Origin of the sequence: Psychrobacter nivimaris, from assembly GCF_904846365.1 — a bacterium.
GTDB lineage: Bacteria > Pseudomonadota > Gammaproteobacteria > Pseudomonadales > Moraxellaceae > Psychrobacter > Psychrobacter nivimaris_B.
Genome location: NZ_CAJHAL010000025.1, coordinates 1 through 57323, shown reverse-complemented (window position 1 = coordinate 57323; position 57323 = coordinate 1). Strand labels below are relative to the sequence as shown.

The window sequence follows — 57323 nt, the reverse complement described above, 5'->3', positions numbered from 1 at the left end:
TTAAGATACAATCGTCATAGGATATTATGACAGGCTACTCATTATATTCCTGATGGAAAATAACAGATAGCTCGTTGGCTGCCTCTTGCATGACAGGCACATAGCTCAGTAGCTCATCCAAAGATTTTCTGACAGTAGGACTATGAGTAAATACCGTAGCAAATGCAGGCTGGTCACCATTCGGAATCGGGACAGCACAGGCGACCATACCAGGAATAAACTCTTCATTATCTGTCCCTATCTGTGTCTTACGCACTTCAGCAATGGACGTCATGAGTTGTTTTTTGTCAGTCTGAGTATGGGTCGTGAGCGCCTGTAACGATAGTTTTTCTACAATACGCTCGCACTTATTATCTGCCAACTGCGTCAACAATAATTTGCCACTGGCACAGGCCCAGATAGGTATATTGGTTCCGGTAGGTAACTGTATTTGGACAGGCCAGTCAGATATCACACGATCGATATACACCACTTCTAAGTCTTGCAGCACCGCAATCCCTACCGACTCACCAATTTTGGCTGAAAGCTGTTGTAATATCGCCAACCTTTCTGCTTTAAAAGGACTGTTTTTCCACAGGTCTAAAGCTAAGTCATGCGTTCTTTTTCCGCAGGTTACTTTTCCATGCAAATCCAATTGGACAAATTGAAGCGGTTGTAGCTGATTTAACAATCGGTACATACTAGGTACAGGGATGTCCAATGTTTCTGCTAAGTCAATAACGCCCATAGGCTTAGCAGATTTGGCCAATACTTCTACGATTTGCAAAACTCGCTCGACGCTTGAGCCCTTTTTTTTGACATTATTCATATTTCAATTTGCATCCTTAACTGTGCGTTTAAGAAGATCACTCATCATATTCATCACATATTTCTGTATTCATATCTTGTCATATCGAAGTTGTTCTGATAAGTTACATAACGATAATCATAGTTCTCGGTATATGAAATAAAGTTATAAATAGCCATACCAATATAAAACAAATAATAAACTTTTATCTGCTAAAAATAATAAAGCGTAAGAGGTTGTAATCATGTTAGATTTAGCAAATATGACGCCGACAGAGGTCAGAGCGTTAATCAGTAACAATGAACTTAACAAGCCGACTTCTGGCATGTGTAAAGGTCATATACAAGCAAACCTAGTCATAGTGCCCAAAAATTTAGCCTATGATTTTTTATTGTTTGCACAAAGAAACCCAAAGTCTTGTCCTATTTTAGATGTAACAGATGTCGGTAGCGCAGAGCCACGTCTCATGGCAAAAGGCGCAGACTTGAGATCTGATGTCCCAAAGTATCGGATATACAAATTTGGCGAATTAGTGGCTGAGGTGTCAGATCTAAAAGATTACTGGAGAGAGGATTTGGTCTGCTTTCTTTTAGGATGCAGTTTTTCCTTTGAGTCTGCCATGCTAAATGCGTCTATTCCTATCAGACATATCGAAGACAATCACAATGTGCCAATGTATATCACAAACGTAGAGACTGAGCCTGCAGGACAATTCCATGGGAAAATGGTGGTTAGCATGCGGCCAATACCTTATCCATTAATCACCAGAGCCGTCCAAGCCACCTCTCGATTTCCGCAAGTTCACGGCGCGCCTATTCATATCGGAGACCCTAGTGTCATCGGTATAACCGACATTCATGCGCCTGATTTTGGTGATGCATCCATCATAAAAGAAGGCGAAGTCCCTGTATTTTGGGCTTGCGGTGTGACGCCGCAAAGTATCGCTATGACTAGTAAGCCAGAGCTGATGATAACGCATTCACCAGGACATATGTTTATCTGCGACCCAAGAGATGAAGACTTGGCAGTTCTATAATTTCTGATGACAAAAGTGCTTTTAAACGCATAAAAATAATTAATTTCAAACTACTATTTTAATAAGCCAATCAATAAATTGTCACATAACATTCAACAATCACACTCTACATACATCACTAGGTACGAATTTTTTATAAAAAATAATTATTTACTTTCACTCTAACGGAATAGCCAATCATATGAATATCAATTTCACGGATCTTGAAAAACTGATCAAACTTGCAGAATGCGCCGATATAAAATCTTTAGAAGTCACTGACGGTGATGCACGTATTTCTATCGTTTGCCAATCTGACGACAACCAAAGTAGCGGCAATCATATCGCTCATACTCCCAACCCAAGGGCCTCTCATTCAGAGCCTCAAACCGAAACCACTCAAAACAGTACGGATAATAATACCAATGTAGGCAGTGATCGTAGTGATGAAACTGTGACTACAGAGATGGAGAAATCCCAAGTAATAGCGCCTATGCTAGGTACGTTTTATCTTCGCTCTGAGCCGACAGCAGAAGTGTTTTTTCAGGTAGGAGATAAGGTGCAAGTAGGGCAGACACTATGCATCATTGAAGCCATGAAAATGATGTACGAGGTCAAAGCAGAAACTGCGTGTACGCTTAAAGAGATTTTGGTCGATGAAGGTGATGTTGTAGAGTACGCCCAGCCCTTATTTGTTATAGAGCCAAACAGTTAAAGCCACTCAATAGCCGCTCAATATTGTATAGACGCTGCACAAACACTGTATTTGACACTATATTTTTAAGGGAATAAACATGTTCACAAAAATCTTAATTGCCAATCGCGGCGAGATTGCTCTACGTATTATCCGAGCTTGCAAACAGCTGGGTATTAAGTCCGTCATTGCCCATTCTGAATCAGACAAAGACTCGTTACCCGTGCGCCTAGCCGATGAAGCAGTATGCATCGGGCCTGCCAATGCCACGCACAGTTATCTTAACCAACGAGCGATTGTGTCTGCTGCAAAGCTTACCAACGCGCAAGCCATCCATCCAGGCTATGGCTTTTTGTCTGAAAACGCAGACTTTGCGGCCTTGATTGAAGATTCAGGTCTCACGTTTATTGGTCCAACGGCTGACAATATCAGAAACATGGGCGACAAAGTTGAAGCCAAAAAACAAATGACAATGGCTGGCGTGCCCTGTGTGCCTGGTTCTGATGGCGCATTGCCTGCTGATTCAGAGCAAGTTATCAAGATTGCCAGTGAGGTCGGTTATCCAGTCATTATCAAGGCGGCAAGTGGTGGTGGTGGTCGTGGGATGCGCGTGGTCGAAAAAGAAGCTGACTTACTCTCTGCGATTTCTATGACGCAAACAGAAGCCAAAGCCAATTTTGGTAGCGCTATTGTTTATCTTGAAAAATACTTACAAGCACCTCGTCATATCGAAGTGCAAGTCATGTCTGATACTCACGGCAATGCTATATATTTAGGCGAGCGTGATTGCTCTATGCAGCGTCGTCATCAAAAAGTCATTGAAGAAGCGCCAGCACCCGGTATCACCGAAGAGCAGCGTCAGAAAATCGGTCAAGCCTGTGTCACAGCTTGTGAGCAAATGCAGTATAGAGGCGCAGGCACGTTTGAGTTTTTATATGAAAACGGCGAGTTCTTCTTTATCGAGATGAATACCCGTGTGCAAGTGGAGCACACCATCACTGAGATGGTGACGGGCGTCGATATTGTACAAGAGCAAATAAGAGTAGCTGCAGGGCTTCCATTGGCATACAAGCAAAGTGATATCGCCATTACCGGACACGCTTTTGAGTGCCGTATCAATGCCGAAAACGCGCAGACATTTTTGCCAAATGCGGGGCGCATAGACTACTGCCACATGCCAGCAGGGTTTGGTATCAGAGTGGATAGTCATGCTGAGTCGAACTACACCGTACCACCATCCTATGACAGTTTGATTGCCAAGATATGTGTACAAGACCGTTCAAGAGAAAAAGCGATAGAAAAAATGCGTGCGGCCTTATCGGAAGCGCAAATTACGGGCATTGATACCAATATTGGGCTGCATCAACGACTGTTTGAAGATGAGGTGTTTTGTGAAGGTCAAATGAGCATTCATTATCTAGAAGAGTGGATACAAGACAATATATAAATCAGTTCTTGCCCGCAAAAGTGAAAACCAAATCTGGCATTAGTGTCAGAATTAAGATAACAGATAATGGAGTGCGTGCTGATGGAACTACAATGGCAAATATGCAGCGAAACCAATCTAGTGTTGTTTTTTCCTAAACCAACCACCTTAGAAAAACAACAAAAATGCTGGGCTTTATCAGACAGCATCCAGAATATGCCAGAAGTCATCGAAGTGGTGATTGGCATGAATACGCTCAGTGTATTCATCGTGCCATTAACTTGGGCTGAGCTGAATACTTTCAAAGATAAGCTTTCAGACCTGCTCAATGATATCCCTTCAAAAACCATCCAAGGTAAGCACGTCGAGATACCAGTGCATTACGGCGGTAAGTATGGCCCCGATCTAGCGGCCATGGCGAATGACCTAAATCTCTCAGTTGAAGCCGTTGTCGATCTACATACCAAAGCCACTTATACCGTTTACTTTATCGGTTTTCAGCCAGGATTTCCTTATCTTGGCGGCTTGTCTGAGTCCTTATACTTCCCAAGACATGCCGTACCTAGAACCCAAGTGCCCGCAGGCTCAGTGGGTATTGGCGGTGAGCAGACAGGGGTTTATCCTTTTGATTCTCCAGGCGGTTGGCAGCTACTCGGCCAGACGGATACTGCTTTATTTGATTTAACCAAGACCTCTCCGACGTTACTTAACGCAGGCGATACTTTGACATTTAAAGCGATTGATATTCATCAATAAGCGATAAATAAAAGATGCATGAATCAAAAAGACAAATAAACAGGTGGTATCAATGAAAGTTTTAACCGCAAGTGCCGTTGCCAGTATTCAAGATTCGGGACGACTGGGTTACCGAAGCATGGGCGTGGGTAGAAATGGCGTGATGGACAGCTGGGCGCTACAAGCCGGCAATGCTTTGATGAAAAACGAAGCCAACGAACCCGCTATTGAAATAGCGCTCGGTGAGCTAACCATACAGTTTGAAGAAAGCGTCAGCTTTTGCTTAACAGGCGCTTTATACGAGGCCTATCTAGACGACAAGCGCGTTCCTTGTTATTGGCGTATCAATGCAACAGCTGGGCAAACGCTCAAACTTTTGCGCCCGCTACAAGGCATGTATACCTATTTATGTGTGCATGGCGGCTTTGATATTGAGCCAGTGTTGCAGTCAGTCAGCACCAATCTCAAAGCAGGATTTGGCGGATTTGAAGGCAGATATTTAAAAGCCGATGACAGCTTGGCAGTAAAGACTGAATCAAGTCTGCCTGTGATTGGGGTAGCCCGTCTTGCCCCAACCGAGGTTATCCGAGTGATAAAAAGCAGTGAGTATGATTGCTTCACTGAGTCGTCTAAACAAGCATTTGAGACCCAGCCATGGAAACTACAAAGCAGTAGCAACCGTATGGGTTACCGTTTGGAGGGAGCTACAGCGCTTGAGTTTAGTAAGCCAGTAGAAATGAGCTCACATGGCGTTGATATTGGGATGATTCAGGTGCCACCACAAGGACAACCGATTGTCCTAATGGCAGACGGGCAAACGACGGGTGGCTATCCTAAAATCGCAACCGTGATTCAAGCAGACATAGGTCTGATGGCACAGATTAGATTTGGCAAAGCCTGTCAGTTCGTCATTGTGTCGTTAGAGCAGGCGCTGCGTGAACAACAGAAAAGACAACATTACATCGATCAAATAAAGGAGTATGCCAATGAAAATTGATTTAAATGCTGATGTGGCGGAAGGCTGCGGGCAAGACGATAAGTTATTGACGATAGTCAGCTCAGCGAATGTCTGCTGCGGTCTTCATGCTGGTTCTTACAGCGAGATGCTAGCCACGTTGCAATTGGCAAAAGAAAACAATGTGAGCGTAGGCGCGCATCCTGGTCTAAACGATAGAGAAAACTTTGGCCGTATTCATCAGCTGTTAAGTGAAGCCGATTATCGTGCTTTATTGGTATATCAATTGGGCGCAACCAAAGCGCTTTGTGACTTGGTTGGTGTGTCATTAGACTACGTAAAACCGCATGGTGCGTTGTACAACCAAGCGGCCATTGATGAAGATTTATCAGACATTTTGGTCAGTGAAATCAAACGATTTGATCCAAATCTAAAAGTCATGGGTCTGTCGGGTGGTTATCTGGTTAAAGCAGCCAAAAAACAGGGTTTAGCCTCGATATCAGAAGTGTTTGCTGATAGGAACTATGAAAAAGACGGCTCATTGGTCTCCCGCACTAAAGACAATGCCTTAATCACCGACACAGACGAGGCCGTTAAACATGTATTACAAATGGTCACTGAAGGGACTATCACCAGTGTCTGCGGTCAAACCGTACCCGTAGAGGCGCAAAGTATCTGCCTACATGGGGATGGCGAACACGCTATTTTATTTGCGCAAGAAATAAAGAAACAACTAGAGCTCAAAGGTATCACTATCTCTGCCCACTAAATATCCGTTTCCTAATCATTTGATTAAATAATCCCCTATAGAACAAGGATGTTTATGAGCACCATAAAAAAACATAATACCGCCATTTTAGGCGCGGCCTTCTTGATGGCCACATCAGCAGTAGGGCCAGGGTTTTTGACCCAAACGGCCACATTTACCGAAAGCCTAATGGCAAGTTTCGGCTTTGTTATCTTAATCTCTATTGTTATGGATATTGGCGTCCAGCTTAACGTTTGGCGTGTAGTCGCAGTCTCCAAAAAACGTGCACAGGAAATCGCCAACTTGGTGTTCCCTGGTGTTGGTTACTTGCTCGCTTTCTTAATTATTGCGGGTGGTCTGGCTTTTAATATTGGTAATATTGGCGGTGCTGGACTTGGCATGCAGTCCATGTTTAATATGTCGCCCATCACAGGCGCCCTGATCAGTGGTGTGATTGCCGTCGCCATATTTTTAGGCCGAGAAACGGGGCCTATGATGGATAAATTCGCTCAGTTAATGGGCTTTATCCTGATTGTATTGGTCATTTATGTGGTCTTTAAGTCTGATCCACCATTAGCAGAAGCCGTCAGCAAAACGATCATGCCTGACAAGATTGATGCAGTGGCTATCGTGACGCTAGTTGGCGGTACGGTTGGCGGTTATATTACTTTCTCAGGTGCGCATCGCTTATTGGAAGCAGGCGTCAGCGGAGAAGAGAATTTAAAATCAGTGACCAGAAGCTCAGTCTCAGGTATTTTGATTGCCTCTGTTATTCGCGTATTTTTATTCCTTGCCGTATTAGGCGTGGTGTCTCAAGGCTTTGCATTGGATCCTGCCAACCCAGCCATGTCGCCGTTTCAGTATATTTTAGGAAATGCGGGTAAAGTTATTTTTGGTATGGTGATTTGGGCGGCGTCTGTGACCTCAGTGATTGGTGCTGCTTATACCTCTGTGTCTTTTATGACCAACTTTCATCCGTTCATTGAGACTTATAAACGCTACTTCATTATTGGTTTTATCGTTATCTCAACGTTGGTGTTTGCCACTATCGGTAAACCGGCTCAAGTATTGGTATTGGTTGGTACGTTAAATGGTTTGGTATTGCCTATCGCTATGGTTATTATCCTGATTGCCGCCTACAGAAAAAATATCGTTGGCAATTATAAGCATCCGATTTGGATTGCGGCATTTGGTTGGTTAATCGCCATCGTGATGAGTATCCTAAGTGTTATGACCATTGCTAAATATCTGGGCATGAGTTAAAAAATTAAGATAAGGAATGTATTATGGATATAGAGCAAATAACACGTGTGGTCAAACTGGTTGAAAGCAGTCAGCTGCACGAAGTCACGATTGCCGACAATGGGCAATCTATTACGGTGGTTAACAATCTAGGTGCGCAGAATAATGTTAGCGCTAATCCTATAGAGGCCAAGCCTACTCATGAGCCTGAACAGACTGGTAGTGATGTCTTGCAAGTAGGTGCCACTTATGTGGGGCAGATCTATTTAAGTGAAGACGATGCAACAGACAACTTGGTCAAAGAAGGCGACCACATTCAAAAAGGTCAAACCGTTTGCTTCATTGATGAGTTGACCCGTTTGCAGCCAGTGATTAGTAATAAAGAGGGTGTGATCATGGCTGTCTTGGTTGAAAGTGGCCAGAACGTTGAGTACGGACAGCCTATTTTTGAGTTAGCCCGTAGTTAAAGACAGTTAACGTAGTTTTGGTTAAGACAAAATATAAACCCTTTAAGCGTCATCTGTCGCTTAAAGGGTTTTTTATGTGCTGAGTATTTGTATTAGACTCATCATGTATTTCGTGCATCTAATATAAGCTATTTACTCTGCCCAAGATCATCCAGAATAGCGCAGTCTGCATTATCATCGCCTGCACAATGATCAAAAGAATTCTGTAGCGAATTGACCATCTCCTGCAATTGGGCGATTTTTTGGTTTAACGTTTCGATATGCTCTTGTGTCAGTTGTTTGACATCTGCACTCTGACGATTAGCATTTTTGCGCAAATACAGTAACTCCTTCATTTGCTTGGATGAGAACCCCAAGTCACGAGAATGTCTTAAAAAGCATAAGTCGTCAAGATCGTCTTTAGAATACAGGCGATAACCTGAGTTCGAGCGATTTACTGTTTCTAGCAAGCCAATCTGCTCATAGTAGCGAATCATTTTGGTAGAGATACCTGATTGCTTTGATGCTTGACCAATATTCATATTTATCCTCCTAACTTAAAAAGGGACTTAAATAACAAAAGGGTTTAAATAACCTGTGTATTTAAACCCTATATGGATAACCTTTACGATTCTACATTCACTCTGTAGCGGTTTAGTAGTTCGCTGACTATACTTTAAAGTACTTGAGGCGTAACGCATTACCCAATACGAAAACGGAAGACAGCGCCATTGCGCCTGCCGCAAAAATGGGTGAGAGCAGGATACCAAATGCTGGATACAAGACACCTGCGGCAATCGGAATCAAAGCGACATTATAAATAAATGCCCAAGCCAGATTTTGTCTGATATTACTGATGGTGGCTTTACTCAAGGCAATTGCAGTAGGCACACCTTGCAGACTACCTGACATTAGCACCACTTCAGCCGCCTCAATCGCTACGTCTGTGCCTGTACCAATGGCCAATCCAACATCGGATTGAGCCAATGCAGGGGCATCATTGATACCGTCACCGACAAATGCCACTCGGCCATATTGTTCTTGCAACTGGCGTATTGCATCTACCTTGCCTTCGGGTAATACTTCTGCTACTACCTGATCAATATTTAATTTTGCGGCAATCGCTTGGGCGGTATGGCGATTATCACCTGTAATCATGGCCACTTTTAAGCCTAACTGATGTAGTGCGGCGATGGCGGCATGAGTCGTCTCTTTAATAGGATCGGCAACGGCGATGATAGCAGCCAACTGCTGGTCAATCGATACATAGAGTGGGGTTTTACCTTCTTGCCCCAAACGTAGCGCATCTTGTTCAAAAGGCGCAACATCAAGCCCTAATTGTTGCATATAACGATCTGCGCCAATGTGGATCACTTGGCCTGCCACGTTTGCTTGAATACCCAAACCTGTCATCGCCTCAAAATCAGTGATAGGCAGCAGTTGAATACTCTGTTGTTCTGCTGCTTGTACAATGGCTAAGGCAATGGGATGCTCAGACTTTGCTTCAACCGATGCCACCACACGTAAGACTTGTTCTTTCTCAAACCCTTGTTGGACTTGGAAATCTGTTAAGGTAGGTTTGCCTTCAGTCAATGTGCCTGTTTTATCAACGGCAACCACGCTCACATCCTGAAGCATTTGTAGCGCTTCGCCTTTACGGAATAGCACACCCAATTCTGCACCACGACCCGTACCGACCATAATAGAGGTGGGAGTGGCCAATCCCATTGCACAAGGGCAGGCTACAATGAGCACGGCAACCGCATTGATTAAACCAAAGGTTAAAGCAGGGTCAGGGCCAAAAATCAACCAAACTATAAAGGTTAATGCTGATAAAAACATCACCGCTGGTACAAACCACATGGTGACTTTATCCACCAATGCTTGAATCGGTAATTTAGAGCCTTGGGCTTGTTCTACCATACGAATGATTTGCGCTAATACAGAATCTTCACCAATGGCCGTTGCTCGAATATTCACGGTACCGTTTTGATTGATAGTACCGCCGACCACTTGATCGCCGGCTTGTTTTTTCACAGGGACAGGTTCACCAGTAATCATAGATTCGTCAATATAACTATGGCCGTCAACGACTTCGCCATCGATAGGTACACGCTCGCCTGGACGAATCTCAACGATCATTTGTGCAGTGACGTCTTCTACAGGGACTTCACTGACTTTGCCATCTTGCTGTACACGGGCCGTCTTTGCCTGCATGCCTACTAAATGCTGAATGGCCCCAGAAGTACGCCCTTTGGCTTTTGCTTCAAAATAACGACCTAATAATATCAAGCTCACAATCATGGCAGCGGCTTCGTAATAGACATGCACCGTGCCTTCAGGTAACGCTTGCGGGATAAAGGTCGCTATGAGGGAAAAGCCATACGCTGCGATAGTACCAATCGCCACTAGCGAGTTCATATCTGGCGCAAAACGCAATAAGGCTGGCACGCCTTTTTGATAAAAGCGTCGGCCTGGAAAGAGTAGTACCAGTGTGGTCAAAACAAACTGTATCAGCCAACTTTGCTGAGTGCCGAGGTTATTCACTACCCACATATGAAAGGCGGGAATCATATGCGAGCCCATTGCTAGAATGAATACGGGCAGTGACAACAGCGCAGAAAGCCCTAAATCTCGTTTAAGCTGATTTTGCTCTGAGGCTTTCTTATCTTGTCGACCACCTTGGTCTTTTTCTACCAGTTTCGCCTCGTAGCCCGCTTTTTTAACGGCCTCAATCAATTCACTCGTTTGTATTTGCGCATCGCCTTTAATCAAAGCACGCTCAGTCGCAAGGTTTACTGTGGCTTGTTGCACGCCAGCGACTTTGGCCAAGGATTTTTCTACTCGTCCAACGCAAGAGGCACAGCTCATGCCTTCTATTGATAGCTCGATAGGCTTGATGTCAGTCACCTTATAGCCTGCACGCTCTACTGCTTTGTTTAATTGGGCGACATCTAAAGGCTGCGATGAGTAAACAGTCGCCTGTTCAGTGGCAAGATTTACCTCGGCGTTTTCAACGTGTTCAATACTTTTTAATTGTTTTTCGATACGCCCAACACACGAGGCGCAACTCATGCCTTCAATGCTCAGCACTTCTTGGTAAGTAGGGGCTTTAGTATTTTCTGTTTTCATAACAACCTCTGTCGTTTTTAACTATATTTTTAATTTTATTTTCAAATCTATAGTGACAGCATATAGGTTGACATCATGGTAAGGTCAAGCGAGTTTCTTTAAATATTTTCAATACCATTTATAGTAGCGTCTCATATTTATCGTTGAATACAAAATAGCTCAATTATGGTTTATTGTTGAAGGTGTGGCGGTATTAATTCTAAAATAGGGCAGGATAAATGGCTGATAATAAGATAAACTGCCCAGCGAGCGCTGATAGGGTTCGATAACTCTAGATAGCTCTAGATCAATTCACTGTATTTGGCTGCTAGCGAATAAAACACCAATAATAATAAACGCTGCTAGTAATGACAGAGTACGTCGTCAATAGCAGGTGATATCAGCACCGTTAACATAAAACATTTATACAAGACCATTGATATTAAGGCACATCACTATGGAAGAAGTACCAAATACGATAGAACAAAGACCCGTATTCATGCCCAAAGTCAACAGTGACAATTTGGTAAAAACGGATATGGTTATGTTTGAGCGACATGTGGGATTTGCGACCAAACAAAAGAAAAAATCCATCAATGACCTACAACAAGTCATTCGCAAAAAGTATGGATTTAAGCAAGTACTCGAGCTCTCTAGCAAGTCTGGCAATAAGCTAAGTTTTCCGTTAAGCCCGTTCAGCTTACAGATTACGGATGAGCATGATGGCAATCCATATAGTGTCGAAAATGCTTTTCAAGCCAGTATGGTTTTTGAAGATGGTGGTCCTTATACAGATTTGCTAACAGTAGCGCCAAGACAAGCGAGAAAGGATGAGCGATTGATGACCTCGGGCGAGCTCATTGGCTACAACTACTTTGGTATGGAATGGGGCGTAGAGCCGTTAACGACATTTTATGACTGGCTGTACGTGAATGCGCTCAAGCAAGACCCTCAGCTGCATGAAGAAGTGATTCAATATCAAGGGTTTACTGATATTACCTTTAATCCTAAAAAATCTATCCATAGTGCAGCGTATGCGTTGGCGCTGTTTGTGGCACTGCATAAACGAGAGTTGCTCGATAATGTTGAAGACCCAATGGCATTCTATGACTTATGCAATAATTTTAAAATCAGCAATACTGAGCACCTGTTAGAAGAAGGTTGGATCTGATAGTTAAGTCAGCGCTCGCTTAAGTTTGCTTAAACCAAAAGCTACGATACATGATGTGTCGTAGCTTTTTTATGTCTCTATGTTTAAAGCTATTAGCCCATTTAGATGACTATCAAGTGAATTGAAGACACGCCCTAGTAACCACACTTAAGCATTATAGCCAATAGTTCTCTTGGACATAGGCGATACAGAGATCATAAAATGCTTGAGCTGGGGGAGAGATAGATTTATCAGCAAGTTTAAAGATACCGATTTGCCGGTTTAAAGAAGGGTCAACTAAATCTATCCAAACGAGTTCCGGCTCATTCGCAGGGAAGGCAAGCTTGGGTAAAGTAGTGATACCTAGATTATTGCGCAATAAAGAAAACAGCGATGTGATGTTTTCTACCGTGTACCTCGCCCTGCGATTGAGCGCTTCGGCTGGCGTGTTCTCGAGCAATCTGCAAGTGCCATTATAAATAAACGGCTGCGCCATGAGTTGCTGCCATGTTAGCCCCTGCGTTTGATTTAACTGGTTGTTTAGCTCATTACTTTTCAGACAGACCACGCCAATTGGGTCTGATATGAGTAAAGTAAAATCTATATTTGTTTGATCAATACTGATGCAATTGCCTAGTGCCAAATCAATTTCTCCGGCTAACAATCGATTGGCCACACCGACAGAATTATCATCTATCAGTACAATCTCAATATCAGGATATTTTTTTGAGTATTCAACCAATACGCTAGGTAACAATTTAGTCACTAGCGACGGTACGCTTGCAATCCTAATTTTACCTTTTTCGCCGGACGCAGAGGCTTTTAAGTCATCTTCTAGCGCTTGATAAACGCTAAGAAACTGCTCAATCTTTGGTAAGCAGGTTTCGCCGAAAGGCGTTAGTAGGGCTTTGTTTCCCACTTCAAATAATCGCTGTCCTAAAGTCTTTTCTAACTCCTTTATTGAGGCTGATAAAGCAGCTTGCGAGCGATTGGCACGATCAGCCGCCGCACGAAACCCTCCTTCTTCCACGACAAATAAGAAATGACGCAATTGCTGTAACTTCATATTCAGACCATCCAAAACTATTCTTTAATAATCTATCTTAAATGATAGATTAAATCTATCAAAATCCAAATTTAATTAGTTAGATTTATCGTTGCTAATTGAGTAGGATAAGTCATGTAGCAATTGGCAGTGATTAAATAAATTTCAAATCACTTACTGCTGAAACCACTTATCAAAGGACATGACAATATGATGACTCACTCAAACAAACAGGCCGTTAAAACCTCGCTTTATGCGTCTAAAGCACCTTTGGAGTGGGCCATCACTAATAATGGGACCTTATACACTGCCCAAATTCCTATCGATGAAAATGGTGATGTGGTTGCAGGCGGTATTGAAGCGCAAACTCGCCAAACGCTAGACAATCTTAAGCACACGCTAGAATGTGCCAATGTTGGCATGGATGCAGTTCTACAAGTAATGATCTACGTAACCGACCGCGACTATCTAAAAACTGTCAATCAAGTTTATGCCGAATATTTTGAAGCACCTTATCCAAATCGGGCAGCACTGGTAATAGCTGGACTGGCTCGTAAAGAGATGCTGGTTGAGCTGGTCGTATATGCCGCTGTGCCCTAAACTCTAAATGTACTCTAGTCAATAAATAAAATATTTAATACTTTATCAAGGAAGCACTTATGTCAGCCCACACCGCCCAACAGATATTGCAACAAGACCCAACCAAATCACTTTACATCAATGGTGAATGGCAGGCAGGCGTAAATACCGTTGCCAATATCAACCCATCTGATATCACTGACACTATCGGTGAATTTGCGCAAGCGAGTAGCGATCAAGTCAAAGATGCCATTGCGGCGGCCCGTCACGCTCAGCCAAAGTGGGAAGCGACTCCTTTAGAAAAAAAGCAGTCTATCCTACAAGCGATTGGCGATGAAATGATTGCTCGCTGTGATGAGCTAGGTACGCTGTTGTCTCTTGAAGAAGGTAAGCCGTTTGCCGAAGGTCGCGGCGAGATTTACCGCGCAGGTCAGTTCTTTCATTACTATGCAGCGGAAGTATTGCGCCAAATCGGTGATATGGCTGATTCAGTGCGCCCTGGTGTCAAGGTCGAAGTCACCCGCGAAGCAGTCGGTGTGGTTGCCATTATCTCACCTTGGAACTTTCCAACTGCCACTGCTGTGTGGAAGATCGCGCCGGCATTAGCGTTTGGCAATAGTGTCATTTGGAAGCCTGCCAATTTAACGCCTGCCAGCGCGGTCGCGTTGGCTGAAATTATTCATCGCCAAGGTCTGCCAGAAGGTACGTTTAACCTGCTATTGGGTGGCGGCTCGTCAGTCGGTGATGCGCTCATCAACTCTACAGATATTGATGCTGTTAGCTTTACCGGCTCTGTACCAACAGGTCGCAAAGTCGCTGCTGCGACTGCACCAAACTTTATCCGTTGTCAGCTTGAGATGGGCAGCAAAAACGCTTTGGTCATCGCTGACGATGCCGACTTGCAAGTTGCTATCGATGCAGCAGTGGCTGGTGCGTTCGGCGGTTCGGGTCAGAAATGTACGGCTTCTTCACGTCTTATCGTGATGGACGGTATTCATGATGCGTTTGTAGATGGTGTGATTGCCAAAATGAAAACCCTAAAAGTTGGCCATGCGCTTGAAGGCGGCATCTTCATGGGCCCTGTCGTCGATGACAAGCAGCTGGCATCAAACATGGATTGGATCGAAAAAGCCAAGCAGTCTGGTGCTCATTTAGCGTTTGGCGGTGAGCGTTTAGAGATGGCGCATGACGGTTATTATATGTCGCCGACGTTATTTACTGAGACGGATAACAGCTGGGATATCAACCAAGAGGAAGTGTTTGCCCCGCTGGCGTGTGTCTTGCGTGTCAAAAATCTAGAAGAAGCGATTGCGATGACCAATGATACGCGATTTGGTCTGACGGGCGGCATCATCACCCAGAGCTTACGCAACAGTGCGATGTTCAAAGAGCAAGTACAAGCAGGCTGCGTCATGGTCAATCTAGCAACTGCGGGTACTGACTATCACGTGCCATTTGGTGGTCGTAAACAGTCAAGCTTTGGCCCACGTGAGCAAGGTCAATATGCCAAAGAGTTCTATACCATCGTCAAGACCGCTTATCAAAAAGCGTACTAGGGATGTCTTCACAAGAATACTCGTCGCTATCTGAATGATGCTGTACCAGAAGGTACTTACTTGCTAAAGATAGTGGCTAACGATAAAAGTATTAAAAGGAATTGATATGTACCAAGACCATATCGTCATTGATGGATTACAGTATAGCCATTGGGATCGTGACTACTTTAAGATGCTACAAGCCAGTGGTATCAATGCAGTACACGCGACCTTGGTCTATCACGAAGACGCTCGCCAAACCATGACCCGCTTTAGCGAATGGTATGCACGCTTTGAGCAAAATTCAGATCTTATATTACCCGTGTACTCAGTGGCTGATATTAAAACAGCAAAAGAGCAAGGTAAAGTTGGCATCTTCTTTGGCGCGCAAAACTGCTCACCAATCGACGATGAAATTGGTTTGATTAGCGTGATGCGTCGTCTAGGTCTATTGATCATGCAACTGACTTATAACAACCAGAGTTTACTAGCGACAGGTTGTTATGAGCAGAATGACAGTGGCATCACTCGATTTGGTCAGCAGGCCATCGCTGAAATGAATCGTGTCGGTATGATTATTGACATGTCACACAGCGCTGAGCGTTCAACGCTTGAGGCGATAGAAGTGTCATCGCGTCCGATATGTATCAGCCATGCCAATCCAACGACGGCTCATGATGCGCTGCGTAATAAATCGGATACGGTCATCAGTGCCTTGACTCAAGCAGGCGGATTGTTAGGGTTTAGTTTATACCCGTTTCATTTGCCAAATGGTAGTGACTGTACGCTCGATGACTTCTGTACCATGATTGCCAATTGCGCTGATAAGTATGGTGTGGAGCATTTAGCGATTGGCAGTGACTTGTGTCTTAATCAACCACAAGCTGTACTTGAGTGGATGCGTAATGGACGTTGGTCAAAAGCGATGGACTATGGCGAAGGCAATGCCAGTAATTCAGGTTGGCCAGATACTTTGTCATGGTTCGCTGGCAAAGACGGTATGGAAAACATCTATAACGGTCTGCTAAAGCACGGCTTTAACGAAAGTGATACTGGAAAAATCATCGGTCAAAACTGGTTCGATTTTTTAGAGCAAGGTTTAAAGCCTTTAGCTTAACTAGCTATTTAAAGAGTCATTTTAGTCAATGGTTGCTCGAAATCGCTATAAGACGACAGTCGTGTTATAGCGTATATCTGTTTGAAGTAGGTAATTTAAATTAGATAGGTATGTACAGTGAGGTCATTTTATCGCACGCTCATTGCTACCACTCTGATCTAAAACGCAACGTTAGCATAGTATATGGAGCCACATCATGGCCGATTTAAAGGGATTTAATCAAGGTGAGCAAGGACGCTCGACTCCTGTTAATCAAGGAATAAGTGAGTCCGAAGCCGCTGCTATTACTACCGACACATTAGGCCTCAAAAATCCCGCGTTTTGGTACAGTGGCGGATTCATTGTAGCCTTTGTTTTGATGGCGATTTTTGCAGAAGCGCGCTTAGCAAAAATAGTCGAAGTGGGCTTCTCGTGGTCCGTCAAAATATTTGGGCCTTTTTGGCAGATATTGCTACTAGCTACCTTTGTCATTGCTTTGGCCGTCGGTGCTGGTCGTACAGGACGTGTGATTTTAGGCAATTTACCTGTACCTGAAATAGACAGTTTTAAATGGATGGCCATTCTTTTCTGTACACTATTAGCCGGAGGCGGGGTTTTTTGGGCTGCCGCTGAGCCCATTGCCCATTTCGTGTCAGCACCTCCTTTATACGGTGAGTCAGCCGATCTACAACAGCGCGCTTTTAACGCATTATCCCAATCATTTATGCATTGGGGGTTTTTGGCGTGGTCCATCGTTGGCAGTTTGACTGCAATTGTGATTATGCACCTGCATTATGACAAGGGCTTGCCCGCGTACGTTACTGTATCCAGTATTTGGTGAGCGTGTGCTGACGGGTCAAACAGGCGCAATCATCGATGCTTGCTGTATCGTTGCCGTTGCTGCCGGTACTATCGGCCCCATTGGTTTTTTAGGCTTGCAGACCAGTTATGCGCTGAACACCCTGTTTGGTATCCCTGATACCTTCACTACCCAGCTTATTATCATTGTCTTTGCTATCGCGCTCTATACGTTGTCTGCGATCAGTGGCCTGACGCGCGGTATGCAGCTACTTAGCCGCTTTAACGTTATGTTGGCGTTTGCACTGATGGTCTTTATCTTACTCTTTGGTCCGACCAATTTTATTGTCAATGGTTATATCCAAGGCGTGGGTACGATGATTGACAACTTCGTCCCAATGGCGACGTTCCGCGGTGATGAAGGTTGGCTGAGCTGGTGGACGGTATTCTTTTGGGGTTGGTTCTTGGGTTATGGCCCGATGATGGCGATATTTATCGCTCGCATTTCACGTGGCCGTACTATTCGCCAGTTGATTACCACCGTCTGTATTATTGCGCCGCTCGTGACTTGCTTCTGGTTCACCGTCGTTGGTGGCTCTGGTCTGGCTTTTGAGATTGCCAATCCAGGTAGTGTGAGTAGTGCCTTTGAGGGTTTTAATTTGCCAGGTGCGCTATTAGCCGTCACGCAGCAACTGCCGTTTCCTTTGATTACCTCGATATTGTTCTTAATTTTAACCACGGTATTTATCGTTACCACGGGCGATTCGATGACTTATACCATCAGCGTGGTCATCAGTGGCGAGCGTGAACCAAACGCTATGATTCGTACCTTTTGGGGCATCATGATGGGTGTGACGGCGATTGTTTTAATCTCGCTTGGCTCAGGTGGTGTGTCAGCGTTGCAATCTTTTATCGTCATTACTGCGGTGCCCGTGTCTTTTGTGTTGCTGCCGTCGTTATGGAACGGACCACAAATCGCACAAAAAATGGCGCGAGAGCAAGACTTGTATCGTCCTAACAAAGTAGAGGTAAGACACAAAATCAGCGAAGAGAAGCTCGCTAAAGTTGCTACAGAAAACAAAATCTCTGCAGAAAAAAGCTTATAAAGAAGCATGACATAAAAAACTGTGTGATGTTCTAGATCACCAAACGGTAAATAAGCAACCAGCCCTCATCTACACGACTGATTTCTTATTTACCGATAAACATTATTATTAAGAGTATTACCGAAGCTGCTGGCTCGATATATTAGGTAAGGTAGTGAAATTATGAATATGGTTTATACAAATAATGTGAATAATAAAAGTATCGATGTCAAACCGCCTTCACTGGGTACAGGTTTGCGTACTCGTGATGTGATTATGGATGCCCAAAGATTGGGTGCGATGCATCAAACCCGTATTAGCTTTGTGCGTACATTACTACGCAAGATTGATAAAGAAAAATGGACGCTCAGTACTCATTTGTGGGATTTAGATGAGCACGGTTATGGCAAAGTTATCTATCGTCTACATACGCCAGAGCATCTATATCATCTGGTGGTGTTCTGCAACGAGCTGGCTGATGAAGAGCGTAACGATAGAGTCATTGCCCAAAAATGGGATGTGACATTTGGTCTGGTGTTTGGCGAGATAAGCGGAGAGTTACTGGATAATTTACAAGCCAATGTGCCGTTGCAAGAAGCAGGTCGCAATTCTAACATGTTGATGGTGCTGGCACGCGCAAATAAGAGCGTACGAGTCTTTGATCATATTGTGAGCTCACTCGCTGCCGGTCAGCAACCAGATTTAGATGTGTTAGCGCAAGTGGGTTATATCTTGCGTACCACTGCGGTCTATGGCAATGGTAAATTTGGTATTTATGATTTTAAACCGTTAGACCATAGTGAAGACTTTGACCAATCGTTTCGCGCGCAGATGTGTGCCGTGTATTTGCTGCGTGAGTTTAGCTTAGACTGGGTCGATTATTTGGCGCAGAAAAAGGGCGGTAGTAAAGCGGTTGCACTGCATCCAAAGATTAAGCGTTATTTGGGGATTGGTAATGCCACTGGTTTGGGTATGGCGCCGTATTTGATTAACCACCCTTGTGTGGTTGATCAATGGCTGACCACCCGTGAGGAAGCACTGCAAGCGACATTAACCTGTCAGATTGAACCCAAAGAAACGGCGCATTTTGCCAGTTTAATCAAACGTGCTATTCAGCACTTTGGCGAGATTGTCACCATCAATGAGCAGCAAATAGAACGCAATGAAACGGTCGTCACAGAATTAATGGTACTACAAAACAATTTGATGACTACTATCAATCACTATGTGACGTGGGCGGAGTTCTTGCAAGCGCACCATGATTTGAGTCTTGAGAGCCAAGAGGTCATCATTTCTTGCTTGATGGAGCTGTATCCTGAGCGTGTTGATGCGTTTCAAGAGAAAATAAATGCCGATGAAAGCTTGTCGTTACCGAAGGGCAAGGTGATTCAAGATTTGATTGATGTACTGGAGCGACACTATCAGTGGGCGATCAATATTGATTTTAGCCAGCCTGATAATAGTCATTGGTTTTGGTATCGTTCGGTGGATAAAGAAGAGCCACGCCTAGGTGTGCGTGGGCAAGAGGTAGGCGCAGATCGTGAGCTTGCACTAGACATCGCAAGGCAAGCAAACAAGCTGTACTTCGCGCTCAAACAAGTCAACGCTCAACAATTGATATCTGAATTTATTTTAAACCAACCAAAGTACCGCTCAATTGCGCGCCGTGTTTGGACAATGGGGCATAAACAGTTGGGTGATATTCAGATGAATGTCTTACATAAAGACGCGTTACCTATGCATCTGTTACGGTGTAAATTGTCTATGTTTGGTGCGACCAAGTTTGATCCGAGATCAGATCGCTGGGTCAGAATCACCTTGTTCCAAGGCGCACCTTTATTTGCAGAAGTGCATAGTGATGAATGGCTGTTTCCTCTATTACCCGATTTGTCGACAGAGCAGGGAGGTTTGACTCATGATCGTATCGCATAATGAAATCGTAGCAATGGTGTATAAAGCCTTTACTGGGATGCATCGAGAAGTTGGGGAGGCTGATGTAATCGCTACGATGGTTGCTGAATTACAGATGGCAGGCTTGGATGGCGTCAGACACTTTAACAATGCCAGTCCGTATATTTTAACCGAGAGCGATACGCCAATTGATATCGTCCATCAAGATGCTAAGGCGATGCGTTTAGATTTGCACGGTAGTAGCTTGGCGTGTCACTTACCGACGATCATCGATTACGCTCTTGAAAAAATGGGCGCTTCTGCACACTTTCATATTTACTTGCAGAACTGTCATAATCGCTGGCTGGCCTATAGTGAGCTGGTAGGGCTGGCGGCCAAAGGCTATGCTTGTTTGGCCAAATGGGATAACGGCTCTGTGCCCAAGCATACGTTATTTACGTTGAATCAAGGGTTTGTCTATCCTGACCTTTACTTTTTTGACAAGGCACAGTCAAATTACAATACCAATGATATGGTCATCGAGATTGCGACTCAAAACTTCGATATCGAACATGATATCCAGCATTTCGACCGTAAAATATCGACAGATGAGCTGTTTGAAACCCATCAGCGCGCATGGAAAGAGGGTATCTATGTCGATGACGAACAGTGGGCGATACTCAAAAAAACAGCAGCAGCTATATTAGTTGAAAATAGCGAAGCATCTAGTCGCGGCGCGGGTGGAGTATAAAACCAAACCTGTTAATTACGTTAATTATGTCAGTTATGCTACGAAACAGATTTTTGTATGATGAGTAATTAGTCGTTTGGCGCGTGCGCTATATTCTCATCCCAATACGGCGGCGTGCCATAGTAGTTGGTCATAAAGTCGATAAAGCATCTGACTTTGTGAGGTAGTAGTTTTCTATGGGCGTAGACGGCATATAAGCCTAAAGGGCTAGGTTCATATTCTGGCAACACTACGACCAACTTGCCAGAGCTCAACGCTTCACTAGCAATAAAAGTCGGCTGTAATATCAATCCTCCGCCTGCAATAGCTGCTTCAACGAGTACGTCACCATTATTACTATGGAAAACGCTACGTTCTTTGAATTGTTTGGTCTTTAGGTATTTGTAGATTTGACCCTTAGTTTCTACATTCATATAGCTATAATGCAAATAGCGATGCGACTCTAGATCCTCAAGTTGCTTAGGGGTGCCATGATTTTTGAGGTACTCGGGCGAGGCGCATAATACCACGCGAATCGGAGCAATCTGCTTGGCGATAAGCGATGAGCTTTGGAGCTGTCCGATACGCAGGGCAATATCAAACCCTTCTTCAACGATATCTACTTTTCGATCACTCAACTGCAGATCAACGGTAACTGACGGATAGCGCTCCTGAAAATCAGTGATGAGTTTTGCCATATGTTTTAAGGCAAAGGAGACGGGCGCACTGATGCGCAGGACGCCTTTGGGATGCTGCTGTAAGCCGCCTAACTGCGATGCCATCTCATCAATACTCAATAAAATCTGCTGCGCGTGCGTAAAGTATTGACTACCAGCTTCTGTCAGGCTGACTTTGCGTGTAGTACGGTTGAGCAGGCGAGTATGTAGTTCCTCCTCTAGCTTTGCTACATACTTGCTTACTAGCTGCGGCGAGAGCTGCATCGTAATAGCCGCTTTGCTAAAGCTGCCTTCTGTCACTACCGCGACAAAAGCACGCATGGCATCGATTCTATCCATATAATTCTCTCGATATCAAATACATTATAAACATTATGTTGATAATTATTCAATATAACTGATCTTACTCTTTTATAGCGTTGATAGTAAAGTGTGCTTATATCATTTTCGACACTATTTATTTTAATCATACCTTATGGAGTAAGCATCAATGAAATCATCACTATTAGATACTATTTTGACATCAAAAGCTGGAGCAGCGGCCTTAGTGCTTCGTGTACCCGTTGGCCTGATTTTAGCAGCCCATGGCGCCCAAAAATTATTTGGTTGGTTTGGTGGCAATGGATTGGCAGGTACGGCTCAATGGTTAAGCAGTATGGGTATGGAACCTGGCTACTTAATGGCGATACTAGCAGGTGGTGCTGAGTTCTTCGGTGGTCTGGCTCTGGTATTAGGTTTGTTAACCAGACCAGCTGCTTTAGCCGCAGCCTTTACCATGTTAGTGGCTATTTTTTCTGTCCATATTAGCAATGGGCTATTTGCTGATAATGGCGGTTATGAATACGCGCTAACATTGATGGTAGCTACGCTTGCCCTAGCTATTCAAGGTGGCGGCTCCCTCAGTATGGATAAAGTATTATCAGAAAAATTAGACTAGGTTTTATAATTGTAAATGGGATTATTCAATTATTAGTGAATAAAGCCATTTGAAAATAGCCATTTAAGACAAGCAACAAGGGGAAAGCCATGACAACACTTTTATCTAATGAGCCAGTCAGCCAGCCTGTACTGTTTATACCGCATGGTGCAGGGCCTTGTTTTTTTATGGATTGGCAACCAGCGGATACGTGGTATGAGATGGCAACGTTTTTAAAGGGCATTTCTACTCGTTTACCTGAGCGACCAAAGGCTATCTTAATCATTAGTGCGCATTGGCAGACGGCTGAATTTAGTATCACCGCTGGCAAGCAACCTGATCTCATTTATGATTATTATGGCTTTCCTGAACATACTTATAGTTTGACTTATCCAGCCTCAGGCGCGCCAGCATTGGCAGAGCAAGTCAGTAGTCTACTGACAAAGGCAAGGTTAGGTAATAAACAAGATGCGGAGCGCGGTTTTGATCATGGCGTATTTATACCGCTTAAGCTAATGTTCCCTGAGGCAGATATTCCAGTGGTGCAGCTATCTTTGCGTCATGATTTAGACCCGAAGGCGCATTTAGCTGCTGGTCAAGCACTGGCATCACTGCGTACAGAGGGTGTGCTAATCGTCGGTAGCGGCATGAGCTTTCATAATATGCGTGGTTATGGTGATACTAGTTTTACTGAACCATCAGAGCGTTTTGATGAATGGCTAACGAATACTGTGGAATTAGCAGATTCGGATAAACGACTTGCGGCATTGGCCAATTGGAAAAATGCGCCTCACGCGCTTGACTCACATCCGTTAGGGGCAGAGGAGCATTTGTTGCCGCTTATGATAGCGGTAGGTGCAGCAGGACGTGATAAAGGCCAAAAGACTTACTCCCAGCAAGTGCTAAAAACGCAATTGTCAGCTTTTCAGTTTGGGTAAGTATTTTGAAAATCATAGATCACGGTGTTTCAGCGTAATTGTCAAAAATAAAACATCCTTTGAATCTCAGAATCAAAGGATGTTTTAGGTTAATACAGCAATTATTAATGGCATATCAAATTAGAGATAACGTCGCTTATTATTCGTAGTTTGCCACCACATTATTTCCATCAAGTTTGAATTTAAAAACTTTCGATGTCGTTTCAAAGTTGGCTATAGCTAAGTCAATTATTATAGATTTCGTAATTGCTCGATTAACCAACGATGTATGCCACTGTCAGCAGTACGTGGATGCCATGCTGCGATGACCTTAAAAGTAGGCGGCAATGCTTCAACTTTAAGCTCTTTGACCTTACTGCTCGGCAATAATCGCGAAGGATAAAACGCAATCATGTCAGTCGTGTGCAAAATATCTGGTACGGCTGAAAAGCTAGGAACCGACATCACAATGTTTCGTTTTAGACCTTTTTCTGCGAACCATTGATCATGTGAGCCACGCAAGTTGGCACGCGAAGGCGATACCACCAGTTGCGGCTGTGCGGCGATTTGTGTCAGTGTTAGTGCCTCTGTTGCAAAGGTGTTTTTACAACCAGTAATGCATAAATGTTGCTCTTCAAGCAGCGTCACATACGATAAATTATCAGGAATAAATTCGGGAAAGGTAATGAGTAGATCAAGTTCACCTGCCGCAATCAGCTGATTGATGTTATCTGAAGCAAAGTCGCGCACTATCAACCTCAAATCAGGCGCTTCACGGCGCGTTATATTAAACAGTTGTGGTAATAATGCCTGCGTTGCATAGTCAGTTGCGCTAATCGTAAACACACCCTTATAGGTTTGCGGCGTAAACACCTCGGGCTCTAACAACATTTCTAACTGTTTTAATATATCGTCAATCGGTTGCCGCATCGACAGTGCTTTTGGCGTTGCCACCATACTATTACCTTGACGGATAAACAAACGATCATCAAACACCTCACGTAACTTGCGTAACTGCTCACTGATGGCTTGTTGGGTCAGCCCCATTTTGCGTGCGACTTGCGACAAGTTTTTTAGATCAAGTAGCGCCTGCAATACTCTAAGTTGCTTGATATCGAGCCGATTCATACCATTCATAATTTCATACCATTAATAATTGTATCTTAAACAAGAAACGGTTGTTTCTAATTGTACCTGCAAAACGCTATGCTGACCAACATTGCTTAAGTAGCCACTAAATGAGCTATTAAGCATTAAAACAGGCTCAATACATTCAATAATAAGCCATCAGCTGCTTTAAAAGAGACACTTATGACACAAACTATTCCAGATACAAAGACATTATTTTCCTCTGTAGCACTTGGGCCTTATACGCTCAAAAACCGCATCGTCATGCCGCCATTGACACGCTCTCGTAGCACGCAACCTGACAATATCCCTAATGACTTAATGGCCAGCTATTATGCACAGCGTGCGACAGCAGGCTTTATGGTGACGGAAGGTACGCAGATTGAGCCAAGAGGTCAAGGTTATGCTTGGACGCCAGGTATTCATTCACCAGCCCAAGTTGAAGGTTGGAAAAAAGTCACGCAAGCAGTACATGACAAAGGCGGTATTATTTTTGCTCAGCTTTGGCATGTAGGCCGTGTGTCGCACACCAGCTTGCAGCCTAATGGTGCTCAGCCGGTAGGGCCGTCTGATATTACCGCTGATAACGTCAAAGTATTTATTGAAACAGGTCCAGGTGCAGGTGCATTGGCTGATCCAAGTGAGCCACGCGCTCTCAGTACCGATGAAGTTGGTGAACTGGTAAGTATGTATGCGGCAGCTGCGCGCAATGCATTGGAAGCGGGTTTTGATGGGGTAGAGCTGCATTGTGCCAATGGGTATCTGGTCAATCAGTTTATCTCTGAGCACACCAATAACCGTGATGACCAATACGGCGGATCGTTGACCAATCGTCTGCGTTTCTTAAAAGAAATCGTGGCTGCTGTCAGTGAAGTGGTGGGTGCTGATCGTTTAGGCGTACGCTTTGCGCCATTATTTGCGAGTACGGATGAGACACGCGTGTATTTAGGCTTGGTAGAGTCAGATCCTCATCATACGTATATTGAAGCAGTCAAATTGCTTGAGCAAGCGGGTATTGCTTATTTGTCCATTGCAGAAGCTGATTGGGATAATGCGCCTGATTTACCAGACACTTTTTATCAAGCAGTCAGAGAAGAGTTTTCAGGCCGTATTATTTATGCTGGCAAGTACACGGTACAAAAAGCTGTGAACATTTTAGAAAAAGGCTACGGTGATTTATTCGCGTTTGGTCGTCCTTTTATCGCCAATCCTGATCTGCCAGAGCGTATTGCCAATAACTGGCCATTGAATGAAGTAGATCCTACCACGATGTATGGTGGTACTGATGTGGGCTACAGTGATTATCCTTACTATCAAGAATAGCAAAGTACATAAACAGTGACTGAGATAAGGCCATTAATACTAATGGCCTTATTTTCATTTATAAATTTGTGACTTGTTGGATATTCACAGACAGTCAATCTTTAAGCGACAATTATTGTTTTTGTCGCTTAAAGGTTTTTCTTTTATCGTTTTATCAATAGGTAGTAGGCAATGAATCAGAATTCCAAAGACAGACTTATACGCATATTGATAGGATATGTCGGACTTTATCCAACGCTCCTAATCGTATTAACGTTATTGAAGCCTATAACTCAGGGTTTAAGCCTGCCAGTGGTGGTATTAATTGAAACGATAATACTTGTTCCACTGACACAGCTGGTGTCCTTCCCACTAGCAGGCTGGGTCATTGAGCGTCTGAGCAGAAAAAAGTAATCGCTTTTCGCAGCGTTCACTGGTACACCATTCTCTTATTCAAGCTCATCAATCAACTGCTTCATTTCATCAATTTCACGTTTTTGTGCTTTTATAATATCATCAGCAAGCTTTTGTACACGCGGATCTTCAATATCAGCGCGACTACTAGTGAGAATGGCAATCGAGTGATGCGGTATCATCGCCTGCATCCAATCGACTTGATCGACAGTCGCTTGAGATCTAACGCCCCAGATACCAACTGCAAACATCAATACACTTAGACCATAGATCATCAAATTGACCTTGGTCTTCTTATACATATTGGTCATAAATGCCAACATGACGACTGCCATACCGGCACCCATGTATAGCGCCATATAAGCTCGGGTTTCACTAAAGTAAATGTGATCCCACTGGTAGGTATTGAAGTACATCATGATATACATGATGACAGTCGATGTCAGAATCATTAAGGTAAATTTTACATAAGGGTTCATATTTTTTTGCTGAGCAGCTTCCATGATATGACCTCCATTGTTTTGTTAAATTAAAATGGGTAGACAGTTAAAACCAGAATTTAACCCCCGCAGTCAAACTACTGCTATCAACTGATTCATTTTCTTGACGTCGTTGGCCACGAGCCTTGCCAAGCGCTGTCTCATAACTAACACCTACATAAGGAGCTAGCTGGCGACTGAATGTCTCGTAAGTCAGCCTGACCTCAGTTTCCATCTCATTAAAGCCTTTGGTAATACCATTATCATGGTCATCTTTACTAAAGGCAGTCAGTCCAACCTCCGGTATGACTACCCAATGCTGATCCAAACGCCATTCGTACTCTGCGCCCAGATCAAGACGAAGTTGACCATCGGTATATAAGTAGGCTCTCGCATCCGTTTCTATAAAATAAGGCGCGGTACCGACAATACCTGCCATTACGGCAGCGTTGTCGTTTTCAGTATCGTAAGCGACACCAGCTTCACCATTCCAAAAAATACTTAGTGGTTTCCAATAGGCAAGGGAGCTTAAGCTATCGATTTCTCTATCATCTTTAGTATGAGCACTACCTTCCGTGCGTAGTCTTATACGGTTACTGTCAGTACCGTACCAACCCGTCGCCTCGAAGTTGATTTGATCTTTGTCAAACTGATAGCCCAAGTCGTCTACTGAGACTCCCCATAATGGCATGCTGCCCATCATCATGGGCTTATCATACTGCCCGTAGGGAACCCCATTTGAATAGTCTGGACTGCGAGCATCAGCCGGTGGCTGCCCACCTTGCATGCCCGACATATCCATGCCGCTATGGTCCATATCAGACATATCACCTGACATACCCATGCCGCTGTGATCCATATCGGACATACCACCTGACATATCCATACTGCTGTGATCCATACCTGACATATCACCCGACATATCCATGCCGCTGTGTTCCATATCAGACATATCACCCGACATATCCATGCCACTATGATCCATATTCGACATCTCAGCAGCTGTTGCAAAAGAGGATGTGAGCAAGACTAGCGATGACAAACCAATGAATGACAGATTTTTCTTAGATATTTTCATAATAAGCCTCATATTCGAAGGTTTGTTAAACGACGGCAACTTCTCTGAACATGCCGGCTTCCATGTGATAAAGCAGATGGCAATGCCACGCCCATCGTCCAACTTCTCCCGTCACATCAAAGCTAATCTTTTGCGCTGGCTGCACCACAATCGTATGTTTACGTACTTGAAAGTCTCCAGATGGCGTGCGCAAGTCACTCCACATACCATGCAGGTGCATCGGATGGTTCATCATGGTGTCATTGACTAAGGTAATACGTACGCGTTCGTTCGGCTTAATATTGACAGGCGTTGCATCCTTAAACATGACACCATCTAAGGCCCAAATATAGCGCTCCATGTTACCCGTTAAATGTAGCTCGATCTCTCGGGTAGGATTACGCTGCTCCGCAAATATAGCCTCATCCACGGAACGTAATTGGTCATAAGTCAAAACCTTTCTATCAATATCACGCAGGTTAATACCGGGATCATCGAGGTTCATACGTGGACTGTCGACACGCATATCAGATTTAAAGTCATACTCGGTCTTAGCATGCTTTGCTTTGTAGCCTTTATCACCCATCGCACCCATCATATCGGCCATGGTCAACCATTCAATCTTGTCCATAGCAGGTATGGCAGCTCGCGCGCCTTTTTTAGTTGCAAGCGTGGTCGCGACATAGCCTGAACGATCGATATTTTGGGCAAATATCGTATGTGCATCTTGAGTAGGCGTGACGATGACATCATAGGTCTCAGCCACGCCAATGCGGAAATCATCAATCGCAACGGGTGCGACATCAATACCATCTGTTGCTACCACAGTCATCTTGAGACCCGGTATACGCACATCAAAAATGGTTTGCGCTGAAGCATTGATAAAGCGTAATTTAACGGGCTGTCCTGCTTTTACTAGTTGTGTCCAATTGGCCGCTGTGGTCTTACCATTCATCAGATAGGTAAAGGTCTTTTCGCCAGACAAATCAGTAAAATCCGTCGGCATCATGCGCATCTGATTCCACATTTTGCGCTTGTCATAAGCGGCTTCTAAATCTGTTGCGGCAATATCAGATAGTAGTTTTTTGAAGTCTGGCAGATGATAATTATCAAAGTCAGCGCGCTGTTTGAGCAGCTTCAAGAGATTGTGCGGATCGCGGTGCGTCCAATCACTCAGCACGATTACATGGTCTTCCTCGATAGGATGACGCTCACGGCCTTTGGGTTCAATGACGATAGCACCAAGCATACCGGTTTGCTCTTGAAAGCCACTGTGTGAGTGATACCAATAGGTGCCTGATTGTTTAAGTTTGAATTTATAGGTAAAGGTGCTGTTCGCGGGAATACCATCGAAACTGATACCTGGCACCCCATCCATCTCAAAAGGTACCAGCAAGCCATGCCAATGAATAGAGGTTGACTCATTCATCTGGTTATGAACACGGATAGTTACGGTATCGCCTTCACGCATCTTTAGCGTTGGCGCTGGCAGCGAGTCATTAATCAGCGTCGCCATACTCGACTTGCCATTAACAGTAACGAGCTTCTTGCTGACATACAGATCAAACTCATTCCCAGTTAGGATAGGTACGATATGGTCAGATTTATCACTGTTGACGGCTACATTCTGCTGGCCTTTACCGAGCGCACTATTGGCAATAGACGGTAGGGTGGACAGCATGGATGCCCCTAACAAGGTAGAAGATCCTGTCAAAAAACGCCTGCGGTTAAGCATAGTTTTGTTCATAATAATTCACCTGATTTATATCCATAAAGCGAGAGTTGAGTCTGTATTTATCAGCTAAGTCTATGACTTTGGTCATTTATTAATAGAGCTTTATAAGCTATTTAAACGACAACCAAGCTAGATTTGCTGCTGCGGTGAGTCAATGATTGCATAAATAGCTGTTGAGCCATCTTTATTAAGCTGCATCACTTTATATGGCATGAATTTATCTTGGTATTCCATACCTGGGCTACCGACTGGCATGCTCGGTACGGCAAGACCAATCGCATCACTTGGCGGGTTTTTTAGGAACTGCGCCATATACTTGGCAGGGACATGACCTTCAAAAACGTAGCCATCAGTAGTCACGGTGGTATGACAAGAGCGCATTTGCTGGGGTACGCTATAGCGCTCTTTAAACAAGGACACGTCTTCGAGATTCTGCGCGGTTGCATTTAGGCCATGACCTTCGGCATAACCGACCCATTCTTTACAGCAGCCACAATTGGCATCTTTATAGACGGTGGCTGAGATATTTTTTAGGATAGTTGATTGGGTATCTAAAGGAGCGCTGACTGGCATTATTTCGGCTTGTGGTTGCTCTACTAGCGTGGCTTTTTGCGTAGCGGTAGTTGGCTCAGTCGCTGGTGTTGAGTCAGCAGTAGTGGCATTAGGCTGACTACAAGCGGCAATCGTTAACGATAGTGGCAAGACCGCAATCGCCGAGAGCATACGGCCAGATATCTGATGATGTGCATTAATAAATCTATTAGTATAGCGTCTCATAAAACCACTCCTGAGCGTCTGTCTGACGAGTAAATTTATAAAAATTAAAGCCGTATTACTGAGTCATGTAATACTGGTATTACTTAAAATGACAATCGCAAAAAGCAGTACTATTAAGCACTGCCTCTCTTACGAAAAATCAATGTTGCATGCCCGATCCATCACCTGACATACCCATCTCGCCATCAAATGACATGTCCAACATATCATCGTCTATCCTAGTCGTTAACATGGTGTACTGGGCTTCATTTAATTCAGGTAATGATCTGATAAAAGCGACCATTGCCCACATCCTATCATCATCGTGCGAAGCGCCCCATGCGGGCATACCTGATGCCATAATGCCGTGTTTAATGACCCAAAAGGCTTGCTGAGCACCTGTGTATGTTTTATAGCGTTCAACCAATTCAGTATTGGTAAAACTGGGCGGCTTTGGATATAAACTTGCACTAAAATCAGTGCTTTCTACCCCAGGAGACAAGTGACAACCTGCACACATATCCTTATAGTCTGCCCCGCCCGAGCTGATCATTTCTGTCTTTTCTAAGTTTGGAACCGCAATGTCCTTACTAGCATTTGCTATCGAACGATTGCGAGCGGTCTCTAAAAAATCGTAAACCAGCGGACTATGGGCCTGATCAGCGCCGATATTTATCACACCACTGGTCACCACCATAAAAACGCCCACAATAGCGACAAAGACAGTAAACAGTATTCCTAGTAAAAACTTCATAGGTTTGTCCTAAAAATCCATTTTCTTTAATATCCCATTACTGCTTGATCAGCTTCTCTGACAATATAGTCAAGTCTATATAAATCCGCTACAGCGTCATCCTCGCTAAGCATACTAATGTATAACTTGCACTCGGTTTCCTTGTATCGAAATTATATTGAACTGACTATAGTGTTGAACTTATAAATTGATATTTAAGAGTCGCTATCGCTGCTCACACAGTGCTTTTGGTACATCGCTTTCATTTTGCTCATGTTGGCCATCATGGCTTTCATAGCAGGATCATTCATGTCCATTTTGCTATGATCCATTTTTTGCATCATCTGCATATGCTTTTGCATTTTCTCACAGTTCATTTGGTCTTTTTCAGCATGCATTTTTGGGTCGTGCGCCAAAGCAGAGGTTGAAACAACTAAGGCTATAGCAGTTGCTACGATTGATTTAGACAGTGGCATTGATTTGAATAGTGACATGGTAAATCCTTATTTAAATTGGTATGTAGTCGAAAAGACTTTAAGATATTAAGTTACTTTAAAGCATACTTTAGTGATTCTGACAGAGAGATGACGGTAGGATTACAATTCTGTCATCTTGAGATTTTTTTATGTTCAAAGTGGGGTTATGCTTTACTATGCTAGGTAAGCGTGAAAGGTATATGGGAAGCTATTATGAAAGTACTGCTGGTAGAAGATGAATTGAAGCTTGGCGAGTATATAAAAAAGGGCTTAACCGAAGCTGGGTTTATCGTGGATCATCAGCTAACAGGACTAGATGGCTACCATGCATTGATGACGGAAGAATTTAGCGTGATATTGATGGATGTGATGCTACCTGACGTTAGTGGCTTTGAGCTGGTGCGTAATTACCGAGCGGCTGGCAAACATACGCCCGTGTTATTTCTAACGGCAAAAGATGACTTAAGTGACAAGATAAAAGGGATTGAGATTGGTGGTGATGATTATTTGACCAAACCTTTCGCCTTTGCAGAATTGATCGTCAGGATGAAAAGCTTATTACGACGTGCCAATCAAGCCGACTATCAAAGTACGATTATGCAAATAGCGGATCTCAAGATGGACATTGGCAAGCGCACGGTGCATAGAGGAGATACGCCTATTAAGCTCACGGCAAAAGAGTTTTCCTTACTACAGTTTTTATTAGAGCGCCGCGGTGAAGTGCTTCCACGCTCAATCATCGCTTCCCAAGTATGGGATATGAACTTTGAAAATGATACCAATGTGATTGATGTGGCGATAAGGCGTCTTCGTATAAAAATAGACGATGATCATGACGCAAAGCTGATTCATACGGTGCGCGGGATGGGCTATCGGTTAGAGGCTGTCGATACAGCGCTTGATAGCAAACCATCTCACGAAGCTGGCAATATCTAATATGAAATATAGGTTTGATAATCGGCGCTTGCCACTATTATGGCGTACTGTGCTATTGCTCACAATATTTGTTGTTATATCGCAGGTTATTATTTATATATGGATACAGCGTTCTGTTAAAGGCCATTTCGAGCAAATGGACGCTGAGATTATGACCCATGCGGCTTTTAACCTACGTAAGCGAGTGATAGAACCTAGTAGCCCTATAACTTCCCAAACCCTACATACCTCTCAAAATCCATTGAATAGTCAACAGCCGCTAAGAGCGGCACCTGACGTAATGCCTGATGGAGATACTTCTACCGCAGCGATATCAGATGAAACTGATCATCAGCATTCTTCTTGGCTAGATTACGATCTAAAAACCATTATCGCTAATAAAGAAGGGCAGATACTGTCTAGTACCCCCAATAACTTTGCTCAAGAGCTAGGGGCAGGGTTTAATCTGTCATCACTGAAACAAGATAATGATAAGCAACAGTTTGTGATGAATATCAACAGCCGATATTATCGAGCAATGGTCATTGAAGACGACAAAATGCTTGCGCTTATCGCATTGCCTATAGATGTGCATCATCAGTATTTATTACAGTTCAATCGTCAGCTTAGTATGATTTTGTTCGCGATTACCTTGTTGCTCGTCTCAGTAGCGGCGTTGGGTGTGTACTGGGGTTTTGCCCCTTTGGCGACCATCGTCCAAAAAATGAAAACAATGAATCCTGATAGATTGGATGATAGAGTCACGGTCAGTGATATGCCGTTAGAGCTGCGACCACTAGCAGAATCTTACAACTCAATGATGGCCAAGCTTGAAAGTAATTTTGAATCATTGTCACGGTTTTCAGACAATATCGCCCATGAGCTGCGCACTCCAATAGCGACACTCAGCACGCAAACGCAAGTCATGTTAAATAAACCAAGAGCGGGTGATGAATATATTGAGCAGCTCCACCATCAACATGACACGTTAGAGCAGCTGTCGGCCATGATAAACAACATGCTGCTGCTGGCAAAAACCCAAAAAGGATTGAGTGACTCGCAAATCAGTCACGTGGATACGGAAAGTTTAATCACCAAGCTCGTTGATTACTACGAAATGATTGCAGAAGACCGAGGTATCGCTATTGAAACCAAAGGTGAGTTCAGCGCTGTCTTAGGAGACAAAAGTTTATTACAAAGGCTCTTTGCTAATCTGATATCGAATGCGATTTATTATGCTGCTCAAGATAGCGTTATAACCATTAGGGCAGATAGAATAAACTCAAATGAGATGGTGGGCACAACAATAAGCAGTCTTCAACAATCAAAACAAGCTATTTTACGAATGACCATCACCAACCGATTAGATGAGCCATTGACACAAAGTGAGGCAGATAAGTTGTTTGAGCGCTTCTATCGAGATCACAAAACAATAGATCGCCATACAGGAACAGGTTTGGGTCTATCTATCGTACAGTCTATCGTTGGGGCGCATAACGGTAACGTCAGTATTACTATAAAGGACGATGATTACTTTCAAGTGAGTGTCGAGTTATTGGAGGACGTTTAATCTTTTAGTAGTCAACGATAGATATTCAATCTGAATAGATAAATTCGGCAAGTGATTGCCTTGAAAACGAGCTGGTAATGACCAAGTAAATGTATGTCTAGTGCCCAATATAAAGCTAGAGATTATTAAAAGGCAATAGGTAAAATAGTAAGTCGATAACGAACATAATACTTAAAACACAATCATAAAAACCAATTAGGGAATGACTATGCATATCACGGCTAATTTTGATGCAGGCAACATCGACATTATTAATGCAGATGACAAAAAAGACATTCAATTAGCGATTCGCCCAGATGTTGGTGGCGAGTTCTTTCAGTGGTTTAACTTTCGTCTGTCAGGTCAAATAGGGGAGCAGTATGTTCTCAACATTTTGAATGCAGGAGAGGCGTCTTATCTAGAAGGTTGGGAGAACTACCAAGCGGTGGCTTCTTATGATCGTCAGCATTGGTTCCGTCTGCCAACGTCTTATAAAGATGGCAAGTTGACCATCGTGGCAGAGTTAGAATGCGAAACCATTCAGATTGCGTACTTTGCGCCTTATAGCTATGAGCGTCATCAAGATTTATTGGCCGCAGTGCAAGTGCATCCGCTAGTGACGTTAGAGCATTTGGGCGAAACGCTTGATAAACGTGACTTGACCCTAGTCAAAATAGGTGATGGTGCTGCCCACAAGCGCAATATATGGATTACTGCTCGTCAGCATCCAGGTGAGACGATGGCTGAATGGCTCATTGAGGGTTTGTTGTATAGCTTGTTAGATAGCGATAATGCGACTGGCAAACAGTTGTTAGACAAGGTAAACTTTTATATTGTCCCTAATATGAACCCTGATGGCAGTGTACGTGGTCACTTGCGTACTAACGCTGTCGGAACCAACCTAAACCGTGAATGGCAAAGTCCAAGCTTAGACAAAAGCCCTGAAGTATTTCATGTGATTAATAAAATGGAAGCGACAGGCGTGGATCTATTTTACGATGTGCATGGCGATGAAGCATTGCCGTATGTATTCTTAGCTGGCTCACAAGGGACGCCAAGCTACAGTGACCGTCTCGCTGTACTACGTGATAAATTTTCAGAGGTATTGAAGTTAGCCAGTGCTGATTTTCAGTCTGAGATTGGCTATGAGATTGATGCACCAGGTGCTGCCAATATGACCGTTGCCACCAATTGGGTAGCAGAGCGTTTTGATTGCCTTGCTAATACGTTAGAGATGCCATTTAAAGACAATGATAATCTGCCCGATGAAGAGATGGGTTGGTCGCCAGAGCGTTCTATCAAGTTAGGGGAAGCATCACTGGTAGCAATGCTAGCTGTCGTGGATGATTTACGATAACTATAGAAAAAAAGCTGCAGAAAATAAAAAGCTGCTAATGATGGCCAAGTGTTTTAGTGGTCGTCGCTAGCAGCTTTTTTTAATTTTTATCTTCACATTTGCCAATAACAGTCCTGACAAAATCAACATCATGGCCAGCATCTTCCACCACGTCACTACTTCTCCTGTGAGTAGTACTGAGGTCACCATACCGAATACGGGTACCAATAGTGCAAACGGCATAACCTTGGAGGCGGTATTTTGACTGAGTAAGTGTGCCCATAGACCAAAGCCAATTAAGGTTGAGATATAGACGATAAATCCAAGTGAGAGCCAAGACTTGAGTGAAGCTTCAGTAAACGTCGCTAGCTGCCATGCATCAGTCTCAAATGTAAGAGAAGATATCGTCAACATCACGCAAGCAATGAGACCGCCCCAGACTACCAGCGCTAGCGCAGACAGAGCAGAGGCTTTATTCTTTCCAGTGCTAGATGTGGCAACAGATCCCCTTGTTCCTTGCTGCATCGCCTTTAGAGCCATTTGCTCTGATGCTTTTTCTAACACTTTTTCTGAAGCCTGTTTTGATGCTTGCTTGGAGGCAATATTACCAAAGCTCCAACCGATGGCCGCAATCAAAATACAGATGAACCCTGCCAAAGGCATATCACCGCCAAGGTTTAACGCAATCACGCTGAGTCCTAGTACACCGACCAACATACCGACGATTTGCATACGGCTGACTGCTTCGCCCAATATAAAGTACGCTAGCAATACCGTGATAAAAATCTGAATTTGTAGCAGTAGTGCCGTCAGCCCCGGGGATGAACCCAGATGCATCGCTGTAAAGACAAAGGCATACTGCATGACAAATGTACCGATGGCATAAATAAACAGGGTACGGTTGAATTTAGGCGGCTTTAGAAACAAAACCAGTGGCACAGCAGTAAAGAAAAAACGCAGGGCGGTAAGCATCAGTGGCGGAAAGCTCTCAAGACCCCACGCAATAAAAGTAAAATTTACGCCCCAGATAAAGGTAACCAGTACAGCCAATGCAGTATATATAGGGGACATATGAGCTATCCTAGAGGGTTATTATCCGTTGTCGGAAGTGATTAGATTTGATTGTGTTTGGCTGATATTTAGACTTAGAGTTATAGTCGAAAGGTCACTATATAATAGGACGGTACTAGCACTATAGTCGATTCAATTTAAAAGTAGTACAAGGCAACCGAGTATAGATGTACATTTGATACTTCAAGCGAGGTTAACGCTGTAATACTTTTATAATAGTGGAATGAATATATAAATTTCTGATTGGTCAGTCTAACGATTGAGCCAATACCTCGAAAACTTTTGAATGACTCATTTGCGCCACATTGAACCGCATAAAGTTCTCAGCATTGTCCGATTGGCTAAAAACATTACCCGGCGCCAATACCACACCCTGTGATAAGCAGCGATTGGCCAATTCGGTCGCATTATTATTCTCAGGTAATCGGCACCATAGGAACATACCTGCTTGTGGGAGCAGCCACGGTACGATGCCTAATTTAGCCAATCGTGGTAGCGTATGAGTACGCGCGCTTGCCAGCCGAGTATGGATATCATTCATATGCTTACGGTAGCCGCTATCAGTCAACGCTGAGAACACAACCGCCGCTGCTAACTGACTGCCACCAAAGCCAGTCGCTATCTTTAAATCTACCAAACTCTCAACCCACTCTGTAGGCGCTGCAATATAACCACAGCGTAGGGATGCGGATAACGTTTTAGAAAAACTGCCGATATAGAATACGCGTGATAACCCATCCAAAGCCGCCAATCTCGCCGCAGGCTTGACTTCAAAATCTGCAAAAATATCGTCTTCGATGATGTACAAACCAGCAGCCTGAGCCAATTGTAATACACGGTATGCCGTAGCAGGTGATAACGTTGCGCCCGTAGGATTGTGAATGGCAGCATTGGTGATGTACAGGCGCGGCTTATGCTCATCTAAAATCGCTGCAAAGGCCTTTACATTTGGCCCATTTGGCGTATAAGGGACGCCAACTACTTTGACCCGATGGGCAAGCAGCTGTGCTCGAAAGTTAAAATAACAAGGATCATCGACGACAACCGTATCGCCTGGTGTCAGCAAAAATCGAAAAATCAAATCTATCGCTTGAGTGCCGGAATCCGTCAATATGACCTGTGACGGTTCTGCATTGATATTCAATCCTGCCATACGCCGCGTGATTAGTTGACGCAATGCTAACAGTCCTAGCGGCGTTGCATACTCACTGATAATGGACGCGTCAGCTTTTGCTACATTTCGCAAACCACGGCGTATACCTGCCTCAAACAGCCAGTCCGCTGGCAACCAGCCGCAGCCTGGCTTTAGTGCACCATCGGGTGGCTCCAGCGACTGCCGCGATACCCACAATGGATCTACCACTCGATCAATTTTTGGTGCTATATCTGTCAATGATAGCGGCGCTGTCGTCTCTGCCACATAGAACCCTGCACCAGGCCGAGAGTAAATAAAGCCCTCAGTTTGCAGGCGCTCATAGGCTTCAACCACGGTAGATGGCGAGAACCCATAATCTTTGGCAGCAGCACGGACAGATGGTAGCCGCGACTCTGGCATGTAGATAACGGTCGCTATTTTCTCTTTTACGTCAGCCATGACAACTTCGATACGTGTTAGCTTCTTATTCATATTTTTTACAATTTTTGGTAAGGCGAATTTTGTGAAGGTTTTATCTTAAGGTTATAGCTAGGACAATATATGGGTAGGATATCCGAACTGTATGGGTTTTATAGTCCAAACAGTTCTGTCTAATTGTACTGGATTGTATATAGATAACCTGCTGTGCTTTTGTTTTAATCATTGAACGTAAACGATGTGGAGGTAGGTGTGATTCTATTGTGAAACGCATTTACCTCAGTCAATTCAGCGATTATTATTCAACAAGCAGCGATATATGACCACTAAAAAATATAATAAATATCTGGCCTTTGCCTTGTGCGTGATAACGACAAGTGTCAATATCCAAGGCCCACTTTATGCCGTCTATGCACACAATGATGGCTATGGTGTACTAGCAACTACGATAGCGTTTTCCTTTTATGTATTAGGCGTCATACCTGTATTATTAGCTTTCGGTGGGTTGTCGGATCGGATCGGACGACGTAAGGTGATTTTAATCTCTTTGGCACTATCGGTAGCAGCAACGGCTCTTATGTTGTTTTATCCGTACACGCGAGCGCTAGCATTAGCGCGATTCATACTGGGTGTGGGAACAGCTCTAATGGCTGCGACGGCGACTGCCCATATGATTGAGCTACTTGGCTCATCAGATACGATGCGTGCGACAGCGTGGGTGACGGCCAGTACAACGATAGGTTTTGGTCTTGGCCCTGTATTGACGACGGTTTCTTTGATGCTTTATGAAACTGATCAACCAGCCAGTTTTTTCTTACTGCTAGCGAGCGGGCTGTTCGCTATGTTTTTGTTATATCAATTACCAGAGACAGCACCTAAACGCACTAATTTGCCCACCTCTATGCTACGGCTACCTTATTTTAACCGTGAGGTCATCTGGTATGGCAGCGGTATCTTGATCTGTTGGGCGACGACAGGTTTGATATTTTCAGTTATTCCCTCAGTACTGGCCACGCATGGACTGGCTAAATATGCAGGGGTATCCTCTATGTTAGCCATCAGTTGTGGATTGATCGTTCAGCCAATCGCCCGAAAGCTTGACCCTCAAGTTTCAAGCAAGCTTGGTCTTCTGATTTTACTACCAGCTTATGCTTTATTGGCTTGGGGGACGTTGAATGCCAATCTACCAGTCATTCTTTTGGCGGCATTTTTGGCCAGTACGAGTTGCTATGGCTTTGTCTATTTAGGCGGTATGTTAGGAGTCGCAAAATCTGCTGGAAATGAGCAGGCACGTGCAAGTGCAGGCTATTTTCTGATGGCATATATAGGGCTTAGTGTACCCGTCATCTTTACTGGTTTGATTGTGGATCGGTATGGTGCTGCTACTGCATTCTACGCCTTTGGTGTGTTTTCATTAGTTGGTGTGATTGTCTTATTTGCTAGCCAGCCTATGTTGAGGACTGGACGTCATTCGAACGCCAATTTGCATAGCGTGACTTAAAATAAGATTGATAATGCAGTTTTCTATTCATTATCTTTTCAATTTTTCATGGTTAGATTACTTGTCCATTTTGTTATATGAATTGTTTTAGTTCATTTATTATATCTGGCAGGCATGAGTGGTTCTTTGATGTCATTCATATAGCTCATGTATCTGAATATCTACTACTGCCCAATCCATTCCTTCAAAATCTAGATTATCTTTATGTTTAGTACTATCGGTAGGTAGAGGAATGGCTTCGCCGTCTTCTATCAATCCTTTTAGATGGAGCATAATCGCTTCTTTAGCATTATTAAAGATATCTGCACGTTCATCGCTGGCTGAATAGCAACTCACTATGTCTGGGATAAATATGCCGTAAGCTGTTGTTTCATTACTTGGTGTAATTGCTATCGGATACTGCATTTAACATTCCTCATGAATTTTGAACCTAAGTATAACTAGCAACCGCTTAGATAACAGTCTAAATAACTCCTTAAATATAACTCACTTTCAAAATTATATTGAAAGTGTTTTAGGTGATGGCTACTGTTTGACCCACAACACTTTCATTACAATGGGCGCTATCATGATGGATAAAATAGAACAGGTATCCAAAACTGAAACAATAATTCAAACAATAAGGGCGGTTTATGACTCTGAATACCACTAAAACAATTTTAATCACTGGCAGCACAGATGGCATTGGCAAATTGGCAGCGTTAAAACTGGCAGAAGCTGGGCACCAAGTGTACCTGCATGGCCGCGATGCTGACAAACTTGCTAGCGTCATTGCAGAAGTTCAAGCAGTCGCGACAGGCGCAGCAGTAGATAATATTGATGGGTTTGTGGCTGATTTTTCTGATTTAACGGATGTGCTAAAGATGGCGGCAGACGTCAATGAAAAACTGCCCAAGCTTGATGTGCTCATAAATAACGCAGGGATTTATACTACGGCATCAGCATTGACTAAAGACGGTTTGGATGTACGTTTCGTAGTCAATTATCTAGCGCCTTATGAGCTGACCAATGCTTTATTACCTTTGCTAAAGCAGTCTGATAAAGCGCGTATCGTGAACTTAAGCTCAGCTGCGCAAGCGTCAATATCTTATCAAGCACTTGCAGGCCAGACTCGCCTTGATGATAAGGATGCTTATGCCCAAAGCAAGCTGGCATTAACCATGTGGAGTATGGCATTAGCTGACACAGTCGTTAGCAACGATATCAATGTCATCGCCGTTAACCCAGGTTCGCTACTGAACACAAAAATGGCTAACGAAGCGTATGGTCAGTATTGGTCATCAGCAGACAAGGGCGCAAATATCCTAACTGCATTGGCCATCTCCGATGAGTTCGCTAACGATACTGGTAAATACTTTGATAACGATATAAAAGATGGCGCACATGGCGATGCAAGAGGAGAATTTGGTCGACCACATGCTGATGCTTTAAACCAAGCAGCCATTGCTGAGCTTGAGCAGCAGACTCAGACAGTATTGCAGTCAATTTTTGCATAAGATGCATAAGACTTATATTTAGCAGCATTAATGAATTTCAAACAATTAAACCATTACTAACTATATTTTCAAATTTTACTATTAAAAACTTTCTTATTAAAAACAGGACACAATATTATGCAAACTATCAAAGCCATTGGTTATCAAAACAATCTACCTATCGATAATGAACAATCGCTACAAGACATCACCCTTGATAAGCCAATTGCTTCAGGCCGCGATATTCTCGTAGAAGTAAGAGCCATATCAGTCAATCCTGTAGATTACAAAATCCGTGAAGGGCGTCCTGCCGCAGAGGGTGAGTATGCTGTTATTGGTTGGGATGCTGCCGGTACTGTGACGGCTGTCGGTGAAGACGTCAGTTTATTCTCAGTAGGCGACAACGTCTATTATGCTGGAGATTTGACCCGTTCAGGCAGCAATGCTGAATATCAGTTGGTCGATGAGCGTATCGTTGGACACATGCCAGCCTCTTTGTCTTTCGCTGAGGCAGCGGCATTACCACTCACGACGATTACAGCTTGGGAGATGTTATTTGACCGTTTACAAGTGCCTGTCTCTGATAGCGCAGCAAATGACAGCGGTAGTAACGAGAATGCTAATGACGTCTCAGTATTGGTCATTGGCGCAGCGGGCGGCGTTGGATCTATCCTAACTCAGTTATTAAAAACAAGAACATCTGCCACGATTATTGGTACAGCTTCGAGAGATGAGAGCGTGCAGTGGCTCAAAGATTTGGGTGCTGATCATGTTATCAATCACCGCAACCCATTGTCTGATGAACTACAAAAAACAGGTATTGCTGAAGTGGACTACGTGGTGAGTCTCAATAATACTGAAGATCATTATGAAGAAATCATTAAATGCTTAAAGCCGCAGGGCAAGCTTGGACTGATTGATGATCCAAAATCACTAGATGCCAACCCGCTTAAAACCAAAAGCTTAAGTCTGCATTGGGAATTTATGTTTGCACGCTCAATGTTCAATACGCCAGACATGATTGAACAGCATCATTTATTAAATGCGGTGGCAAAATTGATTGATGCAGGCGAGATCAAAACCACGGTCGTGCACAATCTTGGGGCTATCACCGCTGAACACCTACGTAGTGCACACCAAATGCTAGAAAAACAGCAAGCGCATGGCAAAATTGTATTAGAAGGCTGGTCTGCATAACGCATAACGCCATTTAGATTAATAGGTCCAATGTGACGCTTTTAGCAGACACGTTGGACCTATTTAAATCAATGATAATAATAAACATAGGATAAATAGATGAGCACGCAAGCAAACAAACCACTTACCATCGTCGCCACTATCAAAGCCAAACCTGAGCACGTTGAACAAGTGAAAACTGAGCTACTTAAACTGACAGCAGCATCACAAGATGATCAAGGTTGTATTCAATATGACTTGCATCAAGAAAATGCAAACAGTAACGGTTTCGTGGTTTATGAAATTTGGGAAAACAACGAGTGTCTTCAGCAACATGTACAAAGCCCGCATTTCCAAAACTATGTACAAATAACAGATGGAATGGTCGATGAATTTATCGTTACTGAAATGACAGTTATCTCATAGGTTTGATCTATATTCTGCTGCTAACAATAAAATGAATGGTTGAAAGTCATGACTGAGACGACTGACTTTCATGCTTCAAAACAGCGTTTATTGATTTAGATATAAGTGGCTTTGAATAAAATATTCAAAGCCATTTATACGCTATTTGTTTGCTATCGAACGATGATTATTCTTGAGCAACGTTCAAAACGATTTTACCCACGTGTTTCTTTTCTAAGAAAATCGCTTGAGCAGTATGTATCTCTTTTAATGGAAAGGTACACGCCACGATTGGATTTATTTTACGTTGTTCGATACAGTTAACGAGGTTTTGGAACACTTCAGGCTGAAGCACAGTACAGCCGTAAAAGGTTAAGTCTTTTAAATAAAGTGTTCTGATATCTAGCTCTAATGGTTTATAAACCGCTACTATATTAAATACTCACTCCATCATTACCGATCCATTTGGGTCCTATCTCAACTTCAATATCACGTGCAGTAACGGGTTCAGCGCACTTGGAGCATACTGTCACCGGATGCATAATGTGACCACATGCCTTGTGTCTATGCAACAGCGGCGCCCCGCGTTCATCAGCCATGTATTTATCACCCCAACTGACTAATGCCAGTACGACAGAGTGCAAATCTAATCCGCACTCTGTCAGTCTATATTCCTCACGTAGCGGCCGCTGCTGATAGGCAACTTTTTTTAAGATATCGTATTCAACCAATTTACGAAGACGGTTAGATAGGACATGACGTGTAATGCCTAAGCGTTGCTCAAATACGTCGAATCGTCTGACTCCCAAAAAACAATCGCGTAAAATCATGAGCGTCCAACGATCACCAATGACTGCTAAAGTGCGAGCCACCGAGCAAGACTGTTGGTCCAGTTCATCCCAGCGCATAGGTTATCTCCTTTATCTTTAAGCTATAGGTTAGCTTGACAGGGTCCAAAAATAAAGCTATGTTTTTGTTAGTTCTAAAAAGGAACCTATAAGGAAATAGATATGAACAGAGCACCCGTAGCAGTTGTAATCGGTGCAGGCGATGCCACTGGCAGCGCTGTTGCCAGACGTTTTGCGCGAGAAGGTTTTACTTTGTGCGTGACCAGAAGGACTGTTGAGAAGCTAGAGGCATTAGTCAGTGATATCGAAGCGGCTGGAGGAGTAGTCAAGCCATTTGGTTGTGATGCGCGTATCGAGCAAGAGATGGTTGAGCTGTTTGCTCATATTGAAAAAGACATTGGGCCGATTGAAGTCGTGGTGTTTAACATCGGGGCAAACGTTCATTTCTCCATCTTAGATACGACAGAGAGGGTCTATCGAAAAGTGTGGGAGATGGGTGCCTTGGCTGGATTTTTGACAGGTAGAGAAGCGGCAAAAGTCATGATTCCACGTGAGAGGGGGACAATTATTTTTACGGGTGCAACAGCGTCTTTGCGCGGTAGTAAAGGTTTTTCGGCTTTTGCTAGCGCTAAGTTTGCTCTGCGGGCATTGGCACAAAGCATGGCGCGAGAGTTAGGACCTAAAGGCATACATGTCGCACACCCTATCATTGACGGTGCCATTGATACTGATTTTATTCGTGACAACTTTCCCGAGCGCTATGAGCTAAAAGACCAAGACGGTATCTTAAATCCAGAACATATCGCTGAGCAGTATTGGCAGTTGCACTGTCAGCCAAGGGATAGCTGGACGCATGAGCTGGATTTACGCCCATGGATGGAAACTTTTTAATCCTATCTGGTTAATAACCATCAAAACTTTTAATGGATTTTTAACATATTGCAAGGAATGCCAAGATGAGTAAACAAGTAGAATTTTTCTTTGATGTGGGCAGCCCAGCCAGTTATTTGGCATGGACACAGTTAGCGAGTATCGTGCAGCGTCACAATGCCGAGATTGTTTGGCGACCTATGTTACTTGGCGCAGTGTTTCAAGCCGTTGGTAACACCTCACCAGCTGCCGTACCTGCTAAAGGCGCTTATATGCTCAAAGACCTTAAGCGTTTTTCAGCCATCTATGACGTGCCTTTTCGCTTCAATCCGTTTTTCCCAGTCAATACGATGCAGCTTATGCGCGGTGTTACCGCCTATTTGGGGACACCTAAATTTGAGAGTTATTTGTCCGCTATCTTCAATGCGCTATGGGCTGAAAAGTTAAATATGGAATCACCAGAAGTCGTGGCTGAAGTTTTGTCGAAAGTAGGCATTGAGGCGACTGATTTTATGGCGCGTATTAGTGAGCCTGAGGTCAAGGCGCGTTTAAAATCTAGTACCGAAGAAGCAGTAGCACGAGGCGTATTTGGGGCACCAAGTTTCTTTGTAAATGGTGAGATGTTTTTTGGTCAAGACCGGTTGAGCTTTGTTGAAGATGCTTTGAGAGACTGAGAATAGTAAGTCATAGGATATATAGATTGCACTGTACTAGCTCAACGATAGTCCATTCGCTTTCAATCCACCAGACATCAGCCGCGATAAGTAACCGTGATTTTTCTTCACTGTGGTTTCTCCAGAAAATAACCTTACCACTCAGTTTAATGATTAAGCTCTATGGTTACATTAAGACAAGTCTATATAGTGATAGTTTTGCTTAGACTGCTCTAGTTCCTCTAAATCTATATCTACTGTTACTATATCTGGCGACGAACCAAGTTTTTTGATGATTCGTCCCGTAGGAGAAACGATTAGACTCTCTCCTACAAACTGACCGCCATGACCGACGCCGACACCATTGCAGGTAATCACAAAACATTGGTTCTCTATAGCCCGAGCTTGAGTCAATACATAGTGGGTATTTGCATAGGGAGACATATTGCCGTTTGGCATAAATATGATCTGTGCGCCTTTTTTTGCCAGTGCTCTTGAGCCTTCTGGAAACTCTAGCTCAAAACAAATCTGAGCACCGCAAACCACATCATTAATTTCAACGACGGAAAACTCATCCCCACTGGTAAACACGCCAACATCATCAAGCCAAAGTTTTGACTTTCGGTGCTTATGAATGATTTCGCCGTTTTTTATAAAAAAACATGTGTTATAGAAAAGTTGATCCTGCTTGTCAATATGTCCAATAATGATGGTTGAATCTGTATTTTTGCTTGCTTCCAATATGCTGTGGAAGTGCTCTATTGATTGATGATACAACACTTCAATATTGTCTAGCGTCGGAAAGCCAGTCAAAGCAAGTTCTGGAAAAATCATAAAGCCATCGCAGGCTTGATGATCATGGATTGATTTTAATATCGCAGCAGCATTTACTGATACTTGATAATCGGTAATATCCATTTGATTGAGGATTATTTGCATAGGTCTTGCTCTTTATCGTAGGGGGTTGATACTTTCACAGCACTTATTGGTCGCAATCATGGGTAATACTCGTTAATGACGAACTTTAGAAACGTTTATTCAAAATGCTATTTAAAACGCTTTTAAAGACATTGCGACTCTAACCAACGACTCAATTTAATGATGTCTGGTTGATTTGACTTTAAGTCATTATAAAAGAAATAGAAACTGTCGCCAGTGAGTAATTCATGCATTGGGATTTTGACAAGATTTTGCTGATGTGTTTGTTCTAGCATCATATAGTTGTCGGTAAGCGTAATACCTAAGTTATAACGTGCAGCCTGTGCGGCAAGCAGTACATGGCTAAATTGATTAATCTTTACCTCGCTTGGCAGCTCAAACCCGCCTGCTTTACACCATTTTAGCCAATCATTAGCCGTACCTTCACTTTTATCAGAATATTTTACGGACAGTATAGGGTGTTGCCATAACGCCTCAGGCAATGGCTGATCCTTTATTTCTGCCCAAAGCTTTTGACCACAGACAGGAAATAGCTTCTCAGCGAATAAAAGCTTGCTGACTACATTGCGTTTCGGTGGATTGACGGTAATAAAGCAATCCGAACATTGCTCATTATAGTCGTCTTGGTCTGTCACCATATTTAAGGTCAGCTCAATCTCTGGGTGCTGTTCGCGGAAGTTTTCTAACCGAGGAATCAACCAATTGACAGCCACTGAACTATACAGCGCTAGGCGAATATGGCCAGGCTTATCATGGCGAATGGCCTGACTGGTATTGGATAGAGTAGTCAGCGATTGATTCACCTCTGTGAAATAGCGAGCACCTATATCTGTTAAAGAAAGGGTTCGGCCCTGCCTATAAAACAACGCTTCACCAAGATATTCTTCAAGCGTTCGAACCTGATGACTCACGGCACTTTGCGTCACGTTGAGGCTTTCTGCTGCCTTAGAAAAACTATTGAGCCTTGCTACAGATTCAAAGCATTGTATGGCACGTAATGGGGGGAGTTTCATTATGAGTTCAACTAATACTAAACGTTTTTATATCATTATACGTCATGAGTATACGCGAATATACTATTTATCTGACCATTAGATTAAATGGCTTAATTTAAAATTTTATGTATTTTGAGATAGGTATAAGCATGACAATGCCGAAGATGAGTGTTGGATTTGCAATGATACTGTTGGTTGCAGGAAACATGATTGCAGTCCTTTCAGATGCGCTGATAAAAGAGTTGCCAGATGGCGCAGCGGTCTATCAGTTTGTGCTATTGCGTCAGCTAACAGCTGTCTTGATGCTGCTACCGTTTTGTTTATTCAACCAAAAAGCCAAGCTACTTAGTAACGTAAAATGGCATTTTGTACGTGGGCATATTTGGTTGTTTGGCGCGGTATTTATGGTGTTGTCTATCCAAGCGCTACCGCTAGCCACGGTCAATGCGATTTTTTATACTGCACCTTTACTGATGTTGCCGTTAGGGTTTTTGTTTTATAAAGACAGACTTACAGCACCAAGCATCATTGTGGCAATACTAGGCTTTATAGGTATTCTTGTCGTGGTAAAACCAACACAAATTAATATGGGTGCTATATTTGCGCTGATCGTGGCCTTAACCATGGCGACGAACAATCTATTGGTTCGTAAATTGCATTCGAATCATACCGTTGCACAAACACTGTTTTTGACCAATTTAGTCGGAATACCGTTGGGGCTTGGTTTGGCTATTTGGGAAAATGCCCCTTTGAGTTGGTACGCGCTATGGATAGCAGCAGGCTCGAATTTGTTTATTTTGATCTATGCGGGTATCTGCGTACTGGTCTACCGAGCGGTTGAAGCACATAAAATATCTAGTGCAGAATATACCGGTCTGTTAGGAGCAGTGGTTATCGGCATCGTATGGTTTGATGAAGTACCGGATATCAGTCTTTTGATAGGTTCGGCTCTGATTGTCTTACCTTTGATTTGGCTCGCCACGCTTGAGTCTATTAAATATAAAAGAACAGCCTTATAGCGTTTTGAAACATAGAGAGCGGATAAAGAAAGCGTCATAATATTCGCATGACTTTATGTTATGAATTCGTGTGTTTAAATCGTTTTTTCATACTCATTTTTTGTGGCAAATTACTATAGATACAACCATTCAGGCAAGGCACTAGTCTACAAGGGCGCTCTTGTTTGTTGAAGTTATTACTATAGGCAGGCCAAATAATGAGCAATATAACCACATTCTCAGTCACATCTTCAAATCGAAAAATCGACCCTTCACGGCGTCGAGGTGGCGCGTTTCGCTAATTGATAGCCTTCTGATGGATGTGGTTGGTCGCTTTGTTTCTCACTGGCCGCAAACAGCAATTGATATTCTTACCACTGATGATTCGGTCAATTTAGTTGATGCCCGTATTGACTTGGCGATTCGTATCACCAATGACTTGGAGCCAAATGTCGTTGCCAGACGTATCGGTGAGTGCCACTCGCGCTGCCCCTGAGTATTTACAAAAGCGTGGCAGACCTACAGATGTACAGTCGCTTGTACATCACAACTGTCTATCGTTTGCGTATTTTGGACGGTCGGCATGGGTGTTTGATGGGCCAAATGGTCCAGAGTCTGTTCCTATCTCTGGCAATATCAGCGCCAATATTTCTGAAGTCTTGCTCTCTGCCACGTTGCGTGGACATGGGATTAGTTTACAGCCATCTGGCGCAGTCAAATCTTTGATTGCCTCTGGCCAACTTATTGAGTTATTGCCTGAATGGAAACCTAAAACTTTGGGTGTTTATGTGGTTTATGCCAATCGAAAGCAGGTGACACCACTACAAAGAAAGTTTATTGATTTTCTCGCTGAAGAAATAAAGCGTTCACACTACTGGTAGCAAGTAATGGATGGATCGATCGGAATGTTTATTTATACTATTTTAAAAACAATACAATAGATCAATAAGAAATTTTATTAAAAAACGTCAGAAAATCTATAGCAGAAACTCAAACGGTCAATAGCAACGTTACAATGATGCTTATTGACCATCTGATAATGTCTAGACTTCGCTATATCCCATATAGGCTGGCCAAGCCTGCTTATAGTATTGTTGGTCTTTTATATAGTCGCTATATCGTTGGGAGCTATAGCTATAAATATTTGAGGATAGTAATGTGCTTATTACTATGTTTGAATTTGGCAAAAGCACGCATTAAGGGATACAGTAAAATGCTCAGTGCAATCGCAATGAACCAAAGTGTACTAACGTCATTTACACCAAAATATTCCCCATGCGTCATACCGAACTGTTGAACAGCAAATACATACAGCAGCTTCAATACATAGAGATGTACGATATAGAAAAACATGGGTACAGAACCGATGACAATAAGGGGTTTTGTCCATGATTTGGTTTCAATCTTTTGAAGCATTACCAATAAAACCAGTCCTATGCCCACATTCCACAATATAAAGAGTAACGATGGCGGATATTTAGTGAGATTCATAAAGCTCATGAAGGTTTCGCTCAGAGTCGGCATCATCAGCCATGCTTGATCGCCGTATACATTGGCCAGTCGCAGTACCACAAATAACGCGATACTCACCATACCAAATGTAAGTAACGTACGGTTTCTCTTTTGCACAGACGTAGCGTTATCAAACACAGATGTACCGATACAATAGCCCAGTATGATAACGCCAATCCAAGGCAGTACAGGATAAGAGGTTCTGAAACGAATCACCTCACCAAACTCAATCCAACCGCGCTCATGAAGTATCAGCCACAATTGATGGACGATAGGAATGTCGGCAAATGAGACGGTATCTAATAAATTGTGACCAAATATAATCACCAAGCTGAGTAGCCACAGCCACTTCTTAGGTAGGCCAATAACTGCTGAGAGCGCAATCATACTGAATCCAATCGCCCATATCACTTGGAGGTAAACTACATCAGGTGGAAATTGTGCTGTCCAAGCAAAGTTAATTACAATCAGCTCCAAAAACACCAAAAAAAGCCCGCGTTTGATTAAAAATTCGCGGGTCATTTGAATACTATTGTGTTTGTGTTGGTACAAATAAGCAGACAGTCCCGTCAGTAACACAAAGACAGGCGCACATAAATGGGCAATCATTCGGCTGAAAAATAGTGGTTCATCCGTTCCTGGTATCAGCATTGGATCAGGAACTTGATGGTGTAAGTAAAAGGTCTCTCGAACATGATCCACCATCATGATGAGCATCACAAGCCCTCGAAGTGCGTCGATCGCTTGCAACCGTTGAAAAGGTGTCGCCATACAATAGCCTTTGTATAGTTAAAACGAAACATTATAACATATCAATTATTAGCTACTACTGATTTAAGTACGCATTTTCGCAGAGGTGCTCACTGATTTGGATGTTTATGCTTGTCTTAACTTTTTATGCTGTGTCTGACCTAACGATAGCGTACCGCTGTTAAAACGGCGCGAAATTATCAGGCTGACTGTGCGTAGCAGTCCAACGTTGATTGGCATCAATATGACTATTAAGCCCAACTCCTCGTGGTATTTGCATATTATCGCCATACAGCCAAAGCACCATATTGGTACGTTTGCCACTAGTAATTGGATGTGCGGCGTGCGGCACCGAGCCTCTATGAATAATCGCCATGCCAGGTTTAAAGATGGCACGTTTGGTTTGCCCCAAATGGCGATCAACAAAGTCAACTTCTGATCCAGTAAAGTCTTCGCCTGGCAGATTTAGGTTAATATTCATAGTCACCGCTGAAGCATCAGTATGCAGTTGTAGCGATGTGTCGCCTGTCGGCTGGTATTGAATCGAGAACCCAAAGGTCTGAGTGTCATAGCCATAAACATTGGCAAATAATAGCCGAGCGATAGGACGCATATATTGATTCATGACTTTATGATAAAACGCCTGAAAATTAGGGATGGCCAAATAGCCTAGTGAGCGCGCATCTAGCATGGCCCCATTACTGTTCAATGCGATACCATAAGGAGGACGTATTGGGATATTAGCGTCTGCGATTGCTTGCAGATAATGGCGCAGCGTTGATAGTTGTGCTGGATCAAAGAGTTGTCCTTGGTATACGTCAGGTAGTATCTCTTGCCATAAATTTTTAACAGCCGTCTCCGTAGAAGGAGTGTGCCATGCTTGCGTCACTGCATCACGTAGAGTTGGATCAAATAATGAGTCATCGAGTACAGGCAAGTCATGCTCAGTGGTTTCCCACTCTGCCCATGCTTGCTCTAGTAACTGGCTGTTTTGATGCCAGAAATGCTCTACCGATGGTGCACGTCTAAGCATGTCTGATTTTGAAGGTAGTGGTAAGTTGCGTGCTTGCTGTAGTGCGCTTTGTTTATTATCTCTATCATGGTGGCTATGGTGGCTATGGTGTTGAGTGTCCTGTGTGCTCGTAGGCCGTATTATAGTATCCATCGTGTATCTCCAAATGTGTGAGTAAATCTTATAGGTGCATGCTACTATAATTAATGATTTTGATAATCAGCAGGTTTAGAGAAACAGTTTCAATAATTTTTATATAATGATGAGGCTAGCAGCAGCAAGCGATGGTGGTTGCTAAGTTAGACGCTAATTGAACGAAGGCATGACGATGAAAAATTTGCAGGATTTACGTATTTTTATTGAGACCGCTCGCTTAGGTAGCCTATCTGCCTGTGCTCGGCACTTAGATCTGTCGCCTGCCGTTGTGAGTGCAGCGGTCAAGCGATTAGAAGCGGAAATTGAGACGGTATTATTTGTTCGCTCTACTCGTAGGCTGCGTCTAACTAGCAAGGGTGAGCAATATTTAAAGCATTGCCGAGATGCGGTGGCTATTTTAGACAACGCTTATGCAGGACTGCATGACAATGATGCTGAGCTGACGGGTACCATTCGGCTGTCGGCATCATCAGATTTGGGACGAAACTTAATTTTGCCTTGGTTGGACGATTTTATAGACATTCACCCAAAAGTGACGGTGCAGCTACATATGTCAGACAGCTATGTGGACTTGTACGGTCAGCAGATTGATTTGGCACTACGTTACGGCGCGCCCAAAGATTCATCACTGGTCGCACTACCTATTGTATTGAATAATCGCCCTATATTGTGTGCGTCAAAGGAGTATTTGGGCAAAATTGATAAGGATATTGGTATGCCAAAAATGCCGGAAGATTTATCGCAGCATAATTGCTTACGTTTGGGGCATGATGAAAAGTATTTGAGCGAGTGGACTTTTGAGAAAGCGGGAAAGACTAAACGTGTGGCCGTGGATGGCAATCGCAGAAGTAAAGACGGTGACGTTGTGCGCCGCTGGGCAGTGGCGGGTAAAGGCATCGCATTAAAGTCTCAGTTAGATATAGCCGGCGATTTGAAGGCAGGGAGACTGGTTGAGGTAGAGTTGGACGGCTGGCAAGTGGCCAACTATCCACTATATTTGATTTGTCCAGAACGGCGATTAATCGATCCACTGTTTAATACGGTCAAAGAATACTTGATTGAACGGGTAGAGCAGGTGTTAAGGTAAAACAAAAATTAATGGTTACCCTATTTAATCAGACGAGCAAAACAACAGTCACTAGACAGTAATTGCTGGATGGCTATTATAATTATTGCCATACCTTATCAAGCACCGTAAACCAGTTTTTTGACGTTATCTTTTCAATCAGTTGATCAGAGAAGTGCCGTTGCTGCATTCGCTCAATCAACATAGAGATTTGACTGATATCAGATAACTCATCAGGTAGTAGGCAACCATCGAAATCAGAGCCAAACCCAACGTGATCTTCGCCTAGATGGTCGATCAGATAATCAAGATGGTCGACAATCACATCGAGTGATGTTTGCGTATTACGTTGCCCATCTGCACGAAGAAACGCCACATCGAAATTCACCCCAACCATACCATCGCTTTGTTTAATAGCAGCCAGCTGTTGATCGGTCAAGTTCCGTGCTTGCTGACAGAGAGTATGTGCATTTGAATGTGTCGCAACAATCGGCTGGCAGGCAATCTCTAGCGTATCCCAAAAAGCACGCTCATTCATATGCGACACATCGATCAGCATATGCTTTTCACTGCACTTAAGAATGAGGTCTTTACCTTGAGTCGTGAGCCCAGATCCTGTATCGGGAGAATGCGGAAAAGACGCATTTAAGCCATCACCGAAGAGGCTCTTTCTATTCCATAGTGGGCCAATGCTTCTGAGGCCTGCCTCATAAAACATATCAAGCAGGTCAGGCTGTATGGCTAAAAACTCAGCACCTTCCAAATGCAATACAATGGCCAGTTGCTTATTCTGTTGACAGGCTTGGATTTGTTTTAATGAGGTGCAAATCTGAATCTGACCGTCAGATCTTGCCTCTAGTTGCTGGGCTAGTTTCAATTGTGTGCAGCAGATATCGACGATTTCTTGCGGAGTAAAATCCGAATTTGAGGGGTCAGATAGTTTTTCAGGATGGTTGTTTTTCACATAAGCATAGGGCGGTAAAAATATAGAAAATAATCCGCCCATCCAGTTCGCGTCTTTGCAACGTTGTAAGTCCAAATGCCCTGGTAGCGTGCCATAAATAAAGTCATGTACCGGATCGGCAGCTGAACTTAGCCAAAGGCGGGTCAACAGATCGTTATGTCCATCAAATATCACAGGCTTAGTATTAGCATTCATATTTCACCTGTTACCATACGAGTAGGAATCAATTTGTCTTTATTCAGCTGTTTGTTACTCAGTGATTTAGAATTCTTTGGATTGCGAAAGCGCAACTCTTCAAAAGGTACAGGCGTTTCACTATTGATACGTGCTTCCTCGATTAGATAATGATAAGGCGATTTGCCACACACAGGATCGGCGTTTTTGGCATCGCCCGTCAGCATAAAGGCTTGGCAACGACAGCCGCCATAATCGCGCTCTTTATCGGGGCAGCTTTGGCAGATGTCGGGCATCCAGTCATCACCGCGAAACTGATTGAAACTGGCAGATTCATACCAAATATCCGACAGTGGTGTCTCTCGTACATTGGGGAACTGTATTGGCATTTGTCTGGCAGCATGGCAAGGTAGGGCTGTACCGTCTGGTGCGACTGTTAAGAAAATCTTGCCCCAACCATCCATACAAGGTTTCGGACGTTCTTCGTAATAGTCAGGCACCACGAAAATAAGTTTGCACTTAATACCACGTTCTTCAATCTTCTTGCGGTATTCATTGGTAATGCGTTCGGCTCGAACCACTTGCGCTTTGGTAGGCAATAGACCTTCTATGTTTTCAAACGCCCAGCCATAAAACTGACAGATAGCCAGCTCGACCGTGTCGGCTTCCAGCTCTAAGCACAGCTCAATAATCTGGTCAATCTGATCGATGTTTTGCCGATGAATGACAAAGTTAAGTACCATCGGGTAATCGTACTGTTTGACCAGACGTGACATCTCATACTTTTGCTCAAAGGCATGCTTTGATCCTGCCAAGGCATTGTTGACCGTTGGATCACTGGCTTGGAAGCTAATTTGAATATGCTGAAGACCTGCTTCTTTTAAACGCGCAATTCTAGCTTCAGTCAATCCCATACCTGACGTAATCAAATTGGTATAAAAACCTTGATTGTGCGCATAAGCGACCAGCTCTTCTAGGTCTTGACGAACCAGTGGTTCACCGCCAGAAAAACCAAGCTGCACCGCGCCCATTTGCCGCGCCTGATCAAACACATCAAACCATTCCTCTGTCGTTAGCTCTTCTTTATACTGAGCATAGTCAATAGGGTTTGAGCAATAGGGGCATTGTAAGGGGCAGCGATAGGTCAGCTCAGCAAGCAGCCATAGCGGTAGTCCGACTGGCGTATTCATACTAAATCAATCCAATGTTCACGCTGGGCGACCAGCATATATTCAATGATGTCTTGCTCGATTTCGGGGATATCCCCAAACATAGCTTGCACCTTTTGGATAATATCAGCAATGGACGCTTGACCATCAATATGTTGCCCAATGATGCTGGCACTATCATTGAGCTTAATCATACCCTCAGGGTAGAGCAAGACATACGCATTTTGCGCTGGCTCAAACTGAAAACGATAACCGTGACGCCATACCGGTACGATGGATTGATCCAGCTCAGGCAAACTAGCAGGTATACTCATTTGAACAATCCTTTATGCCAGACATTGTCAGTGGTAACACTTTGATAAGGGGCTTGATTATGCACATAGGCTAGGCTCAAGGCGTCCAATATCGTCCACAAAATATCGAGTTTAAATTGTAATATCTCAAGCATACGCTCTTGTTGCTCAGCTGTTTTGAACGAGTCGAGCGTGATGGTCAGACCATGCTCAACATCGCGGCGCGCTTGACTCAAGCGTGAGCGGAAATAGGTATAGCCTTGCTCCTTTATCCAAGGGTAATGCTTGGGCCAAGACTCTAAACGCGACTGGTGAATCTGCGGGGCAAACAACTCTGTAAGTGAGCTACTAGCGGCTTCTCGCCATGAAGTCCGACGTGCAAAGTTCACATAAGCATCCACGGCAAAACGCACACCCGGTAGCACCAGCTCTTCAGAAATCACTTGCTCACGAGTCAAACCAACTGCCTCTGCCAGACCCAACCATGCTTCGCGACCACCCCCATCAGGATAGACGCCATCTTGATCAATCATACGCTGAATCCATTCTTGACGTACGCGCTGATCAGGACAGTTTGCCATAATAGCTGCATCTTTCAATGGGATATTGATCTGATAATAAAAACGGTTAGCGACCCATGCTTGGATCTGCTGCTGGGTCGCTTTGCCTTCATGCATCATGATATGAAAGGGATGGTAAATATGATAATACTGACCTTTTGCCATAATCGCTTGTTCAAACGCTTCTGGACTGAGTGCTGTGTTTTCTTCTTGCATTGTTCTCACCTTACGATTGCTATCATTGCCTTACCGTTTGTCTTACAGCTCAATCTGCATACCATCAAATGCTACTTCAACACCATGTTGTTTTAATGTCGCCGCTTGTTCAGATTGCTCGTTCAATATCGGGTTGGTATTGTTGATATGAATGAGCACCTTACGAGCGTTATCGAGCTGATCTAAATAATGCAGCGAGCCATCGTCACCACTGATATGCAAATGCCCCATGTCTTGGCCCGTTTTAGTGCCAACGCCGCGTTCTTGCATTTCATTGTCTGTCCATAGCGTACCGTCAATCATTACGCAATCAGACGCTTTCATGATTTGCATGACTTCATCGTCAATTTTGCCCAAGCCTGGCGCATAAAAGAGTTGTTTTTGTGTTTTTAAGTCTTTTACAATCAGGGCAATATTGTCGCCATCATGCGGGTCATTACGATGCGGAGAGTAGGGCGGTGCAGAGCTTCTAATCACCAAAGGCGTCAATTCTAAATTGTCAAACCCTTCAATCTTAAACGTCTTTTCTGGATCAATTTGATTATATTGCAAGCCGCCATTCCAGTGCTTCAACATGTTAAAGAGAGGAAATCCTGTCGTTAGATCTTGATAGACCATGTCAGTACACCAAACAGGAATTGGACAACCTTCACGCAGGGTCAATAGCCCCGTCGTATGGTCAAGTTGACTGTCCATCAATACCACATTGGTGATGCCGGTATCTCTCAATTGACGTGCTGGCTGTGCTGCCTTGAACTCAAATAATTGTTGGCGGATATCAGGGGATGCGTTGAATAAGATCCAATCCACACCATTTTCTGATATGGCTATCGAAGATTGGGTACGGGTTTTTGCCTGAATCGTGCCTTGACGCACACCGTGGCAATTATCGCAGTTACAGTTCCACTGCGGGAAACCGCCACCAGCAGCTGAGCCTAAAACGTGAATATACATAAATCAATATTTCCAAAAAAATAAAAGCCCTAATCATTTAGGGCTTTTAATGGATTGAGTGCTAATGAGTTTTAGCGTGCTTCGAAATACATAGTCACTTCGAAACCGATACGAATGTCTTGAAAAGCTGGTTTGGTCCACTGCATGGGATTACTCCGGAACGATCTTACTATTTAAGAAGTAAGGTTAATAAAGTGAATGAGTGATAAAGAGTAGTATAAGCTGCCCCCCGCTGTCAACTTCTTAGATGTTAGTAAAGCGTTAACGAGCATCGATTAAGCAGTCTCTTATAGCATAAATGAAAGCTGTTTTTTCGTGCGAAAAAGACAACATATTGGGCATAAGATTAAAAATATCTTTGAATAGTTTGAGCATAAATTCTAACTATAAAAAATCTGCTCGAGGGAAGTCTGACCCCTGCTGTCAATCCCGTAGAACTAAACTTGGGAGATTTTAGTTACGCAGCCTGACGATAAAAGTCAAACCACACCTGTCTTGGCGATTTATAGCCCAAACCCTTTTGAATCCTAGTCTGA

Annotated in this window: 58 protein-coding genes and 1 pseudogene; 32 read left to right on the top strand and 27 right to left on the bottom strand. The window is 43.6% G+C overall.

Going from position 1 to position 57323, the window contains the following annotated elements; all coding sequences use genetic code 11:
* Positions 1-34: 34 nt before the first annotated feature.
* A complete protein-coding gene (locus JMX63_RS10970; protein WP_201572348.1) occupies positions 35-808 on the bottom strand; it encodes an IclR family transcriptional regulator in 774 nt (257 codons plus the stop codon).
* A 223-nt stretch (positions 809-1031) separates the two neighbouring features.
* Between JMX63_RS10970 and JMX63_RS10965 the strand changes: the two genes are divergently transcribed.
* The 8 genes from JMX63_RS10965 to JMX63_RS10930 all read left to right on the top strand — a co-directional run bounded on the left by JMX63_RS10965 (position 1032) and on the right by JMX63_RS10930 (position 8069).
* Entirely contained in the window at positions 1032-1823 is a 792-nt protein-coding gene (locus tag JMX63_RS10965; RefSeq protein ID WP_201572347.1) for a putative hydro-lyase, read from the top strand.
* A 181-nt stretch (positions 1824-2004) separates the two neighbouring features.
* Positions 2005-2517 (top strand): acetyl-CoA carboxylase biotin carboxyl carrier protein, encoded by a 513-nt coding sequence (accB, locus tag JMX63_RS10960; protein WP_102090636.1) that lies wholly within the window; start codon positions 2005-2007, stop codon positions 2515-2517.
* A gap of 79 nt (positions 2518-2596) precedes the next feature.
* Complete coding sequence (accC, locus tag JMX63_RS10955; protein WP_201572346.1) at positions 2597-3943, top strand: acetyl-CoA carboxylase biotin carboxylase subunit; 1347 nt, start codon at positions 2597-2599, stop codon at positions 3941-3943.
* An 81-nt stretch (positions 3944-4024) separates the two neighbouring features.
* Positions 4025-4678, top strand: a complete 654-nt coding sequence (gene pxpB, locus JMX63_RS10950; protein WP_201572345.1) for a 5-oxoprolinase subunit PxpB — start codon at positions 4025-4027, stop codon at positions 4676-4678.
* A 52-nt stretch (positions 4679-4730) separates the two neighbouring features.
* Positions 4731-5654, top strand: a complete 924-nt coding sequence (locus JMX63_RS10945; protein ID WP_201572344.1) for a 5-oxoprolinase subunit C family protein — start codon at positions 4731-4733, stop codon at positions 5652-5654.
* On the top strand, positions 5644-6381 hold the full coding sequence (gene pxpA, locus JMX63_RS10940; protein ID WP_201572343.1) for a 5-oxoprolinase subunit PxpA: 738 nt from the start codon (positions 5644-5646) through the stop codon (positions 6379-6381). Before JMX63_RS10945 ends, pxpA begins: the two co-directional genes overlap by 11 nt.
* A gap of 54 nt (positions 6382-6435) precedes the next feature.
* Positions 6436-7623, top strand: a complete 1188-nt coding sequence (locus JMX63_RS10935; RefSeq protein ID WP_201572342.1) for an NRAMP family divalent metal transporter — start codon at positions 6436-6438, stop codon at positions 7621-7623.
* A 23-nt stretch (positions 7624-7646) separates the two neighbouring features.
* Positions 7647-8069, top strand: a complete 423-nt coding sequence (locus tag JMX63_RS10930; RefSeq protein WP_201572341.1) for an acetyl-CoA carboxylase biotin carboxyl carrier protein — start codon at positions 7647-7649, stop codon at positions 8067-8069.
* A gap of 128 nt (positions 8070-8197) precedes the next feature.
* On the opposite strand, the gene cueR is transcribed toward JMX63_RS10930, so the two are convergent.
* Together cueR and JMX63_RS10920 are read right to left on the bottom strand one after the other, a co-directional pair.
* The gene (gene cueR / locus JMX63_RS10925; protein ID WP_201572340.1) at positions 8198-8590 is read right to left on the bottom strand and encodes a Cu(I)-responsive transcriptional regulator; all 393 of its coding nucleotides are present in this window, start codon (positions 8588-8590) and stop codon (positions 8198-8200) included.
* Positions 8591-8717: 127 nt separating this feature from the next.
* Positions 8718-11180 carry a heavy metal translocating P-type ATPase gene (locus tag JMX63_RS10920; RefSeq protein ID WP_201572339.1) on the bottom strand — a complete coding sequence of 821 codons (2463 nt, stop codon included), beginning with the start codon at positions 11178-11180 and terminating at the stop codon, positions 8718-8720.
* Positions 11181-11616: 436 nt separating this feature from the next.
* On the opposite strand from JMX63_RS10920, the gene JMX63_RS10915 reads away from it, so the two are divergent.
* The gene (locus JMX63_RS10915; RefSeq protein ID WP_201572337.1) at positions 11617-12330 is read left to right on the top strand and encodes a DarT1-associated NADAR antitoxin family protein; all 714 of its coding nucleotides are present in this window, start codon (positions 11617-11619) and stop codon (positions 12328-12330) included.
* A gap of 154 nt (positions 12331-12484) precedes the next feature.
* Here JMX63_RS10915 and JMX63_RS10910 read toward each other — a convergent pair whose 3' ends face one another.
* Complete coding sequence (locus tag JMX63_RS10910; protein ID WP_201572336.1) at positions 12485-13375, bottom strand: LysR family transcriptional regulator; 891 nt, start codon at positions 13373-13375, stop codon at positions 12485-12487.
* Positions 13376-13564: 189 nt separating this feature from the next.
* Between JMX63_RS10910 and JMX63_RS10905 the strand changes: the two genes are divergently transcribed.
* The 6 genes and pseudogenes from JMX63_RS10905 (at position 13565) to JMX63_RS10880 (ending at position 21088) form a co-directional block, all read left to right on the top strand.
* On the top strand, positions 13565-13954 hold the full coding sequence (locus JMX63_RS10905) for a RidA family protein (protein WP_201572335.1): 390 nt from the start codon (positions 13565-13567) through the stop codon (positions 13952-13954).
* Between the two features lie 59 nt (positions 13955-14013).
* The gene (locus JMX63_RS10900; protein WP_201572334.1) at positions 14014-15489 is read left to right on the top strand and encodes an aldehyde dehydrogenase family protein; all 1476 of its coding nucleotides are present in this window, start codon (positions 14014-14016) and stop codon (positions 15487-15489) included.
* 106 nt (positions 15490-15595) lie between these two features.
* Entirely contained in the window at positions 15596-16585 is a 990-nt protein-coding gene (locus JMX63_RS10895; RefSeq protein ID WP_201572333.1) for a membrane dipeptidase, read from the top strand.
* A 196-nt stretch (positions 16586-16781) separates the two neighbouring features.
* Positions 16782-18468, top strand: a pseudogene (locus JMX63_RS10890) (BCCT family transporter).
* A 162-nt stretch (positions 18469-18630) separates the two neighbouring features.
* A complete protein-coding gene (locus JMX63_RS10885; protein ID WP_201572332.1) occupies positions 18631-20379 on the top strand; it encodes a hypothetical protein in 1749 nt (582 codons plus the stop codon).
* Entirely contained in the window at positions 20363-21088 is a 726-nt protein-coding gene (locus JMX63_RS10880; protein WP_179798438.1) for a DUF3726 domain-containing protein, read from the top strand. The genes JMX63_RS10885 and JMX63_RS10880 overlap by 17 nt, the downstream gene beginning before the upstream one ends.
* 68 nt (positions 21089-21156) lie before the next feature.
* On the opposite strand, the gene JMX63_RS10875 is transcribed toward JMX63_RS10880, so the two are convergent.
* Positions 21157-22083 carry a LysR family transcriptional regulator gene (locus tag JMX63_RS10875; RefSeq protein WP_201572331.1) on the bottom strand — a complete coding sequence of 309 codons (927 nt, stop codon included), beginning with the start codon at positions 22081-22083 and terminating at the stop codon, positions 21157-21159.
* A 151-nt stretch (positions 22084-22234) separates the two neighbouring features.
* On the opposite strand from JMX63_RS10875, the gene JMX63_RS10870 reads away from it, so the two are divergent.
* Complete coding sequence (locus JMX63_RS10870) at positions 22235-22681, top strand: DoxX family protein (RefSeq protein WP_201572330.1); 447 nt, start codon at positions 22235-22237, stop codon at positions 22679-22681.
* Positions 22682-22770: 89 nt separating this feature from the next.
* The gene (locus JMX63_RS10865; RefSeq protein WP_201572328.1) at positions 22771-23598 is read left to right on the top strand and encodes a DODA-type extradiol aromatic ring-opening family dioxygenase; all 828 of its coding nucleotides are present in this window, start codon (positions 22771-22773) and stop codon (positions 23596-23598) included.
* Between the two features lie 231 nt (positions 23599-23829).
* Here the strand turns inward: JMX63_RS10865 and JMX63_RS10860 are convergent, their stop codons facing one another.
* Entirely contained in the window at positions 23830-24714 is an 885-nt protein-coding gene (locus tag JMX63_RS10860; RefSeq protein WP_201572326.1) for a LysR family transcriptional regulator, read from the bottom strand.
* A 186-nt stretch (positions 24715-24900) separates the two neighbouring features.
* Here JMX63_RS10860 and JMX63_RS10855 point away from each other — a divergent pair, with 186 nt between their 5' ends.
* Both JMX63_RS10855 and JMX63_RS10850 read left to right on the top strand, forming a co-directional pair.
* Positions 24901-26028, top strand: coding sequence for an alkene reductase (locus JMX63_RS10855; protein WP_265089104.1), 1128 nt, complete (start codon positions 24901-24903; stop codon positions 26026-26028).
* 171 nt (positions 26029-26199) lie between these two features.
* Positions 26200-26421 carry a hypothetical protein gene (locus tag JMX63_RS10850; RefSeq protein ID WP_179799402.1) on the top strand — a complete coding sequence of 74 codons (222 nt, stop codon included), beginning with the start codon at positions 26200-26202 and terminating at the stop codon, positions 26419-26421.
* A gap of 35 nt (positions 26422-26456) precedes the next feature.
* Here the strand turns inward: JMX63_RS10850 and JMX63_RS10845 are convergent, their stop codons facing one another.
* The 6 genes from JMX63_RS10845 to JMX63_RS10820 all read right to left on the bottom strand — a co-directional run bounded on the left by JMX63_RS10845 (position 26457) and on the right by JMX63_RS10820 (position 31675).
* A complete protein-coding gene (locus JMX63_RS10845) occupies positions 26457-26924 on the bottom strand; it encodes a DUF305 domain-containing protein (RefSeq protein ID WP_227673316.1) in 468 nt (155 codons plus the stop codon).
* Between the two features lie 43 nt (positions 26925-26967).
* Entirely contained in the window at positions 26968-27978 is a 1011-nt protein-coding gene (locus JMX63_RS10840; RefSeq protein WP_201572324.1) for a copper resistance protein B, read from the bottom strand.
* A gap of 25 nt (positions 27979-28003) precedes the next feature.
* Positions 28004-29704 carry a copper resistance system multicopper oxidase gene (locus JMX63_RS10835; protein WP_320157866.1) on the bottom strand — a complete coding sequence of 567 codons (1701 nt, stop codon included), beginning with the start codon at positions 29702-29704 and terminating at the stop codon, positions 28004-28006.
* A gap of 117 nt (positions 29705-29821) precedes the next feature.
* Positions 29822-30469: a DUF411 domain-containing protein gene (locus JMX63_RS10830; protein ID WP_201572323.1), complete on the bottom strand. Its 648-nt coding sequence runs from the start codon at positions 30467-30469 to the stop codon at positions 29822-29824.
* A gap of 139 nt (positions 30470-30608) precedes the next feature.
* A complete protein-coding gene (locus JMX63_RS10825) occupies positions 30609-31202 on the bottom strand; it encodes a c-type cytochrome (protein WP_201572322.1) in 594 nt (197 codons plus the stop codon).
* A gap of 194 nt (positions 31203-31396) precedes the next feature.
* A complete protein-coding gene (locus JMX63_RS10820) occupies positions 31397-31675 on the bottom strand; it encodes a hypothetical protein (RefSeq protein WP_058025813.1) in 279 nt (92 codons plus the stop codon).
* A 195-nt stretch (positions 31676-31870) separates the two neighbouring features.
* Here JMX63_RS10820 and JMX63_RS10815 point away from each other — a divergent pair, with 195 nt between their 5' ends.
* From JMX63_RS10815 to JMX63_RS10805, 3 genes are all read left to right on the top strand, one after another.
* Positions 31871-32593: a heavy metal response regulator transcription factor gene (locus tag JMX63_RS10815; protein ID WP_201572321.1), complete on the top strand. Its 723-nt coding sequence runs from the start codon at positions 31871-31873 to the stop codon at positions 32591-32593.
* A 1-nt stretch (position 32594) separates the two neighbouring features.
* Positions 32595-34142 carry an ATP-binding protein gene (locus tag JMX63_RS10810; protein ID WP_201572320.1) on the top strand — a complete coding sequence of 516 codons (1548 nt, stop codon included), beginning with the start codon at positions 32595-32597 and terminating at the stop codon, positions 34140-34142.
* Positions 34143-34350: 208 nt separating this feature from the next.
* The gene (locus JMX63_RS10805; protein WP_201572319.1) at positions 34351-35478 is read left to right on the top strand and encodes a M14 family metallopeptidase; all 1128 of its coding nucleotides are present in this window, start codon (positions 34351-34353) and stop codon (positions 35476-35478) included.
* A gap of 66 nt (positions 35479-35544) precedes the next feature.
* On the opposite strand, the gene JMX63_RS10800 is transcribed toward JMX63_RS10805, so the two are convergent.
* On the bottom strand, positions 35545-36528 hold the full coding sequence (locus tag JMX63_RS10800; protein ID WP_201572316.1) for an EamA family transporter: 984 nt from the start codon (positions 36526-36528) through the stop codon (positions 35545-35547).
* 247 nt (positions 36529-36775) lie between these two features.
* A complete protein-coding gene (locus tag JMX63_RS10795; protein WP_201572314.1) occupies positions 36776-38155 on the bottom strand; it encodes an aminotransferase-like domain-containing protein in 1380 nt (459 codons plus the stop codon).
* Between the two features lie 265 nt (positions 38156-38420).
* Between JMX63_RS10795 and JMX63_RS10790 the strand changes: the two genes are divergently transcribed.
* Positions 38421-39602, top strand: coding sequence for an MFS transporter (locus JMX63_RS10790; protein WP_201572312.1), 1182 nt, complete (start codon positions 38421-38423; stop codon positions 39600-39602).
* A gap of 132 nt (positions 39603-39734) precedes the next feature.
* On the opposite strand, the gene JMX63_RS10785 is transcribed toward JMX63_RS10790, so the two are convergent.
* Positions 39735-40007: a type II toxin-antitoxin system HicB family antitoxin gene (locus JMX63_RS10785; RefSeq protein ID WP_201572310.1), complete on the bottom strand. Its 273-nt coding sequence runs from the start codon at positions 40005-40007 to the stop codon at positions 39735-39737.
* Between the two features lie 227 nt (positions 40008-40234).
* Between JMX63_RS10785 and JMX63_RS10780 the strand changes: the two genes are divergently transcribed.
* From JMX63_RS10780 to JMX63_RS10770, 3 genes are all read left to right on the top strand, one after another.
* The gene (locus JMX63_RS10780; protein WP_201572308.1) at positions 40235-41098 is read left to right on the top strand and encodes an SDR family NAD(P)-dependent oxidoreductase; all 864 of its coding nucleotides are present in this window, start codon (positions 40235-40237) and stop codon (positions 41096-41098) included.
* Between the two features lie 126 nt (positions 41099-41224).
* Positions 41225-42274 (top strand): zinc-binding alcohol dehydrogenase family protein, encoded by a 1050-nt coding sequence (locus tag JMX63_RS10775; RefSeq protein ID WP_201572352.1) that lies wholly within the window; start codon positions 41225-41227, stop codon positions 42272-42274.
* A gap of 99 nt (positions 42275-42373) precedes the next feature.
* On the top strand, positions 42374-42679 hold the full coding sequence (locus JMX63_RS10770) for a putative quinol monooxygenase (RefSeq protein ID WP_102090668.1): 306 nt from the start codon (positions 42374-42376) through the stop codon (positions 42677-42679).
* A 166-nt stretch (positions 42680-42845) separates the two neighbouring features.
* On the opposite strand, the gene JMX63_RS10765 is transcribed toward JMX63_RS10770, so the two are convergent.
* Positions 42846-43013 carry a zinc-binding dehydrogenase gene (locus JMX63_RS10765; protein WP_201572306.1) on the bottom strand — a complete coding sequence of 56 codons (168 nt, stop codon included), beginning with the start codon at positions 43011-43013 and terminating at the stop codon, positions 42846-42848.
* 79 nt (positions 43014-43092) lie between these two features.
* Positions 43093-43566 carry a winged helix-turn-helix transcriptional regulator gene (locus JMX63_RS10760; protein ID WP_201572304.1) on the bottom strand — a complete coding sequence of 158 codons (474 nt, stop codon included), beginning with the start codon at positions 43564-43566 and terminating at the stop codon, positions 43093-43095.
* 102 nt (positions 43567-43668) lie between these two features.
* Between JMX63_RS10760 and JMX63_RS10755 the strand changes: the two genes are divergently transcribed.
* On the top strand, positions 43669-44397 hold the full coding sequence (locus JMX63_RS10755; RefSeq protein ID WP_201572302.1) for an SDR family oxidoreductase: 729 nt from the start codon (positions 43669-43671) through the stop codon (positions 44395-44397).
* Positions 44398-44462: 65 nt separating this feature from the next.
* On the top strand, positions 44463-45050 hold the full coding sequence (locus JMX63_RS10750; protein ID WP_201572300.1) for a 2-hydroxychromene-2-carboxylate isomerase: 588 nt from the start codon (positions 44463-44465) through the stop codon (positions 45048-45050).
* A gap of 171 nt (positions 45051-45221) precedes the next feature.
* Here JMX63_RS10750 and JMX63_RS10745 read toward each other — a convergent pair whose 3' ends face one another.
* Positions 45222-45968 carry a carbon-nitrogen hydrolase family protein gene (locus JMX63_RS10745; RefSeq protein ID WP_201572298.1) on the bottom strand — a complete coding sequence of 249 codons (747 nt, stop codon included), beginning with the start codon at positions 45966-45968 and terminating at the stop codon, positions 45222-45224.
* Positions 45969-46090: 122 nt separating this feature from the next.
* Positions 46091-46981, bottom strand: a complete 891-nt coding sequence (locus tag JMX63_RS10740; RefSeq protein ID WP_201572296.1) for a LysR substrate-binding domain-containing protein — start codon at positions 46979-46981, stop codon at positions 46091-46093.
* 131 nt (positions 46982-47112) lie between these two features.
* On the opposite strand from JMX63_RS10740, the gene JMX63_RS10735 reads away from it, so the two are divergent.
* The 3 genes from JMX63_RS10735 to JMX63_RS10725 all read left to right on the top strand — a co-directional run bounded on the left by JMX63_RS10735 (position 47113) and on the right by JMX63_RS10725 (position 48842).
* Positions 47113-47982 (top strand): DMT family transporter, encoded by an 870-nt coding sequence (locus tag JMX63_RS10735; protein WP_265089100.1) that lies wholly within the window; start codon positions 47113-47115, stop codon positions 47980-47982.
* Positions 47983-48277: 295 nt separating this feature from the next.
* Positions 48278-48457 (top strand): type 2 periplasmic-binding domain-containing protein, encoded by a 180-nt coding sequence (locus tag JMX63_RS10730; protein WP_201572294.1) that lies wholly within the window; start codon positions 48278-48280, stop codon positions 48455-48457.
* A complete protein-coding gene (locus tag JMX63_RS10725; RefSeq protein ID WP_201572293.1) occupies positions 48411-48842 on the top strand; it encodes a substrate binding domain-containing protein in 432 nt (143 codons plus the stop codon). The genes JMX63_RS10730 and JMX63_RS10725 overlap by 47 nt, the downstream gene beginning before the upstream one ends.
* A gap of 253 nt (positions 48843-49095) precedes the next feature.
* On the opposite strand, the gene JMX63_RS10720 is transcribed toward JMX63_RS10725, so the two are convergent.
* Both JMX63_RS10720 and JMX63_RS10715 read right to left on the bottom strand, forming a co-directional pair.
* Positions 49096-50244 (bottom strand): DUF1624 domain-containing protein, encoded by a 1149-nt coding sequence (locus tag JMX63_RS10720; protein WP_201572292.1) that lies wholly within the window; start codon positions 50242-50244, stop codon positions 49096-49098.
* A gap of 160 nt (positions 50245-50404) precedes the next feature.
* Positions 50405-51388 carry a 2OG-Fe(II) oxygenase family protein gene (locus JMX63_RS10715; protein WP_201572291.1) on the bottom strand — a complete coding sequence of 328 codons (984 nt, stop codon included), beginning with the start codon at positions 51386-51388 and terminating at the stop codon, positions 50405-50407.
* A gap of 175 nt (positions 51389-51563) precedes the next feature.
* Here JMX63_RS10715 and JMX63_RS10710 point away from each other — a divergent pair, with 175 nt between their 5' ends.
* The gene (locus JMX63_RS10710; protein ID WP_201572290.1) at positions 51564-52478 is read left to right on the top strand and encodes a LysR family transcriptional regulator; all 915 of its coding nucleotides are present in this window, start codon (positions 51564-51566) and stop codon (positions 52476-52478) included.
* A gap of 82 nt (positions 52479-52560) precedes the next feature.
* On the opposite strand, the gene JMX63_RS10705 is transcribed toward JMX63_RS10710, so the two are convergent.
* The 6 genes from JMX63_RS10705 to pqqA all read right to left on the bottom strand — a co-directional run bounded on the left by JMX63_RS10705 (position 52561) and on the right by pqqA (position 56933).
* Positions 52561-53616: a dipeptidase gene (locus JMX63_RS10705; RefSeq protein ID WP_201572289.1), complete on the bottom strand. Its 1056-nt coding sequence runs from the start codon at positions 53614-53616 to the stop codon at positions 52561-52563.
* Positions 53613-54785 carry a pyrroloquinoline quinone biosynthesis protein PqqE gene (pqqE, locus tag JMX63_RS10700; protein WP_201572288.1) on the bottom strand — a complete coding sequence of 391 codons (1173 nt, stop codon included), beginning with the start codon at positions 54783-54785 and terminating at the stop codon, positions 53613-53615. The genes JMX63_RS10705 and pqqE overlap by 4 nt, the downstream gene beginning before the upstream one ends.
* Complete coding sequence (gene pqqD, locus JMX63_RS10695) at positions 54782-55078, bottom strand: pyrroloquinoline quinone biosynthesis peptide chaperone PqqD (RefSeq protein ID WP_057760106.1); 297 nt, start codon at positions 55076-55078, stop codon at positions 54782-54784. Before pqqD ends, pqqE begins: the two co-directional genes overlap by 4 nt.
* Positions 55075-55833 (bottom strand): pyrroloquinoline-quinone synthase PqqC, encoded by a 759-nt coding sequence (gene pqqC / locus JMX63_RS10690; protein ID WP_102078380.1) that lies wholly within the window; start codon positions 55831-55833, stop codon positions 55075-55077. Before pqqC ends, pqqD begins: the two co-directional genes overlap by 4 nt.
* Positions 55834-55875: 42 nt before the next feature.
* Positions 55876-56787 carry a pyrroloquinoline quinone biosynthesis protein PqqB gene (gene pqqB, locus JMX63_RS10685; RefSeq protein WP_201572286.1) on the bottom strand — a complete coding sequence of 304 codons (912 nt, stop codon included), beginning with the start codon at positions 56785-56787 and terminating at the stop codon, positions 55876-55878.
* Between the two features lie 71 nt (positions 56788-56858).
* Entirely contained in the window at positions 56859-56933 is a 75-nt protein-coding gene (gene pqqA, locus JMX63_RS10680; protein ID WP_082894360.1) for a pyrroloquinoline quinone precursor peptide PqqA, read from the bottom strand.
* Between the last annotated feature and the right edge of the window lie 390 nt (positions 56934-57323).

What these genes read in the sequence shown, in the direction of transcription:
- accC (WP_201572346.1), top strand. Translation starts at nt 2,597, where the DNA reads ATGTTCACAAAAATCTTAATTGCCAATCGCGGCGAGATTGCTCTACGT.
- JMX63_RS10735 (WP_265089100.1), top strand. Translation starts at nt 47,113, where the DNA reads ATGACAATGCCGAAGATGAGTGTTGGATTTGCAATGATACTGTTGGTT.
- JMX63_RS10965 (WP_201572347.1), top strand. Translation starts at nt 1,032, where the DNA reads ATGTTAGATTTAGCAAATATGACGCCGACAGAGGTCAGAGCGTTAATC.
- JMX63_RS10905 (WP_201572335.1), top strand. Translation starts at nt 13,565, where the DNA reads ATGATGACTCACTCAAACAAACAGGCCGTTAAAACCTCGCTTTATGCG.
- JMX63_RS10780 (WP_201572308.1), top strand. Translation starts at nt 40,235, where the DNA reads ATGACTCTGAATACCACTAAAACAATTTTAATCACTGGCAGCACAGAT.
- JMX63_RS10820 (WP_058025813.1), bottom strand. Translation starts at nt 31,675, where the DNA reads ATGTCACTATTCAAATCAATGCCACTGTCTAAATCAATCGTAGCAACT.
- JMX63_RS10715 (WP_201572291.1), bottom strand. Translation starts at nt 51,388, where the DNA reads ATGGATACTATAATACGGCCTACGAGCACACAGGACACTCAACACCAT.
- JMX63_RS10900 (WP_201572334.1), top strand. Translation starts at nt 14,014, where the DNA reads ATGTCAGCCCACACCGCCCAACAGATATTGCAACAAGACCCAACCAAA.
- pqqE (WP_201572288.1), bottom strand. Translation starts at nt 54,785, where the DNA reads ATGAATACGCCAGTCGGACTACCGCTATGGCTGCTTGCTGAGCTGACC.
- JMX63_RS10805 (WP_201572319.1), top strand. Translation starts at nt 34,351, where the DNA reads ATGCATATCACGGCTAATTTTGATGCAGGCAACATCGACATTATTAAT.
- JMX63_RS10795 (WP_201572314.1), bottom strand. Translation starts at nt 38,155, where the DNA reads ATGAATAAGAAGCTAACACGTATCGAAGTTGTCATGGCTGACGTAAAA.
- pqqD (WP_057760106.1), bottom strand. Translation starts at nt 55,078, where the DNA reads ATGAGTATACCTGCTAGTTTGCCTGAGCTGGATCAATCCATCGTACCG.
- JMX63_RS10930 (WP_201572341.1), top strand. Translation starts at nt 7,647, where the DNA reads ATGGATATAGAGCAAATAACACGTGTGGTCAAACTGGTTGAAAGCAGT.
- JMX63_RS10910 (WP_201572336.1), bottom strand. Translation starts at nt 13,375, where the DNA reads ATGAAGTTACAGCAATTGCGTCATTTCTTATTTGTCGTGGAAGAAGGA.
- JMX63_RS10845 (WP_227673316.1), bottom strand. Translation starts at nt 26,924, where the DNA reads ATGGAAGCTGCTCAGCAAAAAAATATGAACCCTTATGTAAAATTTACC.
- JMX63_RS10945 (WP_201572344.1), top strand. Translation starts at nt 4,731, where the DNA reads ATGAAAGTTTTAACCGCAAGTGCCGTTGCCAGTATTCAAGATTCGGGA.
- accB (WP_102090636.1), top strand. Translation starts at nt 2,005, where the DNA reads ATGAATATCAATTTCACGGATCTTGAAAAACTGATCAAACTTGCAGAA.
- pxpB (WP_201572345.1), top strand. Translation starts at nt 4,025, where the DNA reads ATGGAACTACAATGGCAAATATGCAGCGAAACCAATCTAGTGTTGTTT.
- JMX63_RS10760 (WP_201572304.1), bottom strand. Translation starts at nt 43,566, where the DNA reads ATGCGCTGGGATGAACTGGACCAACAGTCTTGCTCGGTGGCTCGCACT.
- JMX63_RS10840 (WP_201572324.1), bottom strand. Translation starts at nt 27,978, where the DNA reads ATGAAAATATCTAAGAAAAATCTGTCATTCATTGGTTTGTCATCGCTA.
- JMX63_RS10785 (WP_201572310.1), bottom strand. Translation starts at nt 40,007, where the DNA reads ATGCAGTATCCGATAGCAATTACACCAAGTAATGAAACAACAGCTTAC.
- JMX63_RS10790 (WP_201572312.1), top strand. Translation starts at nt 38,421, where the DNA reads ATGACCACTAAAAAATATAATAAATATCTGGCCTTTGCCTTGTGCGTG.
- JMX63_RS10915 (WP_201572337.1), top strand. Translation starts at nt 11,617, where the DNA reads ATGGAAGAAGTACCAAATACGATAGAACAAAGACCCGTATTCATGCCC.
- JMX63_RS10860 (WP_201572326.1), bottom strand. Translation starts at nt 24,714, where the DNA reads ATGAATGGTATGAATCGGCTCGATATCAAGCAACTTAGAGTATTGCAG.
- cueR (WP_201572340.1), bottom strand. Translation starts at nt 8,590, where the DNA reads ATGAATATTGGTCAAGCATCAAAGCAATCAGGTATCTCTACCAAAATG.
- JMX63_RS10725 (WP_201572293.1), top strand. Translation starts at nt 48,411, where the DNA reads ATGTCGTTGCCAGACGTATCGGTGAGTGCCACTCGCGCTGCCCCTGAG.
- JMX63_RS10880 (WP_179798438.1), top strand. Translation starts at nt 20,363, where the DNA reads ATGATCGTATCGCATAATGAAATCGTAGCAATGGTGTATAAAGCCTTT.
- JMX63_RS10755 (WP_201572302.1), top strand. Translation starts at nt 43,669, where the DNA reads ATGAACAGAGCACCCGTAGCAGTTGTAATCGGTGCAGGCGATGCCACT.
- JMX63_RS10970 (WP_201572348.1), bottom strand. Translation starts at nt 808, where the DNA reads ATGAATAATGTCAAAAAAAAGGGCTCAAGCGTCGAGCGAGTTTTGCAA.
- JMX63_RS10935 (WP_201572342.1), top strand. Translation starts at nt 6,436, where the DNA reads ATGAGCACCATAAAAAAACATAATACCGCCATTTTAGGCGCGGCCTTC.
- pxpA (WP_201572343.1), top strand. Translation starts at nt 5,644, where the DNA reads ATGAAAATTGATTTAAATGCTGATGTGGCGGAAGGCTGCGGGCAAGAC.
- JMX63_RS10920 (WP_201572339.1), bottom strand. Translation starts at nt 11,180, where the DNA reads ATGAAAACAGAAAATACTAAAGCCCCTACTTACCAAGAAGTGCTGAGC.
- JMX63_RS10800 (WP_201572316.1), bottom strand. Translation starts at nt 36,528, where the DNA reads ATGTCCCCTATATATACTGCATTGGCTGTACTGGTTACCTTTATCTGG.
- JMX63_RS10815 (WP_201572321.1), top strand. Translation starts at nt 31,871, where the DNA reads ATGAAAGTACTGCTGGTAGAAGATGAATTGAAGCTTGGCGAGTATATA.
- pqqC (WP_102078380.1), bottom strand. Translation starts at nt 55,833, where the DNA reads ATGCAAGAAGAAAACACAGCACTCAGTCCAGAAGCGTTTGAACAAGCG.
- JMX63_RS10730 (WP_201572294.1), top strand. Translation starts at nt 48,278, where the DNA reads ATGGATGTGGTTGGTCGCTTTGTTTCTCACTGGCCGCAAACAGCAATT.
- JMX63_RS10710 (WP_201572290.1), top strand. Translation starts at nt 51,564, where the DNA reads ATGAAAAATTTGCAGGATTTACGTATTTTTATTGAGACCGCTCGCTTA.
- JMX63_RS10865 (WP_201572328.1), top strand. Translation starts at nt 22,771, where the DNA reads ATGACAACACTTTTATCTAATGAGCCAGTCAGCCAGCCTGTACTGTTT.
- JMX63_RS10850 (WP_179799402.1), top strand. Translation starts at nt 26,200, where the DNA reads ATGAATCAGAATTCCAAAGACAGACTTATACGCATATTGATAGGATAT.
- JMX63_RS10835 (WP_320157866.1), bottom strand. Translation starts at nt 29,704, where the DNA reads ATGAACAAAACTATGCTTAACCGCAGGCGTTTTTTGACAGGATCTTCT.
- JMX63_RS10825 (WP_201572322.1), bottom strand. Translation starts at nt 31,202, where the DNA reads ATGAAGTTTTTACTAGGAATACTGTTTACTGTCTTTGTCGCTATTGTG.
- JMX63_RS10740 (WP_201572296.1), bottom strand. Translation starts at nt 46,981, where the DNA reads ATGAAACTCCCCCCATTACGTGCCATACAATGCTTTGAATCTGTAGCA.
- JMX63_RS10885 (WP_201572332.1), top strand. Translation starts at nt 18,631, where the DNA reads ATGAATATGGTTTATACAAATAATGTGAATAATAAAAGTATCGATGTC.
- pqqB (WP_201572286.1), bottom strand. Translation starts at nt 56,787, where the DNA reads ATGTATATTCACGTTTTAGGCTCAGCTGCTGGTGGCGGTTTCCCGCAG.
- JMX63_RS10750 (WP_201572300.1), top strand. Translation starts at nt 44,463, where the DNA reads ATGAGTAAACAAGTAGAATTTTTCTTTGATGTGGGCAGCCCAGCCAGT.
- JMX63_RS10810 (WP_201572320.1), top strand. Translation starts at nt 32,595, where the DNA reads ATGAAATATAGGTTTGATAATCGGCGCTTGCCACTATTATGGCGTACT.
- JMX63_RS10830 (WP_201572323.1), bottom strand. Translation starts at nt 30,469, where the DNA reads ATGAGACGCTATACTAATAGATTTATTAATGCACATCATCAGATATCT.
- JMX63_RS10745 (WP_201572298.1), bottom strand. Translation starts at nt 45,968, where the DNA reads ATGCAAATAATCCTCAATCAAATGGATATTACCGATTATCAAGTATCA.
- JMX63_RS10895 (WP_201572333.1), top strand. Translation starts at nt 15,596, where the DNA reads ATGTACCAAGACCATATCGTCATTGATGGATTACAGTATAGCCATTGG.
- JMX63_RS10720 (WP_201572292.1), bottom strand. Translation starts at nt 50,244, where the DNA reads ATGGCGACACCTTTTCAACGGTTGCAAGCGATCGACGCACTTCGAGGG.
- JMX63_RS10870 (WP_201572330.1), top strand. Translation starts at nt 22,235, where the DNA reads ATGAAATCATCACTATTAGATACTATTTTGACATCAAAAGCTGGAGCA.
- JMX63_RS10770 (WP_102090668.1), top strand. Translation starts at nt 42,374, where the DNA reads ATGAGCACGCAAGCAAACAAACCACTTACCATCGTCGCCACTATCAAA.
- JMX63_RS10875 (WP_201572331.1), bottom strand. Translation starts at nt 22,083, where the DNA reads ATGGATAGAATCGATGCCATGCGTGCTTTTGTCGCGGTAGTGACAGAA.
- JMX63_RS10705 (WP_201572289.1), bottom strand. Translation starts at nt 53,616, where the DNA reads ATGAATGCTAATACTAAGCCTGTGATATTTGATGGACATAACGATCTG.